Raw genomic sequence first — 57,671 nt, 5'->3', positions numbered from 1 at the left:
CCCATGATGCGCGGTGCAACGCCGGCGGTTGCGCCGCCCAAGACCCTTGCGACCGGCGTGAGGCCAAATTTTTTTGCGACGTCGCTGGTGGCAAGGATCAATGCTGCGGCACCATCGTTCACGCCTGAAGAATTCCCTGCGGTTACCGTGCCATCCGCTTTTACGAAAGTTTTCAGTTGGGCGAGCGCTTCCAAAGTCGTACTCGCGCGAGGGTGTTCATCCTGTACGACGATCTTTGGCTCCCCCTTTCGCTGAGGAATCTCTACCGGGACAATTTCACGGGCCAAACGACCGTTCGCCATAGCAACGCTCGCCTTTTGCTGGGAATGTAGGGCGAAAGCATCTTGGTCGGCGCGGTTGATGCCGAAGACTTCAGCCACGTTTTCGGCCGTTTCAGGCATACTGTCGACGCCGTATTGGCTCTTCATCAGTCTATTGACGAAGCGCCAGCCGATGGTGGTGTCTTCCACACTATTCTCGCGCGAGAATGCAGTTGTAGCTTTTGGCATCACAAACGGAGCACGAGACATGCTTTCCACACCGCCAGCAACAATGAGATCGGCTTCTCCAGCTTTGATCGCGCGGGCGGCTGTGATTACGGCGTCCATACCCGATCCGCACAACCGGTTCATCGTCGTGCCAGGGACACAATCCGGAAATCCCGCGAGTAGCAGCGACATGCGTGCGACGTTGCGGTTGTCCTCGCCCGCCTGGTTGGCGCAGCCGAAAATCACTTCGTCAATGGCCGCTAGATCTAGCTTCGGGTTTCGGCTGGCCAGGGCCCTGAGTGGGATTGCACCAAGATCGTCGGCTCGCACAGAAGAAAGCGCGCCGCCATAGCGACCAATTGGTGTGCGGATGTAATCGCAGATGTAGACGTTTGTCATTCTTAGAGTGCCTTTGTCATATCCGGGACGGCGTCGAGCAGGTCTGCGACCAGGCCGTAGTCGGCGACCTGGAAGATCTGGGCCTCTTCATCCTTGTTGATGGCGACGATGACCTTGCTGTCCTTCATGCCTGCAAGGTGTTGAATTGCCCCGGAAATCCCGACCGCGATGTACAGCTCGGGCGCCACGACCTTGCCGGTCTGGCCGACCTGCCAGTCGTTCGGTGCGAACCCGCTATCCACCGCCGCGCGCGAGGCGCCGACGGCAGCACCCAGTTTGTCCGCAAGTGCTTCAATAATCGCGAAATTTTCCTCGGAACCGACGCCGCGCCCGCCCGAGACCACGACCTTGGCCGAGGTCAGTTCCGGACGATCCGACGCCGCGACCTTGTCCTCGACCCAGGCGCTCAGGCCCGCGTTGCCGGCTGCTGCGATGGCCTCGACGGCGGCCGAGCCACCCTGGCCAGCCGCGTCGAAGGCGGTGGTGCGGACGGTCAGTAACTTCTTGGAATCGTTGGACTTTACCGTCTGCATCGCGTTGCCCGCGTAGATCGGGCGCTCGAACGTGGACCCGTCCAGGATGGCCGTCACGTCCGACAGAACCATCACATCCAGCAGCGCCGCAACGCGCGGCAGGATGTTTTTCGCGCTTGCCGTGGAGGGAGCAACGATATGTTCATAATTGCCTGCCAGGCTGACCACCAGATCGGCGACCGGCTCGGCCAGGCCGTTGGCGTAGGCCGCGTCATCCGCGACCACAACCTTCGCCACGCCGTCGATCTGCGACGCGGCCTGACCCGCAGCAGCAGGGCCCGCAACCAGAACGGTCACATCGCCCAGCGATTTGGCAGCGGTCACCGCCTTGGCGGTGGCGTCCAGCGCCAGCGCGCCACCGGCGATTTCTGCAAGGAGAAGAACAGCCATTACACGATCCCCTTTTCTTTCAGTTTCGACACCAGCTCGTCGACCGAGCCGACCATCTCGCCTGCCGACCGTGCGGCGGGCTCGGCGGTTTTCACAATCTCCAGGCGCGGGGTGACATCGACGCCGTAATCGGCGGCGGTCTTCTCATCCAGCGGCTTCTTCTTGGCCTTCATGATGTTGGGCAGCGAGGCATAGCGCGGCTCGTTCAGGCGCAAATCGGCGGTGACGATCGCCGGCAGCTTGACCTTGATCGTCTGCAACCCGCCATCCACTTCGCGGGTCACGACGGCATGATCGCCTTCGATCCCGACCTCGGAGGCATAGGTCGCCTGGCCCCAGCCCAGCAGCGCCGCCAGCATCTGGCCGGTGGCGTTCATGTCATTGTCGATCGCCTGCTTGCCCGCGATCACCAGGCCCGGCGCCTCGGCGTCGATCACGGCCTTCAGGATCTTGGCCACCGCCAGCGGCTCGATGTCCTGGTGCACGTCATCGGCGGCCACAACCAGGATCGCCCGGTCCGCGCCCATCGCCAGCGCCGTGCGCAGCGTTTCCTGCGCCTGCTTCACGCCGATCGAGACGACGACAACCTCGTCCGCCTTGCCCGCTTCCTTCAGCCGGATCGCCTCTTCGACCGCAATCTCGTCGAACGGGTTCATCGACATCTTCACATTCGCGAGATCAACTCCGCTCCCGTCCGCCTTAACGCGAACCTTCACGTTGTGGTCAATTAGGCGTTTTATAGGAGCAATTATTTTCATTGGCTTTTATCGTTTTCAAAATTTGCAATGGTGGTAACGGCCCGGATTCCGAGCCGTTACTCGGGATGGGTCCCTGTCAATTCGCAGTATAACCGCCATCTACTACAATCTCTGCTCCGTGAACGAACGATGACTCATCCGATGCGAGGAACAGGACCGCATTCGAAACCTCTTCAGGTTTGCTTGGTCGCTTGAGCAGCGTCGCCCCCAGAATTGCCTGCCGGGTAACTTCGTCGGCGTGTAGCAGATCTTTTGTCATGGGAGTATCGATGACACCGGGATGGATCGAATTCACGCGTATGCCACTTTCAGCCAGGTCGACTGCGCAGGATTTCGTCAACATCCGTACGGCGCCTTTGGATCCAATGTAGGCTCCCGCCGAAGCGGCTCCAACAATCCCATAGATTGAAGAAATATTGATAATAGATGCCTTTTCGGCCTCTTTCATCAATGGAACCGCGGCTCGGATGCCGAGATAAATACCGCGTACATTGACGTTGAACGTCATGTCAAATTCGTCAGGCGAGGTTTCGTGGAGCGGCTTAAGAATGAGAATGCCAGCGTTGTTCACTAGCACATCAAGCCGACCAGCACTTGATTGCACCGTAGAGATGACATTCTTCCAATCTTCTTCAAGCGTCACGTCATGTTGAATGAATTCCGCCTTCCCTCCGGCTTCAATGATACCTTTCACTACGCTTTCAGCCGCTTCCGTGTCACGGTCGGTTACAAATACATGCGCACCTTCACGTGCCAGCGTTTCACAATGGGCTTTTCCCATGCCCATCGCTCCACCTGTTACCAGTGCGACTTTTCCGAATACCCTTCCCAAATCTCTCTCCCTAGTTTTCATGAACAAATTTAATTGGTTCCGCCGGGGATTCTTGATGCCCGGCGGAATTCTTTACACCTTCTCGGCAGTGCGGTTGCGGATCAGGGATGTATAACCTTCCTCCTTCACTGCATTAATGGCATTTCGGTAATTGCCAATCCCGGCCATGTAGAACATTACTGCATTCTTCTTTCCGGGGATATTTGCGCCGAAGATCCAGCTTTCAGCTTTGGGGAAGAGTGTCATGTCGGCGATTTCACGACAGGTGCGAACCCAAGCATCGCGCGCTTCCACGGTTGGCTCCACACTTTGAACCCCCTCTTTTTCCATTGCGCAAATCGTGTCAGCGATCCATTCAACTTGCGTCTCAATGCTGGGGGGCAGGTTAGTGAAGGGGCCATTAGGGCCAAGGATCATGAAGAAGTTAGGGAAGTCTACCTCCATCATGCCGAGGTAACCGAGTGGGCCTTCCTTCCAAGTGTCGCGCATGGTCACGCCTCCGCGTCCGCGGAGGTCCATTTTGACGTAATTGCCGTCGACCGCATCGAAACCAGTGGCAAAGATTACGATGTCAAGCTCATGCTCCTCGCCGCTTTCGAGACGAATGCCGTTCGGAGTGAACTCTGCGATCGGATCGGCCTTCACGTCGGCGAGGGTCACGTTGTCTCGGTTGTAGACCTCGTAATAGTTGTTTCCGCAAAGCGGGCGCTTGGCGTAAAGGTCCTTCGGCGTCAGTTTCTCTGCGACCTTGGGGTCCTTCACGATTTTCTTGATTTTGCCCTTGATGAAGTCAGCGGCCGCATCATTGGCCACTTGGCTGGTCGCAATATCGCAAAAGGTGCCAAACATGAAATAGAAACCACCGCCGCGCTGCCAGGCGGCTTCGAAGACCCGCTCCCGTTCCTCGGGCGAGGCGGTTTCGGCGGGTTCGGCGCTTTCTTCGAAGCCGAAGGCCACAACAGAATTCTTCACTTGATTCCAGATATTATCGTAGTTCGCCTTTTGCTCGGCGATGGTAGCATCGTCTTGCGGGGTGTTCCCAATCGGCACGACATATTGTGCAGAGCGCTGAAAAACAGTCAGGTGTTTTGCAATTGGTGCCGTTGCAGTGATAACCTGAACACCCGTCGAGCCGGTGCCGATAATGCCCACGCGTTTGTTGCTCAAGTCCACTCCCTCGGGCCAGGCACCTGTGTGTAAGATACGGCCTTTGAAATCATCGATGCCCTTGAATTTTGGAACATTCGTTGCGGACAAGAGACCGAGGCCAGTGACAAGGTATTTGGCGGTAACTGTCTCACCACTATCAGTGATCACGTTCCAGAGACCGGTTTTTTCATTATAGTGCGCGCCGTCCACCTTGGTGTCGAACTTGTAGCTGCGTCGGAGATCGAGATGATCCGCCACCTCGTTCATGTATTCGAGGATCTCGGGCTGGGTCAGATACCGCGTTTTCCAGCGGCCTTTTTGAAGCAACTCTTTGTCAAAAGAATAGCGGTAGACATAGCTTTCCGTGTCCGACAGCGCACCGGGATATCGGTTCCACCACCAGGTGCCGCCAACGTCACTGGCGCTGTCATAGCCCCGGACGTTCAGTCCCTGCTCGTTGCGAAGTTTGTGGACGGCGTAAAGCCCGCCGAAGCCCGCGCCAATGACGACTGCGTCGTAATCCGCTCCGGATGTTTTAGTAATCTCAGTCTGAATGTTCATGTCACTCCTCCCAGAGTAAGACTGCTCCGCCCCGCAGTTTGCGGGTGAGATGGCAGATGAATGTGTCGTAGGGGTTTCTCTCGCACCGCACCGCACCGCACCGCAATGCAGTGCGAGTACAGGTGTCAGAGGGCCTGATACCATGCGGCGATGCGACCAAGTTCCTCGTTCGCCTCGGGCGCGCGTCCCGAAAGCGCGGGAAAGACATGCTGCATGCCTTCGACGATAGACAGGGTCACATTTACGCCCTGTGCCTTGGCCTTTTCGTGCAACCGCTCGGCATCGCTCCTAAGCGTCTCAGCCCCTCCGGCATTGATATAAAGCGGCGGGTAACCGGTGAAATCGTTCTCCAGCGGGTTGGCCAACGGATTAAGCGGATCCGTGCCTTCACCGAGGAACATCCCCGCCATCGCTTCGAGGATCGGTTTGCCGACTAGCGCATCGGTTTCCGCGTTGGTTTCCAGTGTTTCCCCGCGCATCGCCATGTCGAGCCAGGGCGAATAGGCGATGACCGCTCCGGGCAGTGGCAACCCAAGTTCGCGTAACTTCAGCACGCTGGCGATGGCAAGATTGCCGCCAGCACTGTCGCCAGCCGTCAGAATATTTCTTGCCTTGAAACCCTTATCCAGCAGCGCTTTGTATGCGGCTACTGCATCTTCGATCTGCGCCGGAAATGGGTGCTCGGGTGCGCGCCGATAGTGCAGGATCACCGACGTAACCCCAAGCACCTTAGCGAGGTGCCCTGCCATTTTTCGATGACTATCGGCTGAGCCGACGGCAAAGCCGCCACCATGAGTGTAAACAATTACACGCGAGGTATCTGCCCCGGCTGGTAGGGCCCAGATAGCCTCAACTCCTCCGACATGATCGCTTTTGTAGCTAACGTTTTCCGGCTCTAGTGCGGGCTGCCCCCATTCATCGAACATGCTGCGCAGGTTCGCGATCGTCAGGTCTGGGTTCTCGACCATCTGATCGGTCCAATTCTGATAAAGCGCCCGCAGCGTATCGGCTTCTCTACTGATTTCCATGTTTATCCTCCCAAGCATAACATTTGGCAAAGCCACCAACTGACGTCGCCAATCTCGAAGACGTCAAACGGTCAACGGCATACGCCAATTATCTCAGAGTAAGGGCGAAAAATGCGCCATGTATTGAACAATCCTGCTTTGGAAATAGTATGATCGTGCTCAGCCTGTCGTGAGGCAGATATGCCCGTTACTAGGCTCTGTTGATGGCGTGGATACCCCCTCCCGACGGCATCGCAATGTGCCACTATGATGAGCGTTAAAAGCCATCACAGAAGGAAGGAGCATCTATGTCCGAAATTAAAATTATCGGTGTCGACTTGGCAAAGCGCGTTATCCAGTTGCATGGTGCGTACAATGATGGGTCAGTCGCGTTTCGCAAAAAGCTTTCACGAGGCCAGTTTCTCGCGTTCGTGGCACAGCAACCCAAATGCATGATCGCCATGGAGGCGTGGCCACGGCGCATGGCTGGGGCCGCGAATTTGAGAAGCTGGGGTGCGACGTGCGGTTGATACCGCCGGTCTATGTGAAGCCGTTCGTCAAACGCCAGAAGAATGATGCGACCGATGCAGAGGCCATCTTGGAGGCTGCATTGCGTCCAACCATGCGCTTTTTCGCAGTGAAGACGGAAGATCAGCAGGCCCGTGCCATGCTGTTTCGCACGCGGCAGATGTTTGTCGGCCAGCGCCCCCAGATGATCAACGCTTTACGCGGCCACCTCGCCGAACACGGATTGGTCGCGGCCCGCGGGCCTGCCCATCTCAAGCGACTCGCGGACGCAATCGCAGGTGATGACACCGCGCTGCATGCTGAGGTTCGTGACCTCGGCCGGATGTATCTGGGGCAGATTGAGGGGCTGAATACGCGTGTTGCAGAGCTTGACGCGAAGATGCGATGTGCCGCCAAGAAAGCCGACTTGGTGCGCCGAACACAAACCATGCCGGGCGTGGTTCCTGTCACGGCGCTTGCGATCGAGACATTTGCCCGTGACCTGGCCACCTTCCGGCGCGGGTGCGATTTTGCCGCCTGGCTTGGGCTTGTGCCGAAGCAGCACTCGACGGGCGGCAAAGCCCGGCTCGGGAAGACCTCGAAGATGCGACAGCGCGACTCCGGACACTCTTGGTCTCTGGCGCTATGGCTGTCCTCCAGGCTGTCGAGCGGTTTGACACACCGAATAATGGCTGGCTGAAACGCCTACTAACCCGCAAGCCGCGCATGGGTCGCCGCGATTGCGCTGGCCAACAAGATGGCGCGTGGCCTCTGGGCCATCATAATGAAACAAGAGGATTACCGGAATCCGGTGGCGGCGATGGCATAGCGAAGACGGCATGCCACGACGTCCCGGTAAGTTGGGAGTGTGAGGAGGTCACTGAAAAGTAAGGGCAAAGGATCGATCAGATCCGGGTCAGAGAAAGCAGCATTTGTGCAGGAGCCACCGAGCTCGGTTTGTTGATATGCCTCTGGTCCGCGCATCGCCATACCGGCCCGCGGTTACATCAGCGCCGCACACAGAGGCCTGATACATGACCGCACCCGATCACACGCTCGCGCCGTTCAAAAAATCACTTGCACCAATGGGGGCATGCATGCACAAATCCCGTGTCGGACTCATCTTATGAATCCAGCGTGGTAGCTGAGGTGCATGAGCAGACCGACAACCCCGACATACAAGACCATGAACTGGCCCGCTTATAACGAAGCGCTCAAGCGCCGTGGCTCGCTGACGATCTGGTTTGACCCCGAGATGAGCTGGGAGGCCGTGCCGACAGGCAGAAGAGTTACAGCGACGCCGCGACCCAGACCTGTCTTTCGATGAAGGTCCTGTTCGGCATGGCCTTGCGACAGGCGACCGGGTTCGTCGAGAGCCTGTTGCGGCTGATCGGTCTCGACTGGACGGTGCTCGACTTCAGCACCCTGTCCCGGCGCCAGAAGACCCTGGCCGTGAACATCCCGTATCGCGGCTCCAAAGGGCCGTTGCACTTGTTGGTGGACAGCACGGGGATCAAGCTTGAAGGTGAGTGGCATGCCCGCAAGCATGGCGGCCCCAAGCGACGGGTCTGGCGCAAGATCCACCTCGGGATCGACGAGCAAACGTTGGAAGTGCGCGCTGTTCAGATCACCGGGAGCCACATCGGTGACGCTCCAGTGTTACCCAACCTTCTTGAACAGATCCCGGCAGACCAGCAGTGTCACGGCTGACGGTGCGTATGACACACGAAAATGCCAGGACGCGATTGCGGACCGTGGCGTCCACGCCGTTATCCCACCAGGTAAGAACGCAAAGTCTTGGAAGACCATCACCGCCTAAGCCGCGTCGAGACGAAGATGCACTGTGTTAAGTTGCTGGGGCAGCGCCTTATGGCGCGGGACTTTGACCGTCAGGTCGCGAAAACCCTTTCTAAATTACGAGGCACCCTCCAGTCGCAAGGATCCTCTCTGACAAGCGCGCTAAAGAGCGCGGCCAACCGATCCTTGCCGATATTTTTGGCGTGGTGCATCAGGCCTCCCCGCCAGCGGGGAAATCCGTAGCCGTGAATCATTACTAGGTCGATGTCTTGCGGTTTTTCTGCGACGCCTTCGTCAAGGATATCGCAGGCTTCCGCCACCATTGCGAGCAAGAGCCTTTCTACGATTTCGTCAGCTGAGAACTCCCGGCGAGTGAAGTTCATTTCTTCTGAGACACGGAGTATTTCGCTAGCGACCAGCTCCGAAGGTGAGGGTTTGCCGTCCGGCCCATAGTCGTACCATCCGGCGCCCGATTTGCGTCCTAGGCGTTTGTGCTTTTCGACCAGCCGCTCGACCAAGGGCACGTGACCACAGCAGTTCCCTTCTGCAGCGGCCTTGCGACGGATATTCGCGTAGGCGATGTCCAGCCCCGACATGTCCTGTGCAGCATATGGACCCATCGCCATACCGAATCCGCGCATAGCCGCGTCGATCTCGTCGACAATAGCCCCCTTCACCAGAAGGCGATTAGCGGCGTGACGGTAGCTAGACAAAATTCGGTTTCCGATGAAGCCATCGCAAACACCAGACAGTACCGGGATTTTACCAAGCCTGCGCGCCAGCACAAATGCTGCACCTAATGTATCGTCTGACGTTCGGTCGCTCCTGACGACTTCCAGAAGCTTCATAATATGCGCAGGACTGAAGAAATGAATCCCTACAAAGCGTGCTGGGTGCTTCAACCCATCAGAAAGCCGATTTACATCGAGATAGGATGTGTTTGTGGCAATAATCGTCTCGGGCGGCAGAGCACCTTCGAGTTCGGTCAAGATCGCGCTCTTGACCGCAAAATCCTCGAAGGCCGCCTCGATTGCTAGATCGGTTGGTGGCAGAGCGTCATAGCCTGAGACCGTAACCAGCCGGTCCTCAACCGCCTTTCCCGCATCGGGGGACAGAATGCCGCGACTGATACCCTGATCAATCAGCTTTTGCAGGTTTTCTCTGGCCCACTCTGCGGACGAGGCACTGCGTTCGACGACAGTCACCGAGATCCCTGCGGTCGCTAGCGTGTACGCAATAGCTGCTCCCATATTGCCACCACCGACCACGATGGCGGTTTCAGCATCTCGGGAAGGTCGGGGGTAGGTGCGCCCCTTGTTGGTTGCGGTACGCTCGGTGAAGAAAACGTGCCTAAGGGCCCGCGCCTGATCCGAGGCACGAAGGTCCAAAAACGCAGCGCGCTCGCTGGCCAGTGCGTCGTGCAGCGGCGTCATCGCGCTGGCCGCGACCAGGTCCACCGCAACATGCGGGGCATTCTGGCCAGGCATACGCCGCGCTACATGCGCTCGGGCGACTTCCGCTGCGACGTGGTTTGGCTTTGGTGAAGGAAGATTGTCGGGTGCCTGTGCCGCCTCAAGTACATCGTCATCGAGAGCTATGGCCGCGCCAAGCGGGTCATCGGCTAGCAGCTGGATCAGTCCCATTTTCAGTGCCTGCTCGGCGGAAACAGCCTTCCCGGTGACAATCATGTCAAGCGCAGCTTCAATACCGATAAGTCGCGGCAGTCTTTGGGTTCCCCCTGCGCCAGGCACGATCCCCAAGTTTACCTCTGGCAAGCCCAGTTTGGCAGAAGTTGAGGCGATGCGATAGCAGCAAGCCAGAGCAATCTCTAGTCCCCCACCAAGCGCAGCCCCGTTGATGGCTGCGATAGTCGGAATCGGAAGGTGCGCAAGTTGCAACAGCACGTCATTTAGTTGTGGATCAACAGGCAACTGTCCGAATTCCTTCGCATCCGCGCCCGCGACGAACGTCGTTCCTGCACCGGTGATAATCAGCCTGGTAGCGCCAGTTTCGAGGACTTGGGAGATACAGTGTTGTATTCCAGCCCGAACCTCCGCGTTGATTAGGTTAAGCGGCGAATTGTCTATGGTCAGAATTGCTGCGCCATTTGAGAAGCTTAATTCAATAGGCATGGGCATCCTCACAGCACTGGCGCTCGATTGCGCGAGATAAATTTGGTATTGAGATAGCCTTCGAAGGTTTCTGTCCCGCCTTCAGTCCCATAGCCGCTGTCTCTTACGCCGCCAAACGGAGTCTCGGGCAGAGCCAGGCCGAACTGGTTGATGCTTACCATACCTGCCTGCAAACCCGCAGCTGCTTTATCTGCACGCTCCAACGAATTGGTAAAGACATAGGACGCCAGCCCGAAGGGTAGCCCGTTGGCCCGCGACAGTCCGTCCTCTATTTCACGAAAAGACGAGACGACAGCAATCGGGCCGAAGGGTTCTTCGCGCATCAAGTCGATGTCGTCGTTGGGCGTATCGACGACTGTCGGGGCATAGAAGCTACCATGATTCCCAACCCTTTTGCCTCCCGTCAACACCCGTGCGCCGTTTTCGCGGGCATCCTCGACGAGCTTTTCCATCGCATTCACGCGTCCGCGATGACACAATGGTCCCATCTGCGTGCCTTCGGCTAAACCAGCGCCCACCTTTACGCTCTCAAATGCTGAAACTAGTTCGGACAGAAATCGATCGTAGATGCCTTGTTGTACGTAAAACCGGGTTGGGGCGATGCACACCTGGCCTGCATTGCGCAGCTTGTTGACCGCCAAGGCGCGCGCCGCGGCCGTGGCATCGGTGTCGTCGAACACCAATACGGGCGCGTGACCGCCGAGTTCCATCGTCGCCCGCTTCATATGGCGGCCAGCCAATTCTGCCAGATGCTTGCCCACCTCGACCGAACCGGTGAAGGTGATCTTGCGCACCTCGGGGCGCGCAATAAGAGTTTCCGAAATGAAGGCCGCATTACCCCAGACAAGGTTCAGACAGCCTTCGGGCAAGCCTGCATCCAGCAGATAGCGCGCAATTGCCATGCAGCCCGCCGGAGCCTCTGCCGGGCCTTTCAAGATCATCGTGCAACCTGACGCAAGCGCCGCCGCGACCTTGCGTACCGCTTGGCTCAGCGGAAAATTCCAAGGCGTGATTGCAAGGCAGACGCCTATCGGTTCGCGCACGACAAGCTGCTGTACCCCTGGGCTGCGCGATGGAATGATGCGCCCATAAATGCGCCGACATTCCTCGGCGTGCCAGTCGACGTGGTCAGCTGAGGCGCGGACCTCAGCCAAGGCCTCAGCCTGAGGCTTGCCTTCATCGAGAGTGATCCAGCCAGCGATCAGTCTGTCATTTTGGCGCAGCAGGTCGGCAAACCGTCGCAAAATTGCACTTCGTTCCATGGGAGAGCTGTTTTTCCATTGGCGAAAAGCTGATTCGGCGGAGTGAACCGCATGGTCCAGATCTGCGGCGCTAGCCTGCGGAATCTGTCCGATAGTTTGCCCGTTTGCAGGGTTTATGACTGCGCGATCCTCCGGCGTGGGAGAAGCGATCCAGTCCTGTCCGATGAGGTGCTGGATGGTCGGATAATTCATTTCTTTCATGGCGTTATGACCTCGCTTAGTTGTGTCATCCGCAGGATCCGGCACGAAGGGGACCAGATGGACGACCTTAGTTTTCCGCATAGCGGTAAAGTTTACCGCAGTATTGACGCGGACGTTATCGATCGTTTAGATGTGTTTCAAGACGCATAATTCTTCCCGAGGAGGGATGTCGTGAGACCAAGGAAAGACCGCACCAAGGACGCCGAGAGACAGGACCGCGATTTTGTCACGGCGTTGGCGCGCGGCTTGGAGCTGTTGCGGGCCTTTCGGCGGGAAGGGGAAGCTCTGGGGAACGGTGAGTTGGCCGAGCGCACTGGCCTGAGCAGATCGACGGTCTCAAGGCTGGCCTATACACTGAACAAGCTGGAATACCTCAGCTACGATCCGGATACAGCACGCTATCGACTGGCCCCTCCAGTGCTTTCGCTGGGTTTCTCCTGCCTTGCAGGGATTCCGCTGCGGCAACTCGCAAAGCCCTTTATGCAGGAATTAGCAGATTACACAGGTATGCCGGTGGCCATGGCCAGTCGTGACCGACTATCGATGGTCTATCTAGAGCGGTGCAAGGGCACCAACGCCGTCACGCTGGCGATTGAGGTTGGTGCCCATATTAAACTGGCCACTACCGCGGTTGGTCGCGCCTGCATAGCGGCACACGGCCCGGATGAGCAGGCCAGAATTCTGGCCCTTGTGGAGGAACATGAGGGTGACAACTGGCCGAATGTGCAGCCCGGAATCGAAGCAGCTATCGAAGACTACCAACAGTACGGTTATTGCACGTCCTTCACGGAGTGGAAGCGTGATGTGAACGCAGTAGCAGTGCCCTTCGTGCCGACGGACGGCTCACCCATCATTGCCTTCAACTGCGGCGGTCCTTCGCAAACCCTTACGCGCGATTGGATCGAAAGCGACGTCGCGCACCGCCTTGTCGATCTTGTCCGCCGCGTTGCGGCGGTCGCACCCTGAACAATAGAGAGCATAATGGCCCTTGATACAGATACCCTTTCCCAGTTTCTCGACGCGCTCGACCGCTTCGTGAAAGAGCGACTAATCCCTTACGAGGATCGCGTCGCCGATGAAGATGTGATTCCGCCTATGCTGGTCGATGAAATCCGCACGATGGGCCTTTTCGGCATGTCGATCCCGGAGGATTTCGGCGGGCTTGGCTTGTCGATGATAGAGGAAGTGCAAGCCGCTTTCGTTCTTGGCCAGGCTTCGCCTGCGTTCCGGTCGCTAGTTGGCACAAACAACGGGATCGGCTCGCAGGGAATCATCATCGATGGAACCGACGAGCAGAAGGCGAAGTATCTACCAGCTCTCGCCTCCGGAGATATGATCGCATCCTTCGCCCTAACCGAGCCAGATGCTGGTTCGGATGCTGGCGGTCTGCGCACCACTGCGCGGCGTGATGGAAACGATTTCCTACTGAACGGCACGAAGCGCTACATTACCAATGCGCCGCGTGCCGATCTATTCACGGTTTTTGCCCGGACCAGTCCAGAGGTGAAAGGTTCTGCCGGCGTAAGCGCTTTTCTCGTCGAGGCAGGGACGCCGGGCATAACGCTTGGCCAGCCTGACAGGAAGATGGGGCAGAAGGGTTCGCACACATGCGACGTCATCCTTGACAATGTCCGCGTGCCTGCCTCGAACATCATCGGCGGGCCGGACCGTCTGAACAAGGGCTTCAAAACGGCAATGAAAGTCCTTGATCGGGGCCGACTGCATATTTCTGCCGTCTGTGTGGGCGCCGCCGAACGGCTGATCCGTGACAGCCTATCCTATGCGATGGAACGCAAACAATTCGGTGAACCCATCGCTGAAAAGCAACTGATCCAAGCCATGCTGGCTGACAGTCGCGCCGAGGCCTTCGCAGCGCGTTGCATGATCGAAGAAACAGCACGCCGCAAGGACGCTGGTCAGAACGTGTCGACTGATGCTGCCTGCTGCAAGATGTTTGCCAGTGAGATGGTAGGTCGAGTGGCCGATCGCGCAGTGCAAATCCACGGCGGTGCAGGATACATGGCCGAATATGCGGTCGAGCGCTTCTATCGCGATGTGCGTCTCTTCCGCATCTACGAGGGGACAACCCAGATTCAGCAAATACTGATCGCGCGGAATATGATCCGCACTGCAGCAGCTTAACAGGAGCGAAGACAAACTATGGACTTCAATTTCCTTTCCACCCCGAGGATCGTCTGCGAGAGCGGTGGGCTTGGCCGGATCGGCAGCCTGATGCAAGATTTGTCTTGCACCCGTGCGCTGGTCGTGACGGACCCGGGCATATTGGCCTGTGGTTTTGCGGACGAGGCAGCCGCCGCACTTAGGGCTGCTGGCATCGAGGTTGAGATTTTTCATAAAGTCGAAGCGGACCCCCCGATCGCTGTCGTCGAGGCCGCGGTAGAGGTCGCGCGGGCCTTTGGTGCTGACGGAATCATCGGACTTGGCGGCGGCAGTTCACTGGACACGGCCAAGGTCATCGCAGCGGCGGTAGCCAACGATCAACCGATTACGGACATGATCGGGATCAATCAGGTCACCGATAAACGCTTGCCACTGATCCAGGTGCCAACCACGGCAGGGACCGGATCAGAGGTAACATGGGTGTCCGTGCTGACTTCGGAAAGCCACGAAAAAAAAGCGGTATATGCACCGCAGCTTCTGCCTGACGTTGCCTTGCTAGATGCAAAGCTAACATTGGGAATGCCTCGTCACATCACAGCGGCCACGGCGTTAGACGCAATGGTTCACGCCATTGAGGCAGTAACCAGTCGCACCAGAAAGAATCCCATTTCCGATGGAATGGCGGACAAAGCGCTGGTGCTTCTCGGTCAGAACTTACCAATCGTCATGGAAACGCCTTCGGACCTGTCAGCGCGAGAGGCCATGCTGTTGGGGGCGACACTGGCTGGGATGGCCTTCATTAATGCCAGCGTGGGGGCGATTCATGCCTTGTCATACCCACTGGGAACAGGTTTCAAAGTTCCTCACGGGCACGCAAACGCTCTGGTCGCAGGACCAGTGATGAGGTTCAACATGCCCGTTGCAGAAGCTGAATATGCTCGTCTATCGCGGTTACTACTGCCCTCGCGGCCTTTCAACTCTGATGCGGCTGCGGCCTATGGCCTGATCGACGAGATGGAACGGATGCTAGTCGAAAGCGGACTTGAGTCTCGACTTTCTGGTGTCGGAGTGACCGAGGCAGCCATTCCCGGAATGGCTAATGAGGTCGTGACCGGTATCACGCGATTGCTGGAGACCAACCCGCGCGACATGACAGCCGAAGATGTGTCGCGCCTCTATCAGGAGGCGCTTTGATGGCTGGCTCATTGGACGGGATCAAGGTGGTCGACCTCAGCCGCGTGCTGGGCGGGCCTTACTGCACCCAAATGCTTGCGGATCATGGCGCTGAGGTCATCAAGGTGGAGCCGCCTCTGGGCGACGAGACCCGCAGTTGGGGCCCGCCTTTCAATGATGAACTCAGCGCCTATTTCTCTGGCGCCAACCGCAACAAGCGGTCCATCGCTATCGATCTGCAGCAACCGGAAGGGCGCGACCTGATTTTGCGGTTTCTTCAGGATGCGGATGTTTTAGTTCACAATTTTAAGTCTGGTACTCTTGAAAAATGGGGGCTTGGTTATGATGATGTTCTCAGGGCACGTTTTCCTAGACTGGTACTCTGCCACGTGACTGGATTTGGTTCCGATGGCCCACTTGGCGGTTTTCCCGGCTATGACGCCGTGGTACAAGCTATGACGGGCCTCATGAGCATCAACGGCAATCCCTCCGAAGGCCCGACACGCATGGGTACGCCCATCGTGGACATCGGCACCGGTCTGATCGCCTGTAACGCTATTCTCGCCGCACTTTTGGAACGGGGCCGGTCCGGATTGGGCCAAGCCATCGAAGTGCCGCTATATGATTGCGCGATCAGCATGATGCATCCCCAAGCGGCTAATTCCCTCATGTCCGGACAGATACCAATGGCGACCGGCAATGGGCATCCAAATATCGTACCATACGACATGTTCGAAACAAGTAATGGCAAACTCTATCTGGCTATCGGTAACAATGGTCAGTTCGCAAAACTCTGTGACGTGCTTGGCCTACCTGAGGTGCCCTGCGATCCACGATTTGCCGACAATGCCGCGCGTCTTGCGCATCGGTCAGAGATGACAGAGGTCTTGTCAGAGTGCCTGGTGCAACATGACGCCTTCAAACTTGAGCCGGTGCTTTTGAAAGCTGGGATTCCCGCCGGAGTCGTTCGGAATGTGAATGATGAAGTGGTCCCAGGAAACCGGACAGTCAGCTAAGGTGTTTCCCGAACCTTTGAAGGGATACGAACATGGCAAAGCGCCGGAACTTTACAGATCAGTTTAAGGCCAAGGTGGCGTTGGAAGCGCTGCGTGGCGACAAGACCGTGCAGGAGATCGCGGCGAAGCATCAGTTGCACCCAAATCAGGTCAGCACATGGAAGCGGCAGGCCATCGAGGGCATGGCCGATGTGTTCTCGGGTGGCAAGCAGAGCGGCCCGACCGAGGCGGAAGTAAAGGAACTTCACGCCAAGATCGGGAGGCTGGCGGTCGAGAACGATTTTTTGTCGGAAGGGCTGAAGCGATGAGCCCTGGAAAGAAACGCGCGATGATCAACCGGGATCACCCCAAGCTGAGCATCAGCCAGCAGTGCAAGCTGGTGAGCCTGAGCCGGTCGGCGTTCTACTACACGCCCGCCGGGATCGACGCCGACACGCTGTCGATGATGAAAGAGATCGACCGGGTGTTCACCAAATACCCATTCTTCGGGTCGCGCCAGATCGCGGCCTATCTGCGCCGGGAAGGCATTGTTGTTGGCCGCCATCGCGTCAGGCGATTGATGGCGAAGATGGGTCTTGAAGCGGTCTACAAGCGCCCACGAACCAGCCAGCCGCATCCTCAGCACCCGGTCTTCCCGTATCTGCTGAGGAAGATGGTGATTGACCGACCGAACCAGGTCTGGTGCGCCGATATCACCTTTGTGCCAGTCAGAAATGGCTTCCTCTATCTGGTGGCAATCATGGACTGGGCGACGCGCAAGGTGCTGAGCTGGCGGTTGTCGAACACGATGCACGCCGACTTCTGCGTCGAAGCACTGAGCGAGGCCATCGCCAGGTACGGCCCGCCTGAGATCATGAACACAGATCAGGGATCGCAGTTCACCGGATCGGCCTGGATCACGACGCTGACCGAGGCGGGCGTGCGCATCTCGATGGACGGGCGCGGGCGTTACCTCGACAACATCTTCATCGAACGCCTCTGGCGATCCCTGAAGCAGGAGGCCATCTATCTCGAAGAAATCAATGAAGGCTTCCGGGCCCGTCGTGTCATCAAGGGCTGGATGGCATTCTATAACACCAGCCGACCCCATTCCGCGCTTGATCGGCAGACGCCGGACGACGCATATTGGGCAGGCTTGGAAGAGCGACACGCAGCATGAAACCTAAACCCGATACACCTTAGAAACGCTGCAAACCTGTCCGAAAAGATGGGACCACTTCACACGTCAACGCACAGTGAAAGCCAGAGAAAGGGAAGCCCGGGTGCCGGGCTTGAAAGGATAGAGAGAGGCTCATCCGGGTCCGGCGAGACAAGGACCCTGACCATGGCCAAGACCACGACCCGCCCGAATCCCACCACCTCAAAAAAGACCGAAGCCGTTGGATCGGCCGCGCCTGACGGCGGTGCCGACATCCGGATGATCCCGCTCGACAAGCTGGAGCCGAGCCCACTCAACGTCCGCAAGGTGGCCGCAAGCGCCAGCGACGATGCCGAGATTCTTGCGAGCATCCGCGAGACGGGAATCAAGCAGAACCTGGTGGTTCACGCACTTTCCGAGACACGTTTTGCCGTCGACGCAGGCGGTCGTCGCCTCAAGGCGCTGAAACAACTCGCCGAGGACGGTGTGATCCCCGCTGATCATCCAGTGCCCTGCCTTGTCGAGGACGAGCGCAACGCCATCCTTACCTCGGCCACAGAAAACCTCCAGCGCGCGGCGATGCATCCGGCAGACCAGTTCGAGGCCTTCGACAAGATGATCGGCGAGGGTCGCAGCGAAGACGAGATTGCGCTCAAATTCGGCGTCTCCGTCGACCTGGTGCGCCGTCGCCTCAAACTCGCCCGTGTCGCACCCGAAATCATCGAGCAGTTTCGTGCCGGTGATCTGACCCTCGAATGCGTGATGGCTTTCACGCTGACCGACGACCATGACCGCCAGCTCGCGGTCTGGAACGCCGTGAAGGGCGGCTATCACATCCATCCGCAGAGCATCAAACGTCAGCTGACCGGGGCCGCACATTCGGCGAACTCGGCAATTGGTCGATTTGTCGGCATCGAGGCGTATGAGGCGGCGGGCGGGGTTCTGCTGCGGGATCTCTTCGACGACCGGGCAACCGCTCATATGGAAAACCCCGACCTCTTGGAGCGTCTCGCCATTGAGAAACTGCAGGCTGCGGCCAAACCCTTCGAAGGGATATGGAAATGGGTCGAAGTGCATCTTTCGGTGGATTATGGCGCGTTTCGCAGTTTCGGGCGGGTCTATCCGCAGGACATCGAACCGGATGCGGACATGCTGGCCGAGGAGGAACGTCTCATCGCGCGTGAGGAAGAATTGGCGGCGCAGAACGACGGGGAGGACTGGACCGACGCGGAGACCGAAGAATACTACGCCATCGAGCCGCGTTTGCGCGAAATTGAAGCCATGCAGCGCGAACGGCAACCCTATGCCGAGGCAGATCGCGCTATCGCCGGTGTAGTCCTGACCATCGGCCATGACGGGGTGTTGCGCGTCGAGAAAGGCCTGGTGCGGCCCGAGGACATTCCTGTTGCGCCCGAACCGGACGATACCACCGCAGATCCGGATGGCGCTCCCTCCCCTGCCCGCCCACAGGTGACGCCGCCGACCTCCTCCACGCCGGTGCCGAGCTCCGACCCGGCCGCGACGTTGCGCAAGGCGGACGGGATTTCGGCGAGCCTGGCCGACGATCTGCGCGCCACGCGTCAGCACATCCTGCGGGCGCATCTGGCGGCGGATTTCGAGGTAGCGTTCGACGCGATGCTCTATGCGCTCTGCGAACAGGCTCTGGGGCGGTCCTACAATAACGAGGCGCTCGACATCTCGGTCCGTCCTTTCCAGGCGCAAAACCGCGAGGTGCTGCACACGGACACCGTCGCCCAGAAGATGCTCGAGGCGCTGAAACAGGACCTCGCCACGGACTGGATGAAGCTGGAGAAACCCGAGGACTTCCAGGCCATGTCGGCGCTGCCCATTGCCGACAAGCAGGCGCTTTTCGCCTGGGCGACGGGTCTGGCGGTTAAGCCGCAGCTCTCCTCCGACAATCGCCCTTCCACGATCATCGAGGAGATCGGCGCGCGGCTTGACGTCGATGTGGCGGCCTGCTGGCGCCCGACTGCGCAGAATTACTGGGGTCGGGTCAACAAGAGCCATGCGGTGGCGACGGCCCGTAAGCTGATCGGCGACGACTACGTTGAAGATCGCAATCGCGAGCGCAAGGGCGATCTCGCTGCGGCCATGGAGCGGGCTTTTGCGGAAACCGCTGGCGAGACGGAAGGTTTTGACGCCGCCACGGTCGCAAAGACGACGCGCTGGTTGCCTGACGGGATGGTGTTTGTCGGTGCGACGGAGGCCGACGCCAGAAGGACTGGCGATGCGCCAGAGGCCGAGGAAGGTGACGTGCCCGCCGCAGACGCGCTGGCCGAGGCGGAGAGTGATGAACCATCGTCCTTGCCAGCTTTCCTCAGCGGGGATGCGGCCTGACGAAGCAAACACCGATCTGATTGCCACATGAGCTCTGGGCCGTCCTCACATCGAGGGCGGCCCTTTCCGGCTGGCGGGTTGCCTACAGCCGATATCGGATCGGCTGGCCCGTCCCGGAGATATCCCATGACCACTACACTCGACCTCGACCCCGTCCAGGAAGCCGCACGCATCGCCACCCAGAATGACGCGTTTCGCCGCTCTATCCTCGGCACTACCCCGGTCGCCGATGCCCCGCAGGGCCAGTTCGTGATGACACGCGGCGTCGCGGCGCTTGGGATCAATGCGCAACTGGAATTGACCCGACGTGTCGCCGCCTTCGACGGGTTCAATGCCGACAGTGATCCGCAGGGATGGCACGAGATGGGCGTCATCGACCTCGATGGTACAACCGTCTGGTTCAAACTCGACCTGTATGACGTCGACTACACGTACGGCTCACCCGAGCCCTCTGATCCCGCGCAGACGCGTCGCGTGCTGACCCTGCTTCTTCCGTCGGAATACTGATGCCTCCAATCCCTACTCACCGCCCCGGATCGCCCTTGCACAAAGGGCGGTCCTTTCGAGCTGCCGGGTTTTGAAGGGGCGCGATACCCGCGTCCCGCCCGCAGCAGGAGACCAGAGATGGCCAAGACACTCGATTACCAGATCACCCTCTATCCCGCGCATCGCGATGGTGCCTTCGTTGTTACCCAGTTCCAGATGCTGGGGAGCTACCCCGAAAAGCGCATCCAGGCCGCGGGCATGGATGACCTGATCAACAAGGTGACGCAGTTCGCGATGGAGCATGGCGAAAGCTGCAGCGCTTCGGTGCGCTGCCTCGCCCCGCGCAAACCCTCTGGGTTCAAGCGCGCGACCGAGAACCTCTATTTCAATCTGGTTGATCGGACGGCTGAGAAACGCGGCGACGCTGCAGCCTGAAGCCCCCAAAGGAAACGTTCCGGGCGGCCTCGTGAAACGGTCGCCCTTCCCTTTCCCTCAATTTCAAAGGACGAAAGACATGACACAAGCGACTGATTTCTACGCGCAGATGCTCGAATCCCAGAGACGTGCGGCCGAGCAGCGGGTTGAGACTCGCGCGGCCCTTCTTACCAATCTGCGTGCCCTCGGCGTGACCAGTATCGAGGTGCAATACGAAGGCTACGGTGATTCCGGCAATGTCGAGGACGTTGTCGTGACGCCTGATACGATCACGCTCGCGGAAGAGCTGAGGCGCCGGGTCGAAGATTTCGGATGGGATTTTGCCTATGCACTGAGCCCCGGCTTCGAGAACAACGAAGGTGGCTATGGCGAACTGACCTGGGCGATTGAGGCGGACAAGATCGATGTCAGCCACTCGAACCGCTACATCGAGACCGAAACAACCGAACACGAGGGGCTCTGACATGGCACATCCCCTCCACCACGCCGAAAGCTCGGCCCGAAAGTTCGGCGGTGTTCCAGATGACTATCAGTTCGTGCACGATTGGTTCGATGCCTCCAAGGAGCACCTCGCGATTTTCACCCATCGCGCACACCGGCATCACACGCTCGGGATCTTCGAGGCTGAGCGATTGTTTGGCCGTAGTCTGACCAACAGCGCGGGTCGGGTCGTACCGATCCGTTGGATTGGCGAGCAGCATGTGCGCGAGGACTGCCAGGGGCGGATCCCGTCGCTGGCCGACTGGCTCGGACGCATTCAGCCTGAGCCGTGGATGGCCAATGGCGGGATCAACAACGACCCGACGCAGATAGGCAGCGATCCACGCGCAGCCTGGATCGAGGCGGTGGCCAATCACCAGACCATACTTGGTTTCGAGGATTGGCTCCTGAAGGTCTCGGTCGAGCACGTCCAGCATCGTCAGAACCGCGCCGCCGCCTGATCCGCCGGGCGGCAAACTTACCAACCATCTGACCTCGTCCCAATCGACCCGTCTGCGCCCTTAACCGGCCCGGCGGGTCGATTGCGTTTCAAGAAAGGAAATCGACATGCGCGACCCCGTCTTTGAGGAGGCCTACCAGGGCCACATCATCAAGATCTACCACGACCCCGACGCAGAAAGCCCACGGGAGTGGTCCAACCTCGGCACGCTGATCTGCTGGCATCGGCGCTATCGGCTGGGCGACAGCCATCAGTTCGACAGCCCCGAGGCGTTCTTGCGCGATCTTGCCGATGTTTCGGATCATAGTGATCTCTCGATGGACCAGCTGCGCGACCGTGCGGACCGCAAGGCGGTCCTGTTGCCCGCGTTTCTTTACGATCATTCAGGCCTCGCGATGAACACCATCGGGTTCCACTGCCCGTGGGATTCCGGTCAGGTCGGTTACGTCTATGTGACGCTCGAGGCGGTCCGGACGGAGTTCGGCGTGAACCGCGTCACCAAGGCGCTGCGCGAAAAGGCTGAAGACATCCTGCGTGCAGAAATCGTCAGCTACGACGCCTATCTCGGCGGACGGGTCTATGGCTATGTCATCGAGCGAGACGGCGAGGAGGTCGATGCCTGCTGGGGTATCTTCGGGCACTATGAGTTGGACTGTTGGTCCGAGGCACGAGCATTTGTAGACCAAATGACCTTGCGAGAGGCACACAGACCCGCCGCCGCCGCGCAGGGCGCAAGCCCACCCCCGAGTTGAAATGCTCGCAATACTCATATATCTTATTCATGCGTATCCCGGAGATGAGCATGGCAAGCACAAGCGTCACACTTGGCCCCCATTGGGACGAATTCATCGCACTGATGTTGAAGGAGGGGCGCTACGGGTCAACCAGCGAGTTGATCCGCGCCTCTTTGCGCCTGATGGAAGAGCAGGAAGGTCAGCGGGCGCGGCTTCGGGTTGCCTTGATGGAGGGCAAGCAATCCGGCGACGCTGGTCCGCTCGACATGGACGAAATCAAGCGCGAGGCGCGGAGCCGCTCCGGCGCTTCTGATGCGTAAAATCCATCACTCACAGGCGGCAAAATCCGATCTCGTCGATATCTGGGTCGAGACACATCGACAATGGGGCGAGGCGCAGGCGGACCGCTATCTCGACGATATCGAGCGTGCTCTGAAGGGACTGATCGCCAATCCTCAAATGGGGTCTGACTGTTCCGATCTCTTGCAGGGCGCGCGGAAACTGATCACGGGTCGGCATCTTGTGTTCTATGAGGTGGACCCGGACAGGATATTCGTGATCCGGGTTTTGCATCAATCCATGGACGTGCCGCGGCATCTGCGGTCGTTCTGACACCGGACAAATACGCATCGGGGCTTTGCCAGAAAGAGCGAGAGGCAGGGCGGGAGGGGTGACCCCTCCCGGGTGAGAGAGTGCGCGCGGGGCTCGGGGCCAACCCTCAACCCCGGAGATTGCCGATGAACGCTCACCCCCATTCCGCCCCGCTTGCGCCCGAGCCCGAGGCCCCTGCCCGCCCGGAAGCCTCGCGCTTCGCCCACAATCTGATCCAGGCTGCGAAAACCCTTGTGCCGCAGTTCGAGGCTGGCCGACCCATCGACGCCGCCGGACTTCGCGCGGCGATGGAGGATGCTTTCGGCGCCAGTGACACCAGCGGTGCCTGGGTCTGGAAAGACGCCTATGAGGCCGCCGAGGTCGCCCAGATTTTGATGCTGTCGCGCTATGGCGCACTGATGCAGCGTCAGGCACCTTCGCCACAGGCCTTCCTCACCATGATCGAACGTCTCGCCGGTCTGGCGCCTTCTCACACGCGGCGTTCTGAGGACAGCGTCCGTCTGCAACAATTCTCGACCCCTCTTCCGCTCGCGGCCATTGTTGGGCAGGCGGCAGGGTTTCGGGTCGAAGATCTGGTGCTCGAGCCATCCGCTGGCAACGGCCTTCTGGCGATCTTCGCCCGGATTGCGGGCGCGCACCTGGCGTTGAATGAACTCGCGGAGACCCGCCGCGCGTTGCTGGGACAGCTGTTCCCTAGTGCCGTCGTCTCGGATCACGATGCCGCCTCGATCGATGACCGGCTGGATCGGTCGATCACGCCCTCGGTCATCGTGATGAACCCGCCGTTTTCTGCGGCGAACCATGTCGAGGGTCGGTTCCGGCATGCCACCAGCCAGCATGTACTCTCCGCCTTGGCGCGCCTCGCGCCGGGCGGACGTCTCGTTGTCATCACTGGCGAGAGCTTCCGACCCTCGACGAAATCCTTCCAGTCGACGTTTCAGCGGATTGGCCAAAGCGCCGACGTGGTGTTTTCCGCCGCCATCGACGGCAAGGTCTTCGCACGGCATGGCACCACGATCGACACGCGGCTGACGGTAATCGACAAGCGTGCGACTGGCGCTGATGAGATCGCATCGGTCGAAAGCGAGGCCGTCTACCATCCGATCTGCGCGACCACCGCCGACCTTCTCAACGCAGTGCTCACCCACTGCCCGCAGCGCCACAGCCCCTCGCCCTGCCCCACCAGTACGGCCCTGTCGGCTCCGACCGCTTCGACCCGCACCAACCTGCAGGCCCTGCGCAATGCCGCGCGCAAGGAAACCCGTGCCCTCGCCGAAGAACGCGCAAGGCACCCGTTTGACGATATCACGACGGCCCCGATCGACTACCTGCCGAAGGCTTGGAGCCAACCCGACGGCACGCTGCAGGACACGGTCTACGAGGCCTATGACCTTCAGGCGATCAGGATCGATGGCGCGGCGGAACATCCGACCGCGCTGGTGCAATCCACCGCCATGGCCTCGGTGCCGCCGCCCGTGCCGACCTATCGTCCCATCCTGCCGAAGAACCTCGTTCAGGACGGCCTTCTTTCTGCGCCGCAGCTGGAAAGTGTCATCTATGCGGGCAACGCGCATGAGACGCATCTCAAGGGCTGGTTCAAGCGCGGCGAGATCGAAGGCCAGTTGATGGCGGCGGCCGAGGGCGACGAAGGCGCGTTTCGCCTGCGCAAGGGCTGGTTTCTGGGTGATGGCACGGGATGCGGTAAAGGGCGACAGGTTGCCGGTATCATCCTCGATAATTGGCTCAAAGGGCGCCGACGGGCGGTCTGGGTCTCGAAGAGCGACAAGCTCATCGAAGATGCGCGTCGCGACTGGATAGCGCTCGGGGGACGCGAAAGCGATATCGTGCCGCTCTCGAAGTTCCGCCAGGGCAGCGACATCCGCCTGCCCGAGGGCATCCTCTTCGTCACCTACGCCACGCTGCGCTCGGCTGAACGTGAGGGCAAAGCCTCCCGCCTCGATCAGGTCACGTCCTGGCTCAGCGATGGGTTCGACGGGGTCATTGCTTTTGATGAAAGCCATGCCATGGCGAATGCTGCCGGAGAAAAGTCCGACCGTGGCGACAAGAAGGCGTCCCAGCAGGGCCTCGCTGGCCTCGCACTGCAGAACGCCGTGCCAGATGCCCGCGTGCTCTACGTCTCGGCCACTGGCGCGACGGTCGTCGGCAATCTCGCCTATGCTTCGCGGCTTGGCCTTTGGGGCACCGGGGATTTCCCCTTCGTGACACGGGCCGAATTCGTTGCCGCGATGGAGGCTGGGGGAATTGCGGCCATGGAAATGATCTCGCGTGACCTGAAGGCGCTCGGGCTATATCTCGCGCGGTCCCTCTCCTATGCCGGGGTCGAGTACGAGATGCTGGTGCATGAGCTGACACCTGCCCAAGTCGCGATCTACGACAGCTACGCCGATGCCTATCAGATCATTCACACCAACTTGGAGGCGGCGCTTCAGGCGTCGGGTATTTCCTCCGAGACGGGCACCTTGAATGCCCAGGCGAAATCCGCCGCGCGGTCGGCTTTCGAGAGCAACAAGCAGCGCTTCTTCAACCATCTCATCACCGCCATGAAATGCCCCTCGCTCATCCGCGCCATTGAGGCGGACCTGGCGGCGGGGCATTCGGCGGTGATCCAGGTGGTCTCGACCAGCGAAGCGGTGATGGAACGGCGCCTCGAAGACATCCCGCCTTCGGACTGGGACGACCTGCAGGTCGATTTTACGCCGCGCGAGAACATCATGGATTACCTGATGCACAGCTTCCCAACGCAGCTTTTCGAGCCCTACACCGACGAGAATGGGGATCTGCGGTCGCGCCCTGCCCTCGATGGTGATGGCAATCCGATTATTTGCCGTGAGGCGGAGCGGCGACGGGATGATCTGATCGAACATCTTGGTGCCCTCGCCCCAGTGCAGGGTGCGCTCGATCAGATCCTCTGGCATTTTGGTGCGGACGCCGTGGCCGAGGTCACGGGGCGAAAGCGGCGCATCGTGAAGACGCGCGAGGGACGGCTCAAGGTTGAGAACCGCCCCGCCTCCTCCAACCTCGGAGAAACCCAGGCCTTCATGGATGATGCCAAGCGCATCCTTATATTCTCGGATGCAGGCGGCACCGGGCGCAGCTATCACGCCGATCTTGGGACACAGAACCAGCGCCTCCGGGTACATTACCTGCTGGAGCCGGGCTGGAAGGCCGACAATGCGATTCAAGGTCTCGGGAGGACCAACCGCACCAACCAGGCGCAGCCGCCACTCTTTCGACCCGTTGCGACCAATGTGAAGGGTGAGAAGCGGTTTCTCTCCACCATCGCGCGCCGCCTCGACACGCTTGGTGCCATCACCAAGGGGCAACGCGAGACCGGTGGCCAGAACATGTTCCGTGCCGAAGACAACCTTGAGAGCCCCTACGCGCGGGCGGCGCTGCGGCAGTTCTTCTACAAGCTGCGCGCGGGCAAGATCGAGGCCTGCTCTTACGCCAAATTCCAGGAGATGACCGGGCTGACGCTCGATGAGGCGGATGGCACGATGAAAGAAAACCTGCCGCCGATCCAGCAGTTCCTGAACCGCTGTCTTGCGCTCCGCATCGACATGCAGGACGCGATTTTCGAGGCTTTCGGCGGGTTCCTCTCGGCCATCATTGAAGACGCGCGCCAGGCGGGCACGCTCGACGTGGGCCTCGAGACCCTGCGCGCCGAAAAGTTCGTGATCGTAGATCGCAAGGTCATCTTCGAGCATGAGGCGACGGGGGCGACGGCCACCGCCCTGACCGTTGAGCGCACGGATCGCAACGACCCGCTGACCTTGCCCCGCGTCAAAGCGATCTGCGCCGATACAAATGGTGCGACACTGTGCTGGAACACCTCCTCCAAACGCGCGGCCCTGATGGTGAAGGCGCCCGCCTTCATGGACGAGGATGGTGTGCCGATCCTGCGGGTGAAACTGCTGCGGCCCATGGGAACCGAGATCCTCGCGCTTTCAGAGTTCTCGAAGTCGCACTGGGAAGAGATCAATGATGCGATGTTCGAACAGCTCTGGCAGGCCGAGGTTGACGCAGTGCCGGAGTTCACCACCTCGAAGATCACGCTTATCTGCGGGCTCCTCTTGCCGATCTGGGACCGGCTGCCCGCCGACAACATGCGCATCTATCGCCTGCAGACCGAGGATGGGGAGCGCGCCATCGGCCGTCTCGTCAGCCAGGAGCAACTCCTGAACGTCTACGCGCGGCTTGGGCTCGATTGTCAGATCGAGATGGCGCCGCAGGAGGTCTTTGCTGCGGTGATGGAAGCGAGGACGACCCTGAACCTGCTCGGCGGTTACCAACTGCGCCGCTCTATTGTCATGGGCCAGCCAAGACTTGAACTGATCGGCGCGACGGGTTCGGCCTTACCCGCACTGAAAGCGATGGGCTGTTTCACCGAGGTGATCCAGTGGAAGACGCGGGTCTTCATCCCGGTGGACGGCACCGAGGTTCTGGCGCGAGTACTCGCCGAACATCCGGTTGGCGCCAGCGGCGCGGATGCTGCCGCATGAGCGCGCGCCGCAGTATAGCAGACCTCTCGGTCGATCTGGCAGACCGTGCCGAGAGTTTCTGCCGCTGGTATTTTCCCGAGGGGCGCAAGCAGGGCAATTATTGGCAGGTTGGCGATACCTCGGGGGCCAAAGGTCAGAGCCTCGCCATCCGGCTCCACGCGCAGGGAGGGCGCAAGGCCGGGTCCTGGCAAGATTTTGCGACGGGGCAATATGGCGACCTGATCGACCTGCTGCAGGAACGGCTTGGTTCGGTCACGCTCAAAGAAACGCTGAGGGAGGCCCAGTCTTTCCTCGGCGAGGCCCCCTGCCCTACCGTAACTCGTGAAACGCAAAGGGCCGAGCGCCCGGATGCTGCCTCCAGCAAACACATCCCGCGGGCGCGGAGACTTTTCGCCGCTGGCAAGCCGGTCCTTGGCACATTGGCTGCCACCTATCTGCAGGGGCGCGGGATCACACGGCTCGGCCCGGCCCTGCGTTATCACCCGCGGGTCTTCCTGCGGCACGGCACGGACGACGCCGATCCGCCGCAAAGGGCCCCTGCCCTGCTCGCGAAGATCACAGACAATCGGGGCCAGATCACCGGATGCGCGCGCACCTATCTTGACCCGTCCACCGGCGGGTTGGCCGCGATCGAGAGTCCGAAACGGATCCTCGGGCAGCTGCACGGCCATGCCATCCGCTTTTGGTCCCTAACGGGCCACTCTGATCTCATCGTCGGCGAAGGTCTCGAGAACTCCCTCTCGGTTGGCACCGCTCTCCCGGAGTTCGATCTCGCCTCCTGTCTTACCGCCACCCATCTCGGCCTCTTCATTCCGCCGCCGGGCGTCAAGCGTATATGGATCGCACGGGACAACGACGAAGCTGGTCACAATGCATCAATGAGATTGCGTAACCAACTGGAATCGCTTGGAATTACCTGTGGTGACCTCGTGCCGCGCATGGGCGATTTCAACGACGATCTGCGGGCATTCGGCAAGGATGCGCTGCGCCGCTCCGTGCTCAAGGCCATGAAAGCACATGGTCTGGAGATCGAGGACGGGTAACCGCCAACCTCCCTTGTGATGTCCGACAGGGCAAAGGGTACGCCGGTTCGATCTGATCCCGTTTGGACAAGGGGAGCGATGGACCGGCGGGTCGGGGCTGAGTGCCCCTCGCCCGGGCAGCAATGCGCCCCGAACCAGAAAATTCCCCTGAGCCTTCGGCTCATTCCTCGCGGGACCAATTTTCCGGCCCGCGGCGCATTCTCCGCTGTGCTCCGATCCTGACGGATGCGGCCCGATCGCCGCCGGTCCTGGTATCGCCCCATCCAAATCGGGTCAGATCAAACAGAGGAACCAGAAAATGCCCCATCAGACAGACATCCAAGAGGAGACCGGCGTGACCTCCGCCATCCTCGACCACCTGGCGCTTCACGGCGCAACGCCCGGGCCCGGCGAGACCGATCATCGCCCCCTACCCCAGCCCGACGAGGTCGAGCTCGCCATGGCGACGCTCTTTGACACCACCATCGGCCTCCTCACCGGCAGCCAGTTGGAAGACAATCTCGAAGAGATGCTCTGGTCCCTCACTTCGATCTTCCATCGCCGGCTCACCCATATCCAGAAGCTTCTCGACGACAACGAATTTGAGGTCCGGGAAAGTCTGGCGATCCAGGACGGCTCCGAGGTCGCCTCAGTCGAACTCGAGCGCCTCCAGATGATCGGGCTCAAGCTCTGGGACCATCGCGACGCCTTCGAGCAGATGCGCGATCTGGCCGTGGATCACTTCTCGGCCGCCACCGGTTCGCCCTGGCTACCCCGCACCGGATCCAAGGTCTCGCATCGCGGTCTCACCTCCGCCGTGGTGGACAGCCGGGCCTATCTCTCGGCCAAGCGCCGCAAGGAGGCCGAAGTGCACTGCCCCGAAGGTACGCGGATCGCTTTCTCGGGCGGGGACTATCACGCCTACGATCTGATCTGGTCCGTCCTCGACGCTACGCACGCCAAATACCCCGACATGGTGCTGCTGCACGGCGGCACGCCCAAAGGTGCCGAGATGATCGCGGCCCGCTGGGCAGATACCCGTGGTGTCACCCAGGTGGTCTTCAAGCCCGACTGGAAGAGCCACGGCAAGGCTGCCCCCTTCAAGCGCAATGACAAGATGCTCGAGACCATGCCCCAGGGTCTGATCGCCACCCCCGGTTCGGGCATCACCGAGAACATTGTCGACAAGGCCCGCAAGCTCGGGATTCGCATCAAGAGGATCGGGGCTTAGGCCCCGGTTCTACCATGACATCAGTCAGGGCGCCTGTGCGGTTCGCTCTAAGAGTTTACAGAGGTGCCAGTTCTGCGGGATTTGGTCCGACAGACTGCTGAGTGTGTGGATGAGTGTTTCTAGCTGGTCGCTGTCGCGGGCCTTCCTGAAGCCTCGTGACGCTCTCGTCGTCCCGCGATCAGCGGGATGTTTGCCGAAAGGCACCCCATGTCGGCCAGGAAACTGACCAATCCGACGATCGTCTTGAACTCGCGCAACTTGAAGACGCTACGGCTCGTGACAAGCATCTTCGCGTCCTGGCCATCCTCCGTCACCGCGTGCACGACCAAGGAGCCATACCAACTGTTGTGGCGCTTCTCGGCAGTCTGGTTGCAGATCACCTCGATGAGGTAGCCACTTGTGAGCAGATCGCGCAGGCCATCCTCGGTGACCACATTCGGTGTTGCGCCGTCCAACTGCTTATCATCTTCACTTATGCCGACACGTATCGGGATTGGAGCGGGCCCGAGCTTCTACGTGATCTTCCGGGTCGCAAGCGTCGTTGCTCAGTTTCGCGATGCCATACGGGACATCCTCGAAGTTCGCAACGCGGCCGGGGTTGAAATCGTCGGGGATCGATGCGCGTGTCTTCGCCCTGGTATTTCACCTTCTCCAGCCTGTTAGATCACTTTCTGCTTGAGGCCCCTGGGTGACTCGACCGAGGAACTGAACACGGGCCGGTGTTGCGTTGCGACGGGTCGTGGTGTGTATCGAAAGATCAGGTGTGACTGTGCAAGGATCGCTTCGGCATTCTTGGCTGTCGGCTGTTCACCCAGTTTCCTTCGCGGCCACCGCACTTCTCCGGGTGTCTGAGTTGCATGACATGCTGGTCGCAGCTGTCGTCCCGCCCACAAAGGTTGTCGCCGATCTTTTTCCCCTGACCCTGCGGGTCATTCCTCGCGCACCAAAAAAACCGGCGCCTGCCCCTCTCCGCTGCGCTTCGCCTTCGGTGTGGCCAGGCCTTGGCCAGCTGCAAGGTGACCATCATTGCAACGCAAACAAGGAGAAGAGCAATGACCACGAACTGCATCAAATTCACCAGCGCCGACATCGAAACCGCCAAGGGCGTCGGCTCCATCTCGACCCTGACCTTCGACCTCGACATCACGGTCGAACCCGTCGCGAGCACGAACCCGATGGCCCCCACGCACCGCGTCCTCGGCCGCTCCCCGCGCGGCAAGCTGGTCGAGTGCGGCGGCATCTGGAAGAAGCAGAACAAGGAGACCGGCGCCGACTACTACACGCTGACCATCCGCGACCACGGCTTCAACGCCAACCTCGGCAAGGCCGCGAACCAGGACGATCTGTCCCTGCAGGCCGTCATCCCGTGGGGGCCGAAAGACGCAGCCTAAGCCAACGGCCAGGCCGCTCCGGCGGTCTGGCTGCACCAAGCTTCGAGGTTTTTGCACGCGTGCAAAATCACCTCGCGGCTCAGGTTGCTGTCCGTATTTTCAATCGGTGTAGCCCATATTGTGCGCCGAAAATCCTGTAGGCGTACAATATCTGTACATTTCCTCAAAAACCGTGCTATTTACAACTCGGAGCGATTCCGTGAGAGAGTCGAAATGAGAGCGGTGTAATGGGCGGCAGTATAGAACAGTTCCTTCAAGAGCTCGAGCGGGGCCTTGGCCGGACCATGGTCTCGGTCAACAAGGAGTTGACGATGCGTGAGCGCATCAAGCGCTCTTGGTCGATGCGTCAATGCGCTCGCTTCCTGAACATTAGCCATCAGCATCTAACGAAGTTCGCTAAGGACAATGAGGATTTTCCTGCCGGCAAACATGTAGGGCGCGAACGTGTTTTTACACTGACGGAGCTGATGCACATCCGGGCTTTGATGGCTGCATCAGCAAAGCGGCCTGAGCATTTTCTTGCTTGGCGCAAACCCGACGATCCTTTGCCCGTCATTTCATTCGCAAGTCAGAAAGGTGGTACGGCAAAGTCGCTTAGTGCTGCGCACTTCGCTCAGTACCTGAGTCTGCACTACGGCATGCGAGTCGGCGTCATGGACGCAGACCCCCAGAGCACGATCACGCTCTATTTTGTCGGCGGCGAAGAAATGCCAACTTTGCCAGATGACGAAACTCCGACGATGGTTGACTTCGCGGGGCTGTTTCAGACCGACGAGTCCATCCCTTACACTGACTATGATGCGGAGACGCTTGACGGGTTCTTCAAGAAAACCTCTTGGCCGGGCGTGCGGCTAGTACCTGCGCATGGCGAAACCTCCGAAGGTGAAATTCAGATCGCGAGGTTGTTGCGAGCGGGCACCCCGGAAAAGCGGTTCTACAGGTTCCTAAGAGACTCCATAGATCGTTGGAAAGAGGGGCATCCACCGGTCACCCGTCCGAATGAACTGGTGAGCAACGGTAGGGTCGACCAAGCGAAGCTTGAAAGTGCCCTCAACGAGACCTTGGACTGCATCATCATCGACTATCAGCCTGCGCTGACACTGTTCCAGCTGAACAATGTGATGGCGTCTACTTCGTTGATTATCCCGCAGACGATGAAGGGGTTCGACATTGCGACCTTGTCCACCTTTGTGACTGGTCTCCTCACCATGCTGCGCCACATTTTCGCGACGGATCGGATCGATATGGGCGGTGCGGCACATATGCTGTTGCCCACGATCGTGCAGAGAACAAATGAGCAAGATCTCACACAGGTCGGCAACCTGCTCGAAAACTGCCCAGATGAGGTGCTGCCCGTATTCTATCTTCGCTCCGATGCTATTTCGAACGCGTCGGACGTTTATCAGTCCGTCTACGAGTATGACCCAGATACGCCAGGCAAGCGAAAAGGCATCAACAGGTTCATCGAGAATGCTGACGCAGTGAATGACGCCATCGTCTCACGCCTCTGGCCTGGTCTTGAGCGTGGCTATGCCGAGGATTGGATGCAGAACTTCTACAATTTCGAGGAGGAAGCCGAATGAAGCGAACATTGAGCAGCTCGGTCCTCAAGAAAAAGTCCGCGCGCCCAGATGAGAATGTGTCTGCGGCTCCTGGATCTGGTGCAAGCGAACAGGTCCACGAAGACGAAGCGAAACTGGTTGGTGGGGTTAAGCCAAGACTGGGCGGCTCTGGCAGTGCTTGGAAGGCCGGAGCGCTTTCAGACGCCAGCCAGATGCTTCACGTTGAGCGCGCACAGGTCGTGGAGCGCATTCTCGCGGGTCGACATGAGTTGCAGATTGATCCGTCTCAGATCGTGGACGTGATTGGATCGGACCGGCGTGAAGATTGGCGCGACCAAGAGGCATTCGAGAAGCTCAAAGAGAGTATCGAGAAGAATGGTCAAGATACGCCCATTCATGTTCGGCCAGCGGATCCTGATTGGCGACCGGATGAACGTGAGCCCGAGAACGTAGAAGGCGTGACATTCCAGTTGATCGTGGGTCGGCGACGCCATGCGATCCTTGAAGCTTTGGGATTGCCTGTCCGCGCCATTCTGGTTCCACAATCCCATCGGGGTTCCCGTGAAGAGCAGTTCGAGATGCTATTCATGCGCTTCCGGGAAAATGAGGAACGTGAAAACCTGAGCGCATTCGAGCGTCTGGTTTCGATAGGCGAAATGTTCGAGCGGCTACAAGATGCCAAACCGGACGAGAAGATAACTGCAACCGAGTTCGCCAAGCGTGTGGGTGTCCATAACAGCGCGGTATCACGTGGTCGCGCTGTCTATGCGGCTAGAGGTGAGATTTTGCACACGTGCAAAGATGTCTACGATCTCAGCCACCGTGACCTCGAAAAAATTCTTGGCGACCTGACTAAAAAGCCGTCCAAGCCTGCAAAAAAGAAATCGCAGAGCCCAAAGAAACTCACGGTACAGCGAAAGATCGGTTCGCGGAAATTGAGTGTTACAGGGCAGGGCGGGAAGCTCTCTGTCGCTGCCACGGGGCTAACATTGGACGAGGACATTCTCAGAGGTTTGAGTGATGTCATCGCTGAGTACTTGGAGAAACACGGATCGAAGTAAGAGGCAGGAGCCGCGGAGACGGTCGTCTTCGATCCAAACGAGGTAAGAAACAGGAGCGGATATGCTTTGAGATAACGGCAAAAGAAAAGCCCCCAAGCTGAGGGCCTGAGAGCTTATCAAGATTAGTTTGGTCGCTATCAAGATAGTTCTCCGGCGAATCACTGTCAACAGCAACGCTCCTGAGCGAACGGGATTCTTTTGCCCTCCATCAAGCAGAGGAGGCGAGAACTATCCATGAAACATACAGGTTGGCGCAAGCCGACACCGGGTCTTGGCATTGCAGAGCAGCTTGCCCAAGCCGGTGAACAGGTGGCTGTACCCAAAACGCGGGCCTTCGTGGCCGTGAAGCGGGTGGGGGCCTACATTGGCCTCAAGGCCGGAGACTTGATGCTCCTCGACACGCTGGGGGCCTTCACCCAGGCCCAGGACTGGGAAGAGGGCCAGCGCCCGATCGTCTGGGCGTCGAACGCCTATCTGATGGAGCAGACGGGGTTTTCGCTCTCTGCACTCAAGCGCCATGCACGGCGGCTGGCCGAGATCGGCGTGATATCCTTCCAGGATAGTCCGAACGGCAAGCGATGGGGCCGTAGGGACGCCGAAGGGCGCATTGTCGAGGCCTACGGTTTCGATCTGTCGCCTCTGTCGGCGCGTGTCGAGGAGTTCGAGGAGCTCCATGCCGATTTGCAGGCCGAGCGCGAGCTCTGCCAACGCCTGAAGCGTCAGATCACTGTGGCACGCCGCATGATCCGCGCGCGGATCGAGGCGGCCGTCAGCAGCGCGCTGCGCGGGCCTTGGACGCAGTTCACGGGGCTCTTCGAGGAGCTTCTGGACCGGCTTCCGCGCCGCCATGAAGCGTCCGAGCAGCTTGCACGGCTGCTGGGCTGGTTCAAGGAGCTACAGGAGCGCGTCGAGGCGGCCTACCTCAAGGCAACTGAGGCCGTGCTGCCTGTGGAAAACATGCCTGAAACCAAGGAGCAAGTTCCCGAGAAGACTCAAGAAATGAACCCCAGGGAGGTCATTTCTGACCCTCATATACTAATTACAAACCAACTTGATCCTGTAACTCGTAATTCCTCAGAAAATGAGGAAGTCGCGGCCGTAGTGCCCAATGCTCAGCCCGAAGATCAGGTTGATAGGGAGCTGGAAGAGTGGGTGGCCGAGGTGCGCAAGAAGCGCGCTGCGCTGGATCTGCCCACAGTGATGCAGGCCTGTCCTGAATTTGCGTCCTGGGCCCGCAATATGGGCGGGTTCCTGAAAGATTGGGGCGATCTGCATCGTGTTGCCGGTCAACTCCGGCCGATGATCGGGGTGTCCGAGCATGCGTGGAACGTAGCGCAGGACCGATTGGGCAAACAGGTGGCGACAGCGGCGCTGGCGCTTGTATTCGAGAAGCATTGCGCGGGCGAAGTGTCCTCACCGGGCGGCTATCTGCGCGGCATGGTCGACAAAGCCGGGGCCGGGGAGCTGCATCTCGAGCGCAGCTTCTATGGCAGGCTCAGCGGGCAGGCGGCGTGATGGGGCAGGGGGTCAGAGACCGGCGGCCTTGGTCAGGTTCACGCGGAACCGGTCGCGCCGGCGCTGGTAGCGGCGGGTCATCTCGGCCGAGGCATGCCCAAGCTGCTTCTGGACGTAGCGTTCGTCGACTTCCGCTGAACTGGCGAGGCCAGCTCGTAGCGAGTGGCCAGAGAAGAGGGCGAGGCGTTCCTTCTCAGGCAACTCAGATCGGATACCGGCATCCAGAACCGTACGTTTGACCAGCCGGGCGACATGCTTGTCGTTCAGCCGTGTGTCGAGGGCGCGCTTGCCATCACGCGAGGTGCCGACGAAGACCGGACCGAAGTCGATCTTCGCAAAGTGCAGCCATTGCTCCAGTGCATGCACGGGGCAGGTCTGATCCTTGGAGCCGCGTCCGATCTCGACTTCGCGCCATCCGGTCTTTGCGTTGAGGGTCAGGAGGGCGCCTTTCTCGAAAATCTCGATCCAGCCGCCGGAATCCGGCGTATCGTCTTTGTGCACGTCCAGGGTGACGATTTCTGAGCGGCGCAAACCCCCTGCATAGCCCAAAAGCAGGATCGCGCGGTCTCGCAGCCCGCGCAGGTCATAGGGCAGGGTGGCCACCATCGCGAGGATATCCTCGGCCAGAATGGCTTCCTTCTGAACCGGCGGTCGCGCGTGCTTGCGCTTGATCCCCGCTAGGACCGAAGCAATGTGTCGGTTCTTGCGATCAAGGTTGAAGCCGCGCTGCACGTAGTTCCAGGCGAGACCCGACAGGCGGCGGTCTATGGTGCTGACCGAAAGGGTAGGGGAGGGGCCTGACGCGGAGGCCAAGTCTGCCAAGTAAAGCCCGATCATCTCGGGAGATGGAGGCAGTGGCTCCGCGCCCTTTATTCGGCACCAGCGTGCGAAGTGCGCCCAGTCCTTTGCATAGGCCTTCAGCGTGTTGTCCGACGCCGCCGCGCGTGCGTAGTCGCGGGCCGTATCGACCAGCCGATCGAGCGTGCCCGAGCCCGCTATAAAGGACGGAAGGCTCAAGGCCTCGTCGTCAGGACGATCTCTCTCGTTTTCTTCGTTGGACGAAGGCCGGATTGGCACGTCTGAGCTCGATTTCTCGGTGTTTTCTGACATGCCGCTGAGCATATTCTTTTGCGTCCGATAAGGCAAACTTATTGGACATATCGGCAAGCGACAGGGTGGGGCGGTTTTCACATCATATTGTGGACGAAAGCGCCGCGGGAGACTAGTCTTGGGACATGACATATGGCCGCGACGACTTCGAGAGCCTACCCCGGATGCCGTCCTGGGTCACCTCGGCACGGGTTGAAACCCTTGAAGATGTTGCGTTTTTGTCGGGCGCGGCACTGATCCACCTGCATCTTGTGCTGGGACGTGCGGAGGTGCCCCAATCCTTGTTACGGGACCGACTCGCGCTGCGCGCGGCTCAAGCTTGCGTCACTCTCTCTGGACGGCCGGAGCGGGCAGGGGAGTTGCGCGATGCGGTGCACCTGTTGCGGCCCGGCGATCTTCCCGGACCGGCCGGTGAAACCTACCTTGCCTGGCGGCGTGCGGTGGATCGGCCGGTGTCGATCAAGGCTCTGGGCCGAGCCTTGCCGGCCGTCGAGCCGGGCCAGATCGCGACCTGGGTCGATGCGGGGAAGGGGGCGCCCGTGACCCGTGCCGCGCTGGCGCTGGAGGCGGTGTTTACCGGAGCGCCGCGTGCCGACGTGCCTGCGCTGATCCTTGCTGATGGAGCTCTGGCACAGGCGCTTGGCTGGGACCACCTCGTGCCGCTACTGGCCCCGGGCCTGAAACGCGCCGACCTGCGCAAGCGCGGCGATGACCTTCGCTTGGCCTGTCATCGCGCGATTGTTGCAGCGGCGGTTGAGGCGACGCGGGAGGCCGCTGATTTGGCCCGACGTGCAGCGCGCTTGAAAGAGGTCGGGCCAAAGCTCCGGGCGAAGGGCGCGGACGAGGCCCTTGGGCTGTTCCTGGGCCAGGACGCTGTCGCGCCAGCGATGCTGACCTCGCTCAGATCCGACCGCGCCGCACGGCGGTTCTGCGACCGGCTGGTTGAGCTGGGCGCGGTACGCGAGCTGACGGGCCGAGCGACGTTTCGGCTCTATGGGGTATGACGATGGCGAAGGATGGCTCTAACTCCGAACTGGATCGCGAGCTGCCCGACTTGCCGCCGGAGCTGCGCTGGCGCGAATGGCTACGTCGGGTCGAAGCGGTGCTTTTTGCCAGCGCCTCACCAGTGTCGCGCGAAGAGCTGGCACGTGTGGTGGGGCAGGGGGCTTCGGTCGACCTTCTGGTCGAGGACCTCGCCGCCGATCTGGAGGGGCGGGCTTTTGAAGTTGCGCAGGTCGCTGGCGGCTGGATGTTCCGGACGCGGGCCACCTACGGCCCCGCGATCCGCGCGGCGGCGGATGTCGAGGATCAGCTGCTCGACCTGAGTGAATTCGATATCGCGGTGCTGGCAGCCATCGCCTACCACCAGCCGATCACGCGCGAGGGGCTCAAGGACATCTTCGGCAAGCCAATCAGCCGCGACTTGATCGGCCGGCTGCATGCGCGAGGGCTGATCGGGACGGGGCCTCGGTCGCCGCGGCGCGGAGCACCCTACACCTATGTGACCACTGAGCAGTTCCTCGTCGCTTTCGATCTGGAGACGCTCCAGGACTTGCCGGATCGGGAGCAGCTAGAGGATGCCGGATTGGCGGAAGGATGATGATCGAGCGGCGATGCCTCGCGGTCTATCGCTCAAATATGGGCCATTCATGAGGTATAAAACTGCATCCTATAACTCATGACGATATGCTGGCTTAGCAGTTGCGGCCTTGTGGACTCCCGATCACCAGGTTCATGCCTTTCAAACGCCGAGACCTTCGAGGTCAGGCTGCGTTGATCTCCGCCTCCAGCGCTGCGATCGCGTTCAGCACATCATCGAAACTCGGCGTGTCGCCCATGATCATCTCCCGCATCCCGGCATAGTCGCGACGAAGGGCGGCCTCGAGCTCTTTGCCCGGGGCCAGGCGAAGGGATCCTGGTTTTGCGTCTTCGTACCGGGCCCACGCGGCCTTGAAGAACACCGATTTGTGGTGGCCGACTTCGCTCAAGAGGTCGAGATTGGCCAAAGCGCGCGCTTTGGCGTCGTGCTGTGTCAATTGCGCCATGTCGTAGTAGTGCCGGGACATCCGGTCAGCGAGCGGTTTGCCTGCATCTTGATGGAAGAGCATGTGTAGGATCGTCGCCTTCTCCCAAAATGTCCGTTCGATCCCGAGAGTGCGCACATCAACAGGGTTAAGGCCGGGCAGATCGGGAAAGGCCTGTTGAACATAGGTTGAGAGTGTCCGCTGCTCGGCCGGGAGCTGCGCGCCACGTGCGCCGAACTCAAACCGTACGATAGGTTTGATGTAGCCTGGGTCGTCGCCGCCGAGAGATGGGTAAGCGAAGAGTATGGTCTGAGGATCGTTTTCGTCGATCTGGAGCGAGAATGGCTGATCCAGACGCGTGGAGAAGGTGGTGTTGATTTCGTCGAGCAGTGGGCCTGCGACGGTTGCCTCTGCCGCATCTTGAAGTTCCTGCAACAAAGATTTGCGTTTGCCGCTCGAGAGGTCGGGGTTCTCAGGGTCATGGCTTCCCTCAAACCCGAGTTGGGCACGGTTGAGCGACAGATCGACATCCTCAGAAAACCGATGGATGACATCGTAGGCTTTCGAAAGCGATGTACCTCCCTTGAAGATCAGGTGGTCGCCGTAGGAGGGCAGGGCAAAGAGGAGCTGGAGTGACCAGCACACCCAGAAGTCTTTTTCGACTATCGCCTTGGCAAAGCCGAGTTCTGCCGCGGCTTGCCGGAATGCTTCATCGCGGTTTGCAGGCGTGTCGTTTGCGAAGGTGTCCATGCTCAGGCGTGTGCCACGATTTGCTGCACGACAGGATGCATCCAGGCCGGAACGTGTCGGCTTTGCTTTGCAAGCTGCGCACGGTCCTTGGCATCCAGCGAGCGGGCGATCTTGCCGATCACCTGGTCGTCGATGCGATCTTTGCCGACATAGCGGAGCGCCTGAAACACCGTGCCTGTTTTTGACCCAGCGCCGACCAATGTCTTCGGAGAGGCGTTTCGGAACTGGATAACCTGTCGTCCGATCTTCTTGGTTCGTGTGGGTCCGTCGGTCATGTAGGTCGGATTGGACGGGACCTGGGTGGACAGACCTAACTGGTTCGCCGCCATGGCGGGCGAAGGCAGTAGAACCTGGTTGTCCTTCCGGGCCACGGCGCGTGCGATGTCGTCAGCAGAGGGTGCCAAGGGACCGAAACGGGAGCTATGTTTCGGATAATCGTAGAGCCCACGCGTCAGCCGCCGGATCACACCCTGATCCGCAAGGCGCGACAGCGCCTGATCCACGCTCGCGCGCGATCCGATATCGAGGAAATCCGATGGCGCGAAGATAGCGCCTCGGCCTTTCCCAATGATGCGTTGCTTGATTTTTGACGTGATCATGGCTCAACTCTATGTCAGAAAATAGGATATGTTTTTCTGAACGTCAAGTGGAGCGGTTTCGGTGAAAGTTCGGCACAAAGGGCGGGAAGAAGTCATACGCTGCAGTTGCGAGTCTGGATTGCCCCTCCGGCGAGAGCCGACATTCAGACAAACGTATAAACGGCGATTCTTTCTGCGGCACGGAAGGCGGCAGTGCGAGCCCATACTGGCTACGAAAAAGGGCAAGGTCGTTGCATTCGCAGCACAAGGTGGCGCGGCAGATGCAGCCTTTAGCCGACCTCCGTTTCGGGCGAACGTTTTTGCGATGCGGCCGGTCGAAGCAATCGTTCGGAGCGCTTTTGCACCTTTGCGCGGCCACTGAGGTATTTGTAGGTCTTTCGTGGTATGCTCCCATGAGCAAGCCGGAGTCAACCAATGCCAGACCTCTACGCGACTATCTCAGAAACACCGCGCGAAACACAGGAGATGCTGGGAGACGCACTGACCATCCGAGCGAACGAAACGCAGATGGTGGAGATGCGGAGGCGCTATTTCTCTTGGTTGGACATCCCCGAAGGCGGGGCCGGTCTGGAAATTGGGAGCGGGACCGGTCATGTCACGGCCGATCTTCTGCGTTCCACGACATTGAGCGAGGCCGTTGGCCTCGATCCAAGCCCGGTCTTGGTGGAAAGATCGAATGACTTGTTCGGCAATATACCTGGCCTCAGCTTCGTCGAGGGCGATGCAAGGTCGACCGGTGTTTCGGACGAGAGCTTCGATTTGGCGGTCTTCCACACATCGCTCTGCCACATTCCCAATCCCGATGCGGCGCTTAGTGAGGCACTCAGAATGCTGAAGCCAGGTGGGCAGATCGCGGTCTTTGACGGTGATTATGCCACGATAACTGTAGGACTCGGTCCGAACGATCCGCTTCAGGCATGCGTGGACCAGATCCCTGCGAATCTCATCCATGACAAATGGTTGTGCCGGACCTTGCCACAGCGTCTACGCCGCGCTGGCTTCGAGATCGCTCGGTGTGATGCGCATCCCTACATGTCTGAAGGCGAAGCGTCGTATTTTCTGACGCTGGTTACTCGAGGCGCTGACTTCCTTGTAAACGACGGGCTGATCAGCGAGCAAGGGTGTCACTGTACCCTCATTAATCAGAATTGCCTTTAAAATTATCGTTTGTTTTCAGCGGCACGATGTACCCTTAATTTTCATATTGTACCGTTAATTGCCATACTGTACCCTTTATTAGCATACGGTCAGTTCTGTGGATAAGTGCTGACAGGAATAGGGCAGGGATTGGCGTGGTCAGCGAGCGTCTTGCAAAACATCGAGCAGCAGTCCTCCGTCCGATCCTGGAACTTGAGAAGAAGGGTGAGCCGATCAGTGCGGCAATCGGAGATGCTGCTTGGGAACTAGGTTTGGCGAAGAGCCACACCTGGTCGCTTTACCGCCGTTTGCGCGAGAACGATGGGCGGGCCGCAGCACTGGAACTCAGTCGCCGGGGGCCGAAACCGGGGTCGAAACGGATCGCGCGAGAAGTCGAAGACCTCATCGATGAACGCCTACGGCGCTATTATCTGGTCCGCGAACGCTCCAGCTTTCTGCGAATTTGGCGTGAGATCCGTTCGGAATGCGAGGCAAAGGGCTTCCAGCCACCGGCACGAAAAACGCTGAAAGCTCGGCTCGATGCAATGGACGAGAAAGAGATTGTTAGAAAGCGCCGTGGTGCCAAGGAGGCGAACAAGACTTTTGCGGCACGTCCGGGCCGGCTTGCGGTTGGAACGCCACTGGAAATTGTTCAGATCGATCACACCTTGGCCGACATCATTTTGGTCGATCACGTGGATCGGCGACCGCTTGCGCGCCCATATTTGACGGTAGCCATCGATGTTGCAACCCGGATCGTTCTCGGGGTCTTCGTCAGCTTTGATGCACCATCAGTTCTTTCGATCGCGCTCTGCCTCGATCATTGTGTGCGTCGGAAATCGATCCACGTCCCAGGGAAGCTGGAAGAATTGGTCTGGCCGACATCCGGCATCCCGAAGGCGATCCATGTCGATAACGCGCAGGAGTTCCACAGCGACGCCTTCTCATCGGCCTGCGAAGATTGGGGCATTGCCGTCGAGTACCGCCCGCCTGGTGCAACGCACTTCGGAGGTCATATCGAACGTTTGATCGGAACGGCCATGGGGGCTGTTCATGTTTTGCCCGGGACCACGCAATCCTCCGCTGCCGAGAAGGGCGATTATGACAGCGAGAAACATGCGGCTCTGACCCTGGCCGAGTTCGAGGACTGGCTTCATCTGGAGATTTGCCGCTACCACAATACCCGCCACGAAGCCCTCGGGCGAACGCCGCTGGCCGCTTGGGCTGACTTGGGCGGAGACACTGCGGGGCGGCAGGTTGTCGATGTCGAAGCCTTCCGGACAAGCTTCCTGCCTTTTGAGTTGCGCCAGCTCGGGCGCACTGGGATCACTCTCTTTGGGGTGCACTACTGGAGTGATGCCTTCGCGTCGTTGGTCGGACGGGGCAGCGGCAAGGTGCAGGTGAAGTACGACCCGCGGGACCTGTCGCAGGTCTGGGTTCTCGTCAATGATGGCCGCATGATCCCGGCTCGGTATCGGGATCTGAGCCACCCTCGGATATCGCTTTGGGAAAGTCGTCGGGCGCGGAAGGAATGGCAAGACAGGCATGGCGGTCGGATCAACGAGAAGGCCTTGTTCCAGGTGATCGACGCGCAGAGACGACTGGCCGAGGCGGCGCGTCAGAAGACAAGGACCGCCCGTCTGGAGAGCGAACGCGAGACGCGGCTTCCCAAGCACCAGCCGCGCCGCGATCCGTCCCGAGAAATGTTCGCCATCGACACTGGTAACCCAGACCTCCCCACTTATCCGATTGAAGAGTTTGATGACCCCAGAAGAAAGAATTGACCGCATCCGCAGCGATCATTGGATCGCATTCGACCGTGCCACGATTGTTCTCAACCGATTGACGTCCCTGATGGAAATGCCGCAGCAGAGCCGGATGCCTGGCCTGATGGTCTATGGCAGTTCCGGTATTGGCAAGACGATGATCGCCAAGCGCATGGCCAGCAAGTATCCGACGCAGTACAACGCAGAACTGGGCATCACGAAGACCCCCATCCTGCTGGTTCAGGCGCCGCCAGCGCCGGACGAGCGACGCTTCTACCAGCACATCCTTTCGACGATCGGGGCGCCGATGTGGGGGCGGCATACCGTGTCCGAACTTGAGGTCCGCGCGCTCAGTCATCTTCGGGATATGGACCTGAAGATGCTGATGATCGACGAGGTGCACAATCTGCTTGCCGGTAGTTACCGGGAGCAACGCCGGTTCCTGAACATGCTGCGGTTCTTGGCCAACGATCTCTGTGCCTCGCTTGTCGTTTTCGGTGTCAACGAAGCGCTCGAGGCCGTCCGCGGTGACGACCAACTGGCCCGTCGCCTGGACGAACACTACCTGCCGCTCTGGGAGGACGACGTGGAGTTCTCTCGGCTCATCCAAACGCTGATTGCCGCGATGGCACTTGAGCAGCGGTCGGGCCTCACGGTTGCGTCGCTTCGGACAATCCTGAAAGTGACGGGCGGTGTGACCTCGCGCGTGTTCATCATGATCAAGTCCTTGGCCATCGATGCGATCGAGACGGGTGAGGAGCGGATCACCGATGAGGCCGTTCAGGCCTGGCAGCCGGTATGGGCGAAGCATGCTTGGAGCATTCCGCGCCAACCCATCGCGGAGTTCGGGTGACCGTGAACCCATTGCCGCGTCGACCGCCACCGGTATCCGACGAGCTTCTCTCGAGCTGGATCGGGCGGTTGGCCCGGGCCAATCATTGTTCCGTCGAAGAGCTTTGCGGCTATCTCGGTTTGGGGCAGGGCAGGGTGCCGGAGCATGCGGGTGACCTTGGGCATGTGAACTGGGCTCGGCTATGTCCGGCGGTTCAGCAGACCCGGGATGAGATCGCGGCCATGACCCTCCCGGACACGACGCATCATCCCGCTCAATGCGTATCTAGCGATGACTTCCAAAGTTGCGCAAACTGCTCGAAACAAACCTCGGGACTGGTCCTGCGCCACTGGCGCTTCGCCTGGTCGCTGACTTGCGAAAACTGTGGTCGACCTCTTGTGGCGAGGCATCCGGCCGATGGTCTATCAAACAGGCTACGTGTCCGCGCCGCTCGGGGCGCGGCATTGCTGAAGACGGCGGTTGCCGCCGCCGATCTGAGGCACATGCAGCGGATCAGCCATACGCTGTGCCTCTTACAAGTACTTGAGTTGGTATACAGCGTGCCACTCACGTCGCGGTGTCAACTGGAGCGGTCAATAGCACTCGCAGCTGTCGATGTCTGCTCAGCCCGTCCATTATTGGGAGTGGCCATCTTGCTGCGCGGAAATGAACAAGCATTCTGGGATCTCCGACGCGCCTTTCCTCAGCGCAGACGTTTGATTGAGAAGGTGCGCAAGCTGTCGATGAACCTCGATATGCGACTTCCGCGAAGACGTCGGCAGGAAAGCAGTCCCGTTGACCGATCTGCCAGGGCGACGTCGCCCAAAAAGACGTCTGCGCAGGCCCTAGACGCTGCCCGTCAGGCCATCTCCGAGCTCGGTGCCGATGCAGATCGTCAAGCGCTTCTGGCACGAGCCGATGCAATCTGGAAGCGCCAAAGCTGTGTCAGCCACTGACGCAGCGCCCTGTGGATATATTGCAATTAAGGGTACAGAATCTGCCGAAAACGCTTCCAATCCGCAGAATCTGATTAATTAGGGTACAGTGACAGTAGCCTGCGCGGTCTGCACCTATTTGGCCAAACGCGCGGTGTTATAGTCGGCCCGAACAGTCTGATGAAGAGACTGGGATTTCAGAGATACTGGAGCAACGTAGAAGGCCGACACTTAATTCACAGGACCGGTTCAAAATCAGTGCGATCTCAGGCTGGAAAGACCTTCTAGGTTCTCCGGCGGTGATTTGAGCTCAGAAGCTTCTCCAAATTGATTAAAATCCGTAGGTAGAAGACGCCCATCGGACAGATTAAATTCACCTCCTTGTCTGCGACCAATCTGACGAGTCTAAAATCGCCCGACATTTCGCCGCATAGACTGGATCGATCTGACCGGCGAACGCGATCAGACCCAACAGATGTTGGCGGAGGCCTTCAACGGAGGCGAATCCGCGCCGCGCTGCATGTTGAACCGGCCCCTGATCGGGAGCGCTTATGTGATACAGGTGCTTTCGAAGCCGCGAGCGGAAATCGCGTGTCAGCTTCGGCGTGTCTCCGTCCACCAAAAGGCCGAGCACGACTTTCCGTGCTCCCGGAGAAACAATCGTCGTCTTGGATTGGTTCGGCGCCAGTCCTCGAGCAGCCAGGATCTCATACACTCGCCCTATCAGATCATGTGCGCGGGATCTTCCAAACGACTTTCGTGTCGTTGAAAAGGTGAGATCGTCTGCATAGCGCGAGTATCGGACGCCGTAGGTCTTCGCGATAGCAGTCAGTCTTTCATCTAGGTCGCGCACTGCGAGATTGGCCAACATTGGACTGGTTGGTGCGCCTTGCGGCAAAACGCCAAACAGGTCTCGTGGATAAAGCGATGTCAAGGATGAGTGCCGAAATCTGGGCGTTCGTCGCTGAGGCAAGACAGCAGTATCGTTGCGATGTTTGTCGCGGAGACGGGTGCACAAGCGCGCAAGCTCAAACGCGACCAGCGGCTGGTAGCCCCGCTCCAAAAACACCCGATGCACGTCGATTTCGGTCAGCGATTCGAAGAAGTTCCGCAGATCAATCTTGACCATCCAAACTGCGCGGCAGTGGCGCGCCGCGGCCTGGGCCAACCGAGACCCTGGTGCAAACGCCGTGCTCGCCGAGTGGCAGGGTGCATGGCGCAGGACTTCGGACGCGATCCAAGTCTGGACTCTCAGCAAGGGCGGCTCAGGCACGGCGATTGTCCGATAGCGCGGAGGTTGGCCCGGGATCGGGCGCTTGCGGATCGAGAACTCCCGATAAGGGTCCGCATCCCGCCTTGAGGCATATGCTTTCAAAATACCAACATCAACGCCCGCCAAATGCCCCAGATGGCCAAGGGTCAGGATCGGCGGGCCTGGATTTGCCTGCCGCAACGTGTGTTCAGCTGTCGCAACTGCATTTTTGAGGATGGATTCATCCACTCCTGCCGCAAGGCCCTCGGCGAAGTAGCGTTGAGAGTTCCACGTTCGCATCTACTATCCACCCTTCAGGGTGAGCTTGATCGGATCGCAAGTCAGCCTACCGCTGCGGCGACCGCAAGGTCGTGCGGTTCGATCAAGTTGAGCATCAAGCGAAAGCTTGACCGTGAGCCCATCGCAATCGACGGCCCAGGCATCACCTCCTGCGGGCAGGACGTGACACCAACGGTGCCGGTCGTTACCCCGGCAACCACTAGACATCGCGTGGCGCTCTCAACGCATTCGGAAAGTACATCGTGTCGTCGCCTTGGGGAAGGGGGCTCTTGCGGTCCTGGCGGATCAGTCGTGACGCAACCATCCGCCCTCGTTCGGTCAGTTGATGCGACGCGTTTATCCAACCCCAACCTTTCAAGCGGTCAAGGATTTCGGACACATCATCGATGTTCATGCCGAGACGACCCGATATCGCTTCGGAATGACGGGGAGATCGGCGCAGTGCAGACAGTATGATCGTTTCCAAGCTCGTCGGGCGCAGAATTGCCCCGGTGTCCGACGCCTTGGCAGACGCTTCAATACGCGCTCTTTCTTTCTTTGGCGTGTGCGGTTCTTGGTAGGGGGAACCAGCTGTACTGGATGATCGCTCCGGTACCAGCGCCGACCATCTTCTTGCATCCTTCCAGAACATCGAAGGTGCATTGTTCGGCATGCCGTGATCAAACGCCAAAAGCGCCCCGACTTCGCCATAGCCCAGGGGTTTGGACCCTGGTGGCGCATATTGACGACACAGCTCTTCCATCCGCCTGACTTTTCCTCGGGGAAAGACCGATTGAATTGTTGGGCATCGTGTCACCAAGCTGACGGTGGGCGATGAGGCGTGATCCTTTACGCGATCGACCCCAGCTTCTGTCCCTGCGTAGGCCACCACTTCGAAACAAAGGCCGGAATGACTGCGCCTCGACCACCAGCTGCGCACTGTCCGCAGCCTCCATGCGGCATTGAGATAGTCGATGACGCGATCTCCGCTTCCGATGAAGTCCGTTACCAGAACGAACCGGCGCACGCGCTTCTCGCGAATGATGTCGGCCCCAGGGTTGAGAAGGATCGACTTTCGATGGCGCTTGTGCAACTGGGTCAGGACGTTGGCGACAACCCCTTCACTGCCTATTTCTTCGGCGACCTGTCGCTGACGAGGCACCAGCGGCGGTCCGACGCGGCCATATGCGCGCACAGTCTTCTTCCCTTTTTGCATTTTACTCGCGCGGGACGTCTCGGGAAACAAACGGTTGGGTTGCCCTTTCCATTTCTTACGCTCTGTTTCGTTGTAAAGCGCCACGGGGTTGGGACCGATCCTCAGGCGGTCTTCAAGGACCCGCGTCAAATCGCGGCGAAAAGCATCACCAGGGACAAGCCGGATGAGGGACGCGAGGATCGCAGCATCCGCCCGGTCCGCTTCTTCGAATTGATCCACCCATGCTTTCACCAACGGCGGCATGATGGTCGATCTTGTAGCCACGTCGGTACCTCGATCTCAGTTCTTCAAAATGGTTGCGAGGTTCGCCATATGGATCATGCGCCAAACCAGCTTCAGGTTTCACTTTAGACGGCTGCGCTCTTTCGCCCAAACAAACATCGCACCGACGGCAGCATTGGCTTGCTGCACGCTAAACACTTCCGGTTCGAACGCGCCGGCCCATTGCTTTGTAGCGCGATGCTCCGGGTGGTGTTTGTCGGTCAGCGCGTCGAGAAATTCTTCGTAGGAATAGGGCCCGCCACTATCCTCTGGCGGACATGCGCGCTCTCCGGCCACACAGGCAGGAAAGTCCTGATCTGGCCTTCCGGTTGGTTTGCCAACCTTCTCGACAGTGACGAGGTGCCGCCAACCATCGCCGAAATCATAAGTGTATATGAACTGATTGCCTTTCTTGACCAGCTCGCCAAGAGTAAAGCTCTTTTCGTCCTTCCGGCCATCGTTTGGGTCCCAGCTGTCGTCACTTTCGTCGCGGGCCTCGAACCTGTCTTCGCCAATCTCGAATTCATGCAAATGATAGTCTTGCCAAGGCATAGCGCCCTGGAGAACGGAATGCAGGATGTCCAAGCTGATGTCATTCGGCACGAGGATCCGGCGCCAGATGGGTGGTTTGATGCCAACAAGTTCGATTTTCAGCTCAATCAAAATGTGTTCCGCCTGTCTCAATGGCCCTGCCGTTGAAGTAACTTTTGATTCTTAAGTTGAAGCATTCAAGGGGAACATTGGCCCCTCCTGCCCTTTGGTCAGGACCGCGCCCTACTCGGTCGGCTGCACGCAGCCGCCCGCCCCGAGCTGAAACGCCGCCTCTCGCTGCGACGTGCTGCTGGCGGTGCAGTCTCCTCCGGAGCCAGCCCGGCCAGCCGTCGCATGGTCGTGGCAACGCTTCATCTCGGCCGTTCCGGTTACGGTCGCTTGGGCGGGCGCGTGACAACATCGATCTCGTATCTCGCGTCTCGGCCGGTGTTGCTCCTTGCTTTGCCGGACGTGCCGTGCCGCCCCGTCATCATAGGTCGCAAACGGCGTTCTACGACCGCCGGATTGCCTTGACCGCAGCTGGCATCAGGCCGGTGATGGTCGTGCTGCGCGGATCGCACGTTACGGGGTGCCGTGGAGGGACCGTTCGAAATCCGGGGGGGGCGGAACGGTGTCGAGGCTTCGACGATCTCCCTGCAGCTCTTCCAGACAACACAGATCGGGTTGCCACGGAAACCAGCCGTCGCGGCACGTGAGGCAGGGTCAGCAAAGCTCTGACTGGCCGGGATGCGGCTCGGTGCGAGAGGACAGAAATATCGCCACCACAGGCATTTCTCTCATTCGGTTGTTCACCCTCCTTTCTTCGCGGCCACCGCACTTCTCCTGGTGTCTGAGTTGCATGACATGCTGGTCGCAGCTGTCGACCCGTCCACAAAGGTTGTCGCCGATCTTTTTCCCCTGTCCCTGCGGGCCATTCCGCGCGGAGCAAATAGACCGGCGCCTGCCCCTCTCCGCTACGCTTCGCCTTCGGTGTGACCGGGCCTTGGCCAGCTGCAAGGTGACCATCATTGCAACGCAAACAAGGAGAAGAGCAATGACCACGAACTGCATCAAATTCACCAGCGCCGACATCGAAACCGCCAAGGGCGTCGGCTCCATCTCGACCCTGACCTTCGACCTCGACATCACGGTCGAACCCGTCGCAAGCGCGAACCCGATGGCCCCCACGCACCGTGTCCTCGGACGCTCCCCGCGCGGCAAGCTTGTCGAGTGCGGCGGCATCTGGAAGAAGCAGAACAAGGAGACCGGCGCCGACTACTACACGCTGACCATCCGCGACCACGGCTTCAACGCCAACCTCGGCAAGGCCGCGAACCAGGACGATCTGTCCCTGCAGGCCGTGATCCCCTGGGGCCCAAAAGACGCCGCCTAAGCCAAAGGCCAGACCGCTCCGGCGGTCTGGCTTTTTCTCGTTCCGGGGGAATTTGCCCTCGACCGGTGCACTATCGGTGTCCGAAGAACGCGGCATATTTCGGAAGCGGACGCAGAGGCGGGTCGTCAGACCGGATAGGTCGCGGGCGCGGCTTCGATCTTTCAGTTCAGTGACAGCGTGGATCACGCGCGATGGAGGCGGAACCGAATGACCGCAGGGAGAACTGGGAGCCAACTGAGCGAGCCAAGCGCACCTCTTCCGTCGGTCGAACAACCCGCGCCTAGGTCGTCTTGGCGAAGCTACCAGGGGCGCCGAACTCACCCTGTGCCGCGAGGGTGGAAGTCGCAAATCAACGTCATGCATCCCGGGGCAACGTCTCACGCCAGAGTCACCGCCGCGCGCCTTTCCGTCGACCTGTTGGCCTTAGAGATCGCTAGCCCGGGGTCGAGCGGCCGGCAACGCCGGGGGCAGGTTTCTGGACGGCTGGCGCCTTGAGCGCTGCGGGGCATCGCTCACAACAAACCTGCCCCCAGCGTGCTCCATTTCATTCCGCCCCGTGCCGGGTGCAGCCCGCTCTCATGCCCCCGGTCTTTTCCACGATCCGTCCAACGACGATCAACGGAAAGGATCACACCATGACACTCGAACAATCCATCGACCTCGCCGAACTGCAAGCCGACATGGCTTTCGATGCCTACCTCGCCGCCTTTGATGAAGACGCCCATCCGGAGACACTCGACAGCCTCGAGACCGAGGCTCTGATCGCCCGCAGCCGCTACGACGATCTGCGCAGTCAGGGACTGGGTCACTGACCCAGACACCCCTGCGGGTCTTCGGATCCGCAGGGGTCTGACACTGATCCTTACCAACATTGTGACGCCCCAAACGGGCGTGACACGCGCCATCCCGCGCGGGCCGTTTTCGTGTTTCTGGCGCCCGATCCGTGACCGGCTCGGGCGCTCGGTTTGCCTGACATCGCGTGCTGCTCCAGCGCAAGTTTCAGCAGATTTATTCGACCAGATTGTCGCGCATCGATGAGGACGGCACCGCTCCATGTCGCGCTGCCCAGCGGTCTTGAGTGCACCTCATCGCAAGCAAAAAAACACATCATGCAAAACGTAATATTGCGCAATGTGATGTATTGAAGTATAAGCAAAAGAGAGAAGGAAGACGTTGGCAGGATATGGCCAATGTTTGCACATTTTGTCCGAGGGGTCTGACCCGTGCCGAGGCCAGCGAGAAACCTGAAGCTTGAAGAGCGCATCGAAGTGGCGCGGCGCTTCGCGGCGGGCGAGACCGCGAAGGACCTGGCGGCGGCGTTCGGCATCTCTCCGCGTCATGTGAACCGGCTCGCGAACGAGGAGGCGGGCGAGGGCATCGCGGTGCGCGATCCGAGCGAGACAGTGGCCTTTCGGGCGAGCCAGTCCGAGCTTGCAGCGTTTGATGCGGAGTGGCGCGCGCGGGGCTTTGCCAATCGTTCGCAGGCGCTCAATGCGGTGCTGCGCGGACGCTGCGGTTTCCTCGATGTACCCCGTGATCTGGTCGCGGAATTCTGCGCCGCGTGGCGGCAGGCGAAGGATGTAAGCGACGCCGGTCTGGTCCTCGCCAAGGCGGTGCATCGCGGCCGACTGGAGGTCTCAGAGGCGGACCGCGCGGTGCTGATCGAACTCGTTGATCTGGCGCAGTCGATGAGCCGTGAGATGGGCCGGATGAAAGATGCGGCGCAGGCGTTGCGTCATCAGGAGTGGCCGCAAAAGGAAGAAGGGCAGGGGACGGAGAGCGCGGTTCTGGAGGATGACCCGCGCGCGATCGGGAGCGGTCTGAGGCTGGTGCGTGAGAGTTCCGGTTCAGAATTGCATCGCCCTTCGCTGCCTCTCGGCAAGCCGCGAACGCGAACGGCGATAGCCGATGATTTTCTGAAGAACCGGAACTCTCGAAATGGCTGATCCCCTCGCCCTCTATGCCTCGGTCATGGGGCGGCTTTGGGAGGATGAGCGCATCCGGGGTCAGGCCGCGGCGCAGATCGACGCGCGTCTGGCGGGGCGTCGGCAGGGGCGCAGTTTCGCGCGCGTCGGATCCATGTCGGCGCGCAACGCGCTGAAGGCTGCGTCGGGCCAGAGCCGCGCGGCGGTCTTCAAGCGGATCCGGGCAGGGGGCTGCAAAACGCGTGCTTCGCTTGAGGCGCAAATCTCCTACATCAACGACAAGGCGGTCTACACTTACTCGACGATGACCAACGCGCTGACCGATGCGGCGGTGCTTTCTGAGGAGCAGAAAGAAGACATCATCGAGGATTGGGCCGGGACCTGGCGCGGCTCGACCAAGCTCGGCTTCACCTCGCACATGCTGCTGTCCTTCCCGACCGACGTAACCGTCGATCAGGTGCGCGACATCGCCATGGACTGGACGGAGCATTTTTTCGAGAGCGGCGAATACGGCGACCAGTGGGACTATGTCCTCGCGGTTCATGATGACCGGGCGCACAAGCACGCCCACGTCATCCTGAACAATCGCGGCGTCGAGAAGGGCACCTGGTTCTCGTGCTGGGCCGAGGGCGTGATGTCGCCGCAGCTCATGCGCGAGAAGCAGGCTGAAATCGCGGAACGCTACGGCGTGATGCTCGACGCCACCACCCGGCTCGAGCGCGGCATCTTCGAGAAGCCTGCCGGGATCGAGGAGATCTACCGTGCCAAGGAAGAGGCCCGCCTGCCGCGCGAGATCGTCATGACGGCCCAGGAATCCGCCATCGCGCAGGCGCAGGTGGTGGGCTTCGCCAAGGACTACAAGAACCTCGCCGACCTGCTGGACCGGATGGACCAGCGCCACATGGCGCGCGCCGTACGCGGCATGGCGGACGGGCTTGGCTCCGGCACGCCGTGGAACTTCACCGAAGGAGAGATAGACATGAAGGACATCAAGACCGTCGGTGACGCGATCGACTATTCCGAGCGCACCATCGAGGCGCTGAGGCTTAAGGCCGAGGAACTGGACCCGGCCGAGCGCGCCGCTTTTGAAGCCAAGGCCGCGCCGATCATCGCGGACCTCTCGCAGATGGTGCCGGACCCGGAGTTGCGCGCGCGGTTTGGCAAGCATCTCGAAGAACCCTATCCGCCGGGGGCGGGCAGCGATGTGCTGATCGACGCGCTGCGGTCCGGCAAGGATGAGGGGCTGCGCGATGTGCTCGAGCGCGCCGAGGAGGCGGGCATGGACAGCGAGGAGCTGGTGGCCCGGATCGCGGCGGGCGGCACGCGCAACTACGGTATGGCGCAGGACTGGGTCGAGCGGGACATGAACGCGGTGCTGGCTAAAGACGGTCTCAGCGTTGAGACCGCGAGTGACGACCAGCTAGATGCCGCGCTCGAGAAGGTCGACGGGGTGATGGACGCGCTGATGGAGCGGGCGAAGGAACTGGGCGTCGAGATCGGGCGAACCCTCGCGGACGAGGAGGAGGCGACATTGCCCCTCATCGACGAAGACGACCGGACGCCCAATCCCTACCTGCAGGACCTCGCCGACATGCTGCGGGACGGCAAGCTCACCGAGGCACAGGAGGAGACCATCGAGCGAACCCTGCAATCCGAGCTCTTCAAGGAGTTGGGCGAAGAAGGTTTGGCCGAGCTGCGCCGCGGCAACTACGAGGTGCTGGATGCGGCCCTGCCGAGCAAGCTCGATCAGATCACGGTCACGCAGGAGTTCCTCGAAATGACCTTCGAGGAGACCGGCGACCAGGTCTTTACCGACCGCGCTGCCGTGTTGCAGCAGGACAAGGCGACCGAGGTCGCGCGGATGCGCGGCCAGCAAGAGGCGCAGGAAATGGGGCGCGATCTCGGTCGGGACCGCGGTCTCGATGACGAGATGGAATTCTGAGGGGGATGACCACTATGACCAAGACACTTCCCCTCTGGGCCGCGCTCCTCTTCGGCGTGATCTGCGGCGCTGTCATCGGCACCATCGTTGCCGCCTTCTACCTGACCCTGGCCCTGAAAACCGGCTTCGGCAGTTTCGACATGTTGGCGCTCTGGAAGGCCAGCGCCGCAACACGCGCGGCACATCCTGAGGCCTTTAAGGTGGGGTTTGGCGCCGTCGGCTTCGGAGCCATCGGGCTTGGCGCCCTGGCGCTGGCCTGGACCTGGAAAAAGGAGAGAGACGACTATGGTTCGGCCCATTGGCAGACAAAGGCGGAGTTGAAGAAGAACGACATGTTGCAGGCGCCGGGCAAGGGCTTCGTCTGCGGCAAGCTTGGCGCGCCGCGTTTGAAAGCCGAGTTCATATCCTCGACCACGATCCCGCATGTGATGATGGTGGCGCCCACCCGCGCGGGTAAGGGCGTCGGCTTCGTGATCCCGAACCTTCTGAGCTTCGCGGGCTCGGTCGTGGTGCTCGACGTGAAGGGCGAGAACTTCGAGAAGACTGCACGGCTCCGGGCGTTGAACGGAGACGAGGTCTATCGCTTCAGCCCCTTCGACTGGGCCAATGCCACGCATCGCTACAACCCGCTTGCGCGGATCGCGAAGGCCCCGACATTCGCGCAGCGCTTCACCGAGGTCTCGATCCTGGCCGACCTCTTCCTCGACAAGGACAACAAGACGCTCGACACCTTCTCCGAGGCCGGCAAGTCGATCTTTGTCGCGGCCTGCCTGCTGGCGATCCAGCGCGGCACACCGAACCTTGGCGAGGTGAACAAGATCGTCGCCGGGGGCGAGTACAAGAACGCGCAATACAAGACCTATGCAGACGAGGCCGAGGAAGACATCCTGCGCGAGCTCTGGACCAACGCGGCCTCGGCCTCATCGCGCCTGCTGACCTCGAACATTCAGGCGCTGATGACGGCCGGCCTCAAGCAATGGGACAACCCGGCGGTGCGCTCGGCCACAGAGGCGAGTGATTTCGATTTCTCGACCTTCCGCAAGACCTCACAGTCGCTCTACATCGCGGTCTCCGAGGATCACATCGCCACCCTCGCCCCGCTCCTGCGTCTGATGTTCGCCGATCTCATCGCGTCGATCCGGCTGAACGAGCCCGGCCCGGATGAGCCCTGGCCTGTCATGATGATGATCGACGAATTCCAGCAGATGGGGGCCATGCCCTATCTCGAGCGCGCGATCCATTCGCTGGCAAGCTATGGCGGCCGCGTCGCGATGATCGCGCAGTCGCTGGCTTCGCTCGACCGGATCTACGGGCCCGAGGGCCGCGAAAGTCTCGAAAACGGGGCAGGGCTTAAGCTCTATATCACTCCCCGCGATCAGCGGACCGTGAAGGAGGTATCCGCCGCAGTAGGCAGCACGACCCGCGAGGCCGTGACCCGGATGTATGGCCGGAACAAGGGCTTCCTTGGCGCGACGTCAACATCAGCGCGGCTGGAGGAACGGCCGCTGCTTTCCGAGACCGAAGCGCGCCTGATGGACCCCGACGAGGTCATCATCCTCGCCTCGCCGCAGCATCCGATCAAGGCAAGCCGGATCAAGTATTACGACGATCCGTTCTTCAAGGACATGTTGGCACGACAGGAGGGCAAGCCCTTCCCCTATCCGCCGAGCGTGCAGGGTGTGGGGCCTTGGGGTAGCGACGGTGGTGACGAGGCAAGTTCTGACGAGCTGGTGAAACCAGTCGAACGCGCGCCTGTGCGGGATCGATCACAGCGCCGCGAAGCGCGCGCGATGAGCGTGAGGACGATGGATGCCAGGCGCGGGCAACCTGTGCCCGAGACGCTCGAGCGGGAAGCGGCGCTGCCGAAGGAATGGGAGGCGGCGCTCGATCGGCAGGAGGATTTCATCGCGGAGTTGTTGGGAGGGTAATGACCGAAATGTGTTTCAGTGCTAGTCAGAGAACTGGCGGTTTCGCTCCCGTGGTTGTCGGTCACTCCATCACAAGCTGACCTGCAAATGTCTGAAGATCCAGTGCGATACACGGTTGAAAAAACTGTCGCAAACAAGGATTGTGGGTGTTCATTCAACCCCGCAATCTCCCTCAAGCAGAGCTCTTCCATTCGGCCGAAAGTTCGATGGTGATCGCACAACGGAGCCCTGGGGGCAAAAACAGAAAAAAGGCAGGCTTGCAGTGTCTGAGAGATACCGAGCGGAACTACGCAGCGCTGAGAACGCGTATCAGTCAGCCATGAAGGCAGATATCTCCGAACTCTGTCGAGTCGTGGACGGTTGGCGAGAGAGCCCCATGATGATGGTTGGCTCTGGAGGATCTTACTCTGTGGCTAGCTTCGCGGCTCAGATGCATGAATTGATGGAAGGCGAAACCGCCAAAGCTGTCACACCGCTCGAAATCATTTCCGGCCCGACTACGAATGCCGGTATTGCATGCTTTTCGGCAAGTGGACGAAACCGAGATATTGGTGTGGCTTTCAAGGCCGCAGCTCAACGGGAGTTCTTGCCGCTTTCCGCGCTGGTCTTAAAAGATGAGAGCCCACTTCACGCTTTGGGGCGAAGGTTTCAGTACGCAGATATTGTCGATTTTCAGTCTGAAAGCTTTAAAGACGGTTTCTTGGCAGTCGCATCTTTGGTTGCGTCTTCCGTCCTGATTTTGCGAGCGTACCAAGCGTCGGGATTTGATAGCGAGGAGTTGCCTTCGTCGCTTGAGGAACTAATGCACCAAATCATTTGCGGATGGAGCGCGGAGGACATCGCCAGTCAAGCAAAAGATCTGTGCTTGAATCGGACTGTTAGCCTATTGTTCACGAACTCCTTGCGAGCAACGTCTGTCGATCTTGAGTCTCGTTTCGTTGAAGCTGGTCTGGGGAACCTACATGCTGCGGACTTGCGAAATTTTGGGCACGGAAGACATTTCTGGATGCATAAACATAAGGCGTCCACGGGTATCGTTTGTTTGGTGGGCGACGGAATGGAGCAGCTCGCAACCAAGACCCTTGAGGCTTTACCGCGAGAAATTCCGCGACTGAGAATAGATTTTCGCGGACCCAGACACCTACAGGCTATTGCAGGAATCGTAGCAGGTTTACATCTGAGCCTTGGAGCTGGCGAGGCCTCAAAAATAGACCCCGCCAAGCCAGGAGTGCCGGAATTCGGAAGGCGGCTCTATCGGATCGGTCCGATGCTTCCTGCAGAATCTCAGAAGGAGTTGAACCTGAATGCTGCGCTCGCACGGAAGGGAGTTAATCTCTCAGGGGCAGACAAGGAGACTTGGTTTGAGCATTATTCTAGCGCAATTAATTTTGTCAGAGATGCTTCCATTCAGGGTTTGGTGATGGATTATGACGGGACGCTCTCTGATGACCGCGACCGGTTCAAAGTTGGCCTTCGGCCCAAGGTAGCCGAAGAACTGAATAGGCTCCTTGAAGGCGGGCTGCCCATAGGTATTGCAACGGGTCGGGGACCAAGTGCGGGCGTGTCTCTAAGGTCGAGCATAAAGCGAGAGCTCTGGGGGCGAGTACTTGTGGGGTACTATAATGGCGCAGTAATTAGTTCTTTGAGCGACGATCGTGATCCCCTGTTAGACGAATTGGATGCGGTTGATCCAATGCTCGAGGAACTGCGTAAGGGTACATTTCTGTCTTCTTGCGAAATTCGAGCGAACACGAAACAGATTTCAATAAAATTTCGGAGAAGACGAGACGTATCTCGGGCGGTCTCAGAAATTCGTGAGGCGTTGAGATTAGGTGGACTTGATAAGCAAGTTGTAATTTCGAGCCACTCGGTCGATGTCCTAATCGGGGGGCAAAGCAAGCTTAAGCTGGTCGAAGAGCTGTGCAACTATGCAAAAATAGACAGTGGCGCGGTCTTACGCATTGGTGACCGCGCCGATCCAGTCGGGAACGATTTTCAGCTTTTGGATCATCCACTTGGTCTGAGTGTCGATCGGGCGAGCGAAGATCCGAAAACAGGTTGGGCATTGGCTCCCGCAGGTATCCGTGGTGTACAAGCGACGGTCTTCTACCTTGAGAGGCTGGCAAAGCTTGAAGAGGCTTGGGCTATGGCGATTAAGCCCTCCGACCGAGGTCTGACAAATTGAAGAAAGAACTCGCTGAAACACTTCTTACCAAGATAATGGGGTGGTCCGATGCCGAGAAGGCAGAGGAAAGAGCTTTGCTGGAAAGCTTTGCGTCCTACAAATACGACGAGTATCAGCAGTTCGCTCCTGGGCGCCGCTTTCTGGAGAGCCTAGCGCTGTGGTTGCAGCAGTTTGAAACCAAGGGTGAACGAGATATTGCCTATTCCTTCGTCAAGGAACGGTTAATATTTGTTTCAAATGCGGAAATTAACAGTCTTGTTGGGTTGGCTTTT

48 protein-coding genes and 2 pseudogenes (2 of these 50 cut by a window edge) are annotated in these 57,671 nt (G+C 59.7%); 35 read left to right on the top strand and 15 right to left on the bottom strand.

Annotation, left to right across the window (positions count from 1 at the left end; translation table 11 throughout):
- The 6 genes from pcaF to BOO69_RS22745 form a co-directional block, all read right to left on the bottom strand.
- Window positions 1–887, bottom strand: the 5' portion of a protein-coding gene (pcaF, locus tag BOO69_RS22770) for a 3-oxoadipyl-CoA thiolase (RefSeq protein WP_071974433.1). It extends 313 nt beyond the left edge of the window; only the first 887 of its 1,200 coding nucleotides appear in the window; it begins with the start codon at window positions 885–887; its stop codon lies off the left edge, out of view.
- Window positions 888–889: 2 nt separating this feature from the next.
- A complete protein-coding gene (locus BOO69_RS22765; RefSeq protein WP_071974432.1) occupies window positions 890–1,810 on the bottom strand; it encodes an FAD-binding protein in 921 nt (306 codons plus the stop codon).
- Complete coding sequence (locus BOO69_RS22760) at window positions 1,810–2,568, bottom strand: electron transfer flavoprotein subunit beta/FixA family protein (protein WP_009827023.1); 759 nt, start codon at window positions 2,566–2,568, stop codon at window positions 1,810–1,812. Before BOO69_RS22760 ends, BOO69_RS22765 begins: the two co-directional genes overlap by 1 nt.
- Before the next feature lie 76 nt (window positions 2,569–2,644).
- Window positions 2,645–3,421: an SDR family NAD(P)-dependent oxidoreductase gene (locus tag BOO69_RS22755; RefSeq protein WP_009827024.1), complete on the bottom strand. Its 777-nt coding sequence runs from the start codon at window positions 3,419–3,421 to the stop codon at window positions 2,645–2,647.
- A gap of 51 nt (window positions 3,422–3,472) precedes the next feature.
- Window positions 3,473–5,110, bottom strand: coding sequence for a flavin-containing monooxygenase (locus tag BOO69_RS22750; protein ID WP_071974431.1), 1,638 nt, complete (start codon window positions 5,108–5,110; stop codon window positions 3,473–3,475).
- Window positions 5,111–5,235: 125 nt separating this feature from the next.
- Window positions 5,236–6,138, bottom strand: a complete 903-nt coding sequence (locus BOO69_RS22745; RefSeq protein WP_071974447.1) for an alpha/beta hydrolase — start codon at window positions 6,136–6,138, stop codon at window positions 5,236–5,238.
- 287 nt (window positions 6,139–6,425) lie between these two features.
- Between BOO69_RS22745 and BOO69_RS22740 the strand changes: the two are divergent.
- Window positions 6,426–7,453 (top strand): annotated as a pseudogene (locus tag BOO69_RS22740) (IS110 family RNA-guided transposase).
- Between the two features lie 324 nt (window positions 7,454–7,777).
- A pseudogene (locus BOO69_RS22890) lies at window positions 7,778–8,526 on the top strand (IS5 family transposase); the annotation flags it as partial.
- Here the strand turns inward: BOO69_RS22890 and BOO69_RS22730 are convergent.
- Both BOO69_RS22730 and BOO69_RS22725 read right to left on the bottom strand, forming a co-directional pair.
- Window positions 8,514–10,559, bottom strand: coding sequence for an FAD-dependent oxidoreductase (locus tag BOO69_RS22730; RefSeq protein WP_071974430.1), 2,046 nt, complete (start codon window positions 10,557–10,559; stop codon window positions 8,514–8,516). The pseudogene BOO69_RS22890 and the gene BOO69_RS22730 overlap by 13 nt on opposite strands.
- Before the next feature lie 2 nt (window positions 10,560–10,561).
- On the bottom strand, window positions 10,562–12,007 hold the full coding sequence (locus tag BOO69_RS22725) for an NAD-dependent succinate-semialdehyde dehydrogenase (RefSeq protein WP_071974429.1): 1,446 nt from the start codon (window positions 12,005–12,007) through the stop codon (window positions 10,562–10,564).
- Window positions 12,008–12,187: 180 nt separating this feature from the next.
- Here BOO69_RS22725 and BOO69_RS22720 point away from each other — a divergent pair, with 180 nt between their 5' ends.
- The 16 genes from BOO69_RS22720 (at window position 12,188) to BOO69_RS22640 (ending at window position 29,805) form a co-directional block, all read left to right on the top strand.
- A complete protein-coding gene (locus BOO69_RS22720) occupies window positions 12,188–12,982 on the top strand; it encodes an IclR family transcriptional regulator (RefSeq protein ID WP_017467065.1) in 795 nt (264 codons plus the stop codon).
- A 15-nt stretch (window positions 12,983–12,997) separates the two neighbouring features.
- Window positions 12,998–14,158, top strand: a complete 1,161-nt coding sequence (locus BOO69_RS22715) for an acyl-CoA dehydrogenase family protein (RefSeq protein WP_017467064.1) — start codon at window positions 12,998–13,000, stop codon at window positions 14,156–14,158.
- A gap of 18 nt (window positions 14,159–14,176) precedes the next feature.
- On the top strand, window positions 14,177–15,331 hold the full coding sequence (locus BOO69_RS22710) for an iron-containing alcohol dehydrogenase (protein WP_017467063.1): 1,155 nt from the start codon (window positions 14,177–14,179) through the stop codon (window positions 15,329–15,331).
- Entirely contained in the window at window positions 15,331–16,326 is a 996-nt protein-coding gene (locus BOO69_RS22705) for a CaiB/BaiF CoA transferase family protein (protein WP_237267653.1), read from the top strand. Before BOO69_RS22710 ends, BOO69_RS22705 begins: the two co-directional genes overlap by 1 nt.
- 32 nt (window positions 16,327–16,358) lie before the next feature.
- A protein-coding gene (locus BOO69_RS22695; protein WP_197918801.1) for an IS3 family transposase occupies window positions 16,359–17,485 on the top strand; the annotation gives its coding sequence in 2 pieces (ribosomal slippage) (window positions 16,359–16,629 and window positions 16,629–17,485; 1,128 coding nt in all).
- A gap of 165 nt (window positions 17,486–17,650) precedes the next feature.
- On the top strand, window positions 17,651–19,822 hold the full coding sequence (locus BOO69_RS22690; RefSeq protein ID WP_071974428.1) for a ParB/RepB/Spo0J family partition protein: 2,172 nt from the start codon (window positions 17,651–17,653) through the stop codon (window positions 19,820–19,822).
- A 126-nt stretch (window positions 19,823–19,948) separates the two neighbouring features.
- Entirely contained in the window at window positions 19,949–20,329 is a 381-nt protein-coding gene (locus tag BOO69_RS22685; protein WP_071974427.1) for a DUF3768 domain-containing protein, read from the top strand.
- Between the two features lie 117 nt (window positions 20,330–20,446).
- Window positions 20,447–20,743, top strand: coding sequence for a hypothetical protein (locus BOO69_RS22680; protein ID WP_071974426.1), 297 nt, complete (start codon window positions 20,447–20,449; stop codon window positions 20,741–20,743).
- Window positions 20,744–20,822: 79 nt separating this feature from the next.
- On the top strand, window positions 20,823–21,206 hold the full coding sequence (locus BOO69_RS22675) for a DUF6878 family protein (RefSeq protein WP_071974425.1): 384 nt from the start codon (window positions 20,823–20,825) through the stop codon (window positions 21,204–21,206).
- A 1-nt stretch (window position 21,207) separates the two neighbouring features.
- Window positions 21,208–21,684 (top strand): DUF6915 family protein, encoded by a 477-nt coding sequence (locus BOO69_RS22670; RefSeq protein WP_071974424.1) that lies wholly within the window; start codon window positions 21,208–21,210, stop codon window positions 21,682–21,684.
- Between the two features lie 106 nt (window positions 21,685–21,790).
- The gene (locus tag BOO69_RS22665; protein ID WP_071974423.1) at window positions 21,791–22,435 is read left to right on the top strand and encodes a hypothetical protein; all 645 of its coding nucleotides are present in this window, start codon (window positions 21,791–21,793) and stop codon (window positions 22,433–22,435) included.
- 50 nt (window positions 22,436–22,485) lie between these two features.
- Window positions 22,486–22,737: a type II toxin-antitoxin system ParD family antitoxin gene (locus BOO69_RS22660; RefSeq protein ID WP_037207773.1), complete on the top strand. Its 252-nt coding sequence runs from the start codon at window positions 22,486–22,488 to the stop codon at window positions 22,735–22,737.
- On the top strand, window positions 22,730–23,029 hold the full coding sequence (locus BOO69_RS22655) for a type II toxin-antitoxin system RelE/ParE family toxin (RefSeq protein WP_071974422.1): 300 nt from the start codon (window positions 22,730–22,732) through the stop codon (window positions 23,027–23,029). The genes BOO69_RS22660 and BOO69_RS22655 overlap by 8 nt, the downstream gene beginning before the upstream one ends.
- 125 nt (window positions 23,030–23,154) lie before the next feature.
- Window positions 23,155–27,552 carry a strawberry notch-like NTP hydrolase domain-containing protein gene (locus BOO69_RS22650; protein WP_071974421.1) on the top strand — a complete coding sequence of 1,466 codons (4,398 nt, stop codon included), beginning with the start codon at window positions 23,155–23,157 and terminating at the stop codon, window positions 27,550–27,552.
- Window positions 27,549–28,595, top strand: coding sequence for a DUF7146 domain-containing protein (locus BOO69_RS22645; protein WP_071974420.1), 1,047 nt, complete (start codon window positions 27,549–27,551; stop codon window positions 28,593–28,595). The genes BOO69_RS22650 and BOO69_RS22645 overlap by 4 nt, the downstream gene beginning before the upstream one ends.
- Window positions 28,596–28,893: 298 nt before the next feature.
- On the top strand, window positions 28,894–29,805 hold the full coding sequence (locus tag BOO69_RS22640; RefSeq protein WP_071974419.1) for a DUF2493 domain-containing protein: 912 nt from the start codon (window positions 28,894–28,896) through the stop codon (window positions 29,803–29,805).
- Between the two features lie 119 nt (window positions 29,806–29,924).
- Here the strand turns inward: BOO69_RS22640 and BOO69_RS22635 are convergent, their stop codons facing one another.
- Window positions 29,925–30,260, bottom strand: a complete 336-nt coding sequence (locus BOO69_RS22635) for a hypothetical protein (RefSeq protein ID WP_071974418.1) — start codon at window positions 30,258–30,260, stop codon at window positions 29,925–29,927.
- 597 nt (window positions 30,261–30,857) lie between these two features.
- Between BOO69_RS22635 and BOO69_RS22625 the strand changes: the two genes are divergently transcribed.
- From BOO69_RS22625 to repC, 4 genes are all read left to right on the top strand, one after another.
- Window positions 30,858–31,196, top strand: coding sequence for a DUF736 domain-containing protein (locus BOO69_RS22625; RefSeq protein ID WP_017470241.1), 339 nt, complete (start codon window positions 30,858–30,860; stop codon window positions 31,194–31,196).
- A 227-nt stretch (window positions 31,197–31,423) separates the two neighbouring features.
- Window positions 31,424–32,779, top strand: a complete 1,356-nt coding sequence (locus BOO69_RS22620; RefSeq protein ID WP_172839586.1) for a ParA family protein — start codon at window positions 31,424–31,426, stop codon at window positions 32,777–32,779.
- Window positions 32,776–33,819 (top strand): ParB N-terminal domain-containing protein, encoded by a 1,044-nt coding sequence (locus BOO69_RS22615; protein WP_071974416.1) that lies wholly within the window; start codon window positions 32,776–32,778, stop codon window positions 33,817–33,819. The genes BOO69_RS22620 and BOO69_RS22615 overlap by 4 nt, the downstream gene beginning before the upstream one ends.
- Before the next feature lie 234 nt (window positions 33,820–34,053).
- Window positions 34,054–35,334, top strand: coding sequence for a plasmid replication protein RepC (gene repC, locus BOO69_RS22610; RefSeq protein ID WP_071974415.1), 1,281 nt, complete (start codon window positions 34,054–34,056; stop codon window positions 35,332–35,334).
- A gap of 12 nt (window positions 35,335–35,346) precedes the next feature.
- On the opposite strand, the gene BOO69_RS22605 is transcribed toward repC, so the two are convergent.
- A complete protein-coding gene (locus BOO69_RS22605) occupies window positions 35,347–36,456 on the bottom strand; it encodes a tyrosine-type recombinase/integrase (RefSeq protein WP_088672649.1) in 1,110 nt (369 codons plus the stop codon).
- Window positions 36,457–36,569: 113 nt separating this feature from the next.
- Between BOO69_RS22605 and BOO69_RS22600 the strand changes: the two genes are divergently transcribed.
- Window positions 36,570–37,448 (top strand): DUF1403 family protein, encoded by an 879-nt coding sequence (locus BOO69_RS22600; RefSeq protein ID WP_071974182.1) that lies wholly within the window; start codon window positions 36,570–36,572, stop codon window positions 37,446–37,448.
- 2 nt (window positions 37,449–37,450) lie between these two features.
- Window positions 37,451–38,044: an SMC-Scp complex subunit ScpB gene (gene scpB, locus BOO69_RS22595; RefSeq protein ID WP_071974183.1), complete on the top strand. Its 594-nt coding sequence runs from the start codon at window positions 37,451–37,453 to the stop codon at window positions 38,042–38,044.
- Window positions 38,045–38,207: 163 nt separating this feature from the next.
- On the opposite strand, the gene BOO69_RS22590 is transcribed toward scpB, so the two are convergent.
- Both BOO69_RS22590 and BOO69_RS22585 read right to left on the bottom strand, forming a co-directional pair.
- Window positions 38,208–39,218 carry a nucleotidyl transferase AbiEii/AbiGii toxin family protein gene (locus tag BOO69_RS22590; protein ID WP_071974184.1) on the bottom strand — a complete coding sequence of 337 codons (1,011 nt, stop codon included), beginning with the start codon at window positions 39,216–39,218 and terminating at the stop codon, window positions 38,208–38,210.
- Between the two features lie 2 nt (window positions 39,219–39,220).
- Complete coding sequence (locus BOO69_RS22585; RefSeq protein WP_071974185.1) at window positions 39,221–39,817, bottom strand: DUF6088 family protein; 597 nt, start codon at window positions 39,815–39,817, stop codon at window positions 39,221–39,223.
- 414 nt (window positions 39,818–40,231) lie between these two features.
- Between BOO69_RS22585 and BOO69_RS22580 the strand changes: the two genes are divergently transcribed.
- The 4 genes from BOO69_RS22580 to BOO69_RS22565 all read left to right on the top strand — a co-directional run bounded on the left by BOO69_RS22580 (window position 40,232) and on the right by BOO69_RS22565 (window position 44,508).
- Window positions 40,232–40,975, top strand: coding sequence for a methyltransferase domain-containing protein (locus tag BOO69_RS22580; protein ID WP_071974186.1), 744 nt, complete (start codon window positions 40,232–40,234; stop codon window positions 40,973–40,975).
- A gap of 134 nt (window positions 40,976–41,109) precedes the next feature.
- On the top strand, window positions 41,110–42,738 hold the full coding sequence (locus tag BOO69_RS22575) for a Mu transposase C-terminal domain-containing protein (RefSeq protein WP_093455154.1): 1,629 nt from the start codon (window positions 41,110–41,112) through the stop codon (window positions 42,736–42,738).
- A complete protein-coding gene (locus tag BOO69_RS22570) occupies window positions 42,716–43,573 on the top strand; it encodes a TniB family NTP-binding protein (protein WP_071974414.1) in 858 nt (285 codons plus the stop codon). The genes BOO69_RS22575 and BOO69_RS22570 overlap by 23 nt, the downstream gene beginning before the upstream one ends.
- The gene (locus BOO69_RS22565) at window positions 43,519–44,508 is read left to right on the top strand and encodes a TniQ family protein (RefSeq protein WP_083545780.1); all 990 of its coding nucleotides are present in this window, start codon (window positions 43,519–43,521) and stop codon (window positions 44,506–44,508) included. Before BOO69_RS22570 ends, BOO69_RS22565 begins: the two co-directional genes overlap by 55 nt.
- A gap of 352 nt (window positions 44,509–44,860) precedes the next feature.
- On the opposite strand, the gene BOO69_RS22560 is transcribed toward BOO69_RS22565, so the two are convergent.
- The 3 genes from BOO69_RS22560 to BOO69_RS22550 form a co-directional block, all read right to left on the bottom strand.
- Entirely contained in the window at window positions 44,861–46,039 is a 1,179-nt protein-coding gene (locus BOO69_RS22560; protein ID WP_083545813.1) for a reverse transcriptase family protein, read from the bottom strand.
- 199 nt (window positions 46,040–46,238) lie between these two features.
- Entirely contained in the window at window positions 46,239–47,477 is a 1,239-nt protein-coding gene (locus BOO69_RS23155; protein WP_133065738.1) for a phosphoribosyltransferase-like protein, read from the bottom strand.
- Window positions 47,478–47,576: 99 nt separating this feature from the next.
- A complete protein-coding gene (locus tag BOO69_RS22550; protein ID WP_232786400.1) occupies window positions 47,577–48,158 on the bottom strand; it encodes a plasmid pRiA4b ORF-3 family protein in 582 nt (193 codons plus the stop codon).
- Between the two features lie 922 nt (window positions 48,159–49,080).
- Between BOO69_RS22550 and BOO69_RS22540 the strand changes: the two genes are divergently transcribed.
- The 7 genes from BOO69_RS22540 to BOO69_RS22515 all read left to right on the top strand — a co-directional run.
- Window positions 49,081–49,419 (top strand): DUF736 domain-containing protein, encoded by a 339-nt coding sequence (locus BOO69_RS22540; protein ID WP_008335621.1) that lies wholly within the window; start codon window positions 49,081–49,083, stop codon window positions 49,417–49,419.
- Between the two features lie 635 nt (window positions 49,420–50,054).
- Window positions 50,055–50,231 carry a hypothetical protein gene (locus BOO69_RS23280; protein ID WP_165198475.1) on the top strand — a complete coding sequence of 59 codons (177 nt, stop codon included), beginning with the start codon at window positions 50,055–50,057 and terminating at the stop codon, window positions 50,229–50,231.
- A gap of 411 nt (window positions 50,232–50,642) precedes the next feature.
- Complete coding sequence (locus tag BOO69_RS22535) at window positions 50,643–51,365, top strand: helix-turn-helix domain-containing protein (protein WP_071974411.1); 723 nt, start codon at window positions 50,643–50,645, stop codon at window positions 51,363–51,365.
- The gene (locus BOO69_RS22530; RefSeq protein ID WP_071974410.1) at window positions 51,358–53,286 is read left to right on the top strand and encodes a relaxase/mobilization nuclease domain-containing protein; all 1,929 of its coding nucleotides are present in this window, start codon (window positions 51,358–51,360) and stop codon (window positions 53,284–53,286) included. The genes BOO69_RS22535 and BOO69_RS22530 overlap by 8 nt, the downstream gene beginning before the upstream one ends.
- Before the next feature lie 14 nt (window positions 53,287–53,300).
- Complete coding sequence (locus BOO69_RS22525; protein WP_071974409.1) at window positions 53,301–55,214, top strand: type IV secretory system conjugative DNA transfer family protein; 1,914 nt, start codon at window positions 53,301–53,303, stop codon at window positions 55,212–55,214.
- A 319-nt stretch (window positions 55,215–55,533) separates the two neighbouring features.
- Window positions 55,534–57,399, top strand: coding sequence for an HAD hydrolase family protein (locus tag BOO69_RS23150; RefSeq protein ID WP_133119788.1), 1,866 nt, complete (start codon window positions 55,534–55,536; stop codon window positions 57,397–57,399).
- Window positions 57,396–57,671, top strand: partial view of a phosphoribosyltransferase-like protein gene (locus BOO69_RS22515; protein WP_100161457.1) — the start only. It continues 846 nt past the right edge of the window; 276 of the gene's 1,122 nt are visible here — the first part of the coding sequence; the start codon lies at window positions 57,396–57,398; the stop codon falls past the right edge of the window. The genes BOO69_RS23150 and BOO69_RS22515 overlap by 4 nt, the downstream gene beginning before the upstream one ends.

The sequence above is a fragment of the Sulfitobacter alexandrii genome (assembly GCF_001886735.1).
Lineage (GTDB): Bacteria > Pseudomonadota > Alphaproteobacteria > Rhodobacterales > Rhodobacteraceae > Sulfitobacter > Sulfitobacter alexandrii.
This window is presented reverse-complemented; position numbering and strand designations above follow the sequence as displayed.

Excerpts from the sequence above, each read along its gene's own strand:
- BOO69_RS22655 (WP_071974422.1), top strand. The coding sequence starts at position 22,730 with ATGCGTAAAATCCATCACTCACAGGCGGCAAAATCCGATCTCGTCGAT.
- BOO69_RS22725 (WP_071974429.1), bottom strand. The coding sequence starts at position 12,007 with ATGAATTATCCGACCATCCAGCACCTCATCGGACAGGACTGGATCGCT.
- BOO69_RS22640 (WP_071974419.1), top strand. The coding sequence starts at position 28,894 with ATGCCCCATCAGACAGACATCCAAGAGGAGACCGGCGTGACCTCCGCC.
- BOO69_RS22760 (WP_009827023.1), bottom strand. The coding sequence starts at position 2,568 with ATGAAAATAATTGCTCCTATAAAACGCCTAATTGACCACAACGTGAAG.
- BOO69_RS22750 (WP_071974431.1), bottom strand. The coding sequence starts at position 5,110 with ATGAACATTCAGACTGAGATTACTAAAACATCCGGAGCGGATTACGAC.
- BOO69_RS23155 (WP_133065738.1), bottom strand. The coding sequence starts at position 47,477 with ATGCCGCCGTTGGTGAAAGCATGGGTGGATCAATTCGAAGAAGCGGAC.
- repC (WP_071974415.1), top strand. The coding sequence starts at position 34,054 with ATGAAACATACAGGTTGGCGCAAGCCGACACCGGGTCTTGGCATTGCA.
- BOO69_RS22665 (WP_071974423.1), top strand. The coding sequence starts at position 21,791 with ATGCGCGACCCCGTCTTTGAGGAGGCCTACCAGGGCCACATCATCAAG.
- BOO69_RS22585 (WP_071974185.1), bottom strand. The coding sequence starts at position 39,817 with ATGATCACGTCAAAAATCAAGCAACGCATCATTGGGAAAGGCCGAGGC.
- scpB (WP_071974183.1), top strand. The coding sequence starts at position 37,451 with ATGGCGAAGGATGGCTCTAACTCCGAACTGGATCGCGAGCTGCCCGAC.
- BOO69_RS22650 (WP_071974421.1), top strand. The coding sequence starts at position 23,155 with ATGAACGCTCACCCCCATTCCGCCCCGCTTGCGCCCGAGCCCGAGGCC.
- BOO69_RS22645 (WP_071974420.1), top strand. The coding sequence starts at position 27,549 with ATGAGCGCGCGCCGCAGTATAGCAGACCTCTCGGTCGATCTGGCAGAC.
- BOO69_RS22540 (WP_008335621.1), top strand. The coding sequence starts at position 49,081 with ATGACCACGAACTGCATCAAATTCACCAGCGCCGACATCGAAACCGCC.
- BOO69_RS22620 (WP_172839586.1), top strand. The coding sequence starts at position 31,424 with ATGGGCGGCAGTATAGAACAGTTCCTTCAAGAGCTCGAGCGGGGCCTT.
- BOO69_RS22660 (WP_037207773.1), top strand. The coding sequence starts at position 22,486 with ATGGCAAGCACAAGCGTCACACTTGGCCCCCATTGGGACGAATTCATC.
- BOO69_RS22590 (WP_071974184.1), bottom strand. The coding sequence starts at position 39,218 with ATGGACACCTTCGCAAACGACACGCCTGCAAACCGCGATGAAGCATTC.
- BOO69_RS22685 (WP_071974427.1), top strand. The coding sequence starts at position 19,949 with ATGACCACTACACTCGACCTCGACCCCGTCCAGGAAGCCGCACGCATC.
- BOO69_RS22690 (WP_071974428.1), top strand. The coding sequence starts at position 17,651 with ATGGCCAAGACCACGACCCGCCCGAATCCCACCACCTCAAAAAAGACC.
- BOO69_RS22755 (WP_009827024.1), bottom strand. The coding sequence starts at position 3,421 with ATGAAAACTAGGGAGAGAGATTTGGGAAGGGTATTCGGAAAAGTCGCA.
- BOO69_RS22605 (WP_088672649.1), bottom strand. The coding sequence starts at position 36,456 with ATGCTCAGCGGCATGTCAGAAAACACCGAGAAATCGAGCTCAGACGTG.
- BOO69_RS22675 (WP_071974425.1), top strand. The coding sequence starts at position 20,823 with ATGACACAAGCGACTGATTTCTACGCGCAGATGCTCGAATCCCAGAGA.
- BOO69_RS23280 (WP_165198475.1), top strand. The coding sequence starts at position 50,055 with ATGACACTCGAACAATCCATCGACCTCGCCGAACTGCAAGCCGACATG.
- BOO69_RS22745 (WP_071974447.1), bottom strand. The coding sequence starts at position 6,138 with ATGGAAATCAGTAGAGAAGCCGATACGCTGCGGGCGCTTTATCAGAAT.
- BOO69_RS22570 (WP_071974414.1), top strand. The coding sequence starts at position 42,716 with ATGACCCCAGAAGAAAGAATTGACCGCATCCGCAGCGATCATTGGATC.
- BOO69_RS22580 (WP_071974186.1), top strand. The coding sequence starts at position 40,232 with ATGCCAGACCTCTACGCGACTATCTCAGAAACACCGCGCGAAACACAG.
- BOO69_RS22730 (WP_071974430.1), bottom strand. The coding sequence starts at position 10,559 with ATGCCCATGCCTATTGAATTAAGCTTCTCAAATGGCGCAGCAATTCTG.
- BOO69_RS22625 (WP_017470241.1), top strand. The coding sequence starts at position 30,858 with ATGACCACGAACTGCATCAAATTCACCAGCGCCGACATCGAAACCGCC.
- BOO69_RS22600 (WP_071974182.1), top strand. The coding sequence starts at position 36,570 with ATGACATATGGCCGCGACGACTTCGAGAGCCTACCCCGGATGCCGTCC.
- BOO69_RS22710 (WP_017467063.1), top strand. The coding sequence starts at position 14,177 with ATGGACTTCAATTTCCTTTCCACCCCGAGGATCGTCTGCGAGAGCGGT.
- BOO69_RS22615 (WP_071974416.1), top strand. The coding sequence starts at position 32,776 with ATGAAGCGAACATTGAGCAGCTCGGTCCTCAAGAAAAAGTCCGCGCGC.
- BOO69_RS23150 (WP_133119788.1), top strand. The coding sequence starts at position 55,534 with ATGAAGGCAGATATCTCCGAACTCTGTCGAGTCGTGGACGGTTGGCGA.
- BOO69_RS22765 (WP_071974432.1), bottom strand. The coding sequence starts at position 1,810 with ATGGCTGTTCTTCTCCTTGCAGAAATCGCCGGTGGCGCGCTGGCGCTG.
- BOO69_RS22565 (WP_083545780.1), top strand. The coding sequence starts at position 43,519 with ATGGGCGAAGCATGCTTGGAGCATTCCGCGCCAACCCATCGCGGAGTT.
- BOO69_RS22705 (WP_237267653.1), top strand. The coding sequence starts at position 15,331 with ATGGCTGGCTCATTGGACGGGATCAAGGTGGTCGACCTCAGCCGCGTG.
- BOO69_RS22670 (WP_071974424.1), top strand. The coding sequence starts at position 21,208 with ATGGCACATCCCCTCCACCACGCCGAAAGCTCGGCCCGAAAGTTCGGC.
- BOO69_RS22525 (WP_071974409.1), top strand. The coding sequence starts at position 53,301 with ATGACCAAGACACTTCCCCTCTGGGCCGCGCTCCTCTTCGGCGTGATC.
- BOO69_RS22530 (WP_071974410.1), top strand. The coding sequence starts at position 51,358 with ATGGCTGATCCCCTCGCCCTCTATGCCTCGGTCATGGGGCGGCTTTGG.
- BOO69_RS22715 (WP_017467064.1), top strand. The coding sequence starts at position 12,998 with ATGGCCCTTGATACAGATACCCTTTCCCAGTTTCTCGACGCGCTCGAC.
- BOO69_RS22680 (WP_071974426.1), top strand. The coding sequence starts at position 20,447 with ATGGCCAAGACACTCGATTACCAGATCACCCTCTATCCCGCGCATCGC.
- BOO69_RS22560 (WP_083545813.1), bottom strand. The coding sequence starts at position 46,039 with ATGCGAACGTGGAACTCTCAACGCTACTTCGCCGAGGGCCTTGCGGCA.